The sequence below is a fragment of the Myxococcus qinghaiensis genome (genome assembly GCF_024198215.1).
In the GTDB taxonomy this organism is placed as follows: Bacteria; Myxococcota; Myxococcia; order Myxococcales; family Myxococcaceae; genus Myxococcus; species Myxococcus qinghaiensis.
Genome location: NZ_JAKCFA010000027.1, coordinates 57,672 through 115,342, shown reverse-complemented (window position 1 = coordinate 115,342; position 57,671 = coordinate 57,672). Strand labels below are relative to the sequence as shown.

Below are 57,671 nucleotides of genomic sequence, written 5' to 3'. Positions count from 1 at the left end.
CTGGCAGGGCGGCTTCCGTGTGGGCGCGTTCGATGCGGTCCTCGGACGCTATGCGCTCCAGGTCTGCGGCGGCGTGGACTCGCTCGCCGTGACGCATGTGGACAGGCTCACCCCGCACTGGTCCGTGTGCTCCGCGTACCACGCACCTCCAGGCCCCCCGGAAGACGAGGCCCTCGTGCTGCGCGACGCGGCCGGTCGCATCACCGCGCTACGCCCCGGCGCGGCCCAGGACCTCGCCTGGCAGGCACGCCTCACCGCGGCGCTCGCCCGCTGTACTCCCGAGCAGACGACGCTTGAGCTGGGAGACACCGCCGACACCCGGACGCAGCGCTTCGTCACCTGGGTGGAGGCGAACCTGGGCGTGCGCGTCTCGGTGACGTCCCAGGGCCCCCGGGCCCGGGACAAGCGCTCCCGGGGCTGACGAGGGCGCGCCGTCCGGGCTAGCTTCGGAGCGCCGCGACGTACCTTCGCGGTGTCACCACCGAGGGGGTCGAGCAACCATGGGTTACGGGAGTTACAGCCACAAGGCACATGAGGCGATGACGCGGGCTCGCAGCGAGCTTCCGCCTCAGGAAGTGTTCAAGCAGCGCGCCTGCCATCCCCAGATGGACCCCCTGGGGGTGAAGTTCCGTGAGAGCCGCGACAGCGCGGCGCATCCGAACTCGCTCGCCGTCGTCATGGCGCTCGACGTGACGGGCTCCATGGGCAACATCCCCGAAATCCTCGCGCGCCAGACGTTCCCCTCCTTCATGAAGGACCTGATGGAGGCGGGCATCCCCGACCCGCAGGTGCTCTTCATGGCCGTGGGTGACGCGTTCTTCGACCGCGCCCCGCTCCAAGTGGGCCAGTTCGAGTCGTCCGAGAACCAGTTGGACCAGTGGCTCACCTGGATGTTCCTGGAGCGCGGCGGTGGCTCGAACCCCGGCGAGTCGTACGAGCTGGGCATGTACTTCGCCGCCGAGCACACCGCGATGGACTGCTTCGAGAAGCGCGGGAAGAAGGGCTACTTCTTCATGACGGGTGACGAGCCCGCCCTGGACAAGGTGTCCATGGCCCAGGCGAAAGGCCTCATCGGCGACTCCCTCGACAAGGACATGCCCATCGCCCAGACCGTCCAACGGCTGGAGCGCACGTTCCACCCGTTCTTCCTCATCCCGGACCAGCGGCGTCGGGGCTACTGCGAGGCGTACTGGCGCAACGTCATGGGGGACAGGGTCATCTGCATGGACGACGCGGTGGATACCTGTGACGTGGCCGCCGCCCTCGTGGCCCTCACCGAGCGCGCCGTCCCCCACCTCGACGCCGTCGCCAAGCGACTGCGGGACGGAGGCAAGTCCCCCGAGCGGGTGAAGGGCATCCTCCGGGCCCTGGAGCCCTGGGCCCAGAAGCTGCGGACCACGACGTAGGACAGTGTCGGCCGAGGCTCTTTCCCACGGAGCCTCGCGCCGTGATACCCCGAAGCCGTGAGTGAATCCTTCGACCGGCTCGGACTGTCCAAAGCCACCCTCGGCGCCCTGCGCCGGGTGCGCTTCACGCAGCCCACTCCCATCCAATCCCAGGCGATTCCCCCGGCCCTCTCGGGCAAGGACATCATCGGCTGTGCGGCCACCGGCACGGGCAAGACGGCCGCCTATGTGCTGCCCCTCGTGGAGCGCTTCCACAGCAAGAAGGGCACGCTCGGCCTGGTGCTCGCCCCCACCCGCGAGCTCATCCAGCAGATCTCCGAGCCCGTGCAGGTCTTCGCCGAGGCCCGCGGCCTGACGCACACCGTGGTCATCGGCGGCGAGGACATGGGCGCCCAGGTGGAGGCGCTCAAGGCCCAGCCCACCTTCGTGCTCGCCACGCCTGGCCGCCTGGTGGACCTGCTGGAGAACGGGATGGTGGACTTCAGCAAGCTGGAGGCCCTGGTGCTCGACGAGGCGGACCGGATGCTCGACATGGGCTTCTTCCCGCAACTCGAGCGCATCTTCGAGGCCCTGCCCCGCCGTCGGCAGACGCTGCTGTTCTCCGCGACGCTGGGGCCGGACGTCACCGAGTTCGCCCGCGAGCGGCTGTACCGTCCCGTGCGCGTGGAGGTGACTCGCAGCGGCACTCCCGCCGAGCGGGCCGAGCAGCGGCTCTACGTCGTCAAGCCGGAGGAGAAGTCCGCGCTGCTGCTGACGCTGCTCGCGGAGGACGAGGCCACCGCGCTCGTCTTCGCCAAGACGAAGGAGCGGGCGGACAAGGTGCTGCGCACCCTCCAGCGCGCGGGCCACAAGAGCGCGGTGCTGCACGCGGACCGGACGCAGAACCAGCGTCGCCAGGCGATGGAGGGCTTCCGCAAGGGGACCTACCGGTGCCTCGTCGCCACGGACATCGCCGCGCGCGGCCTGGACGTGGAGGACGTGGGACAGGTCATCAACTACGACTTGCCCCACTCCCCCGAGGACTACGTGCACCGCATCGGCCGCACCGCGCGCGCGCAGGCCAGCGGCGTGGCCTCCACCTTCGCCACGTCCAAGGACAAGGCCGTCGTCGCGCAAATCGAGCGCATCATGCGCGGGCAGATTCCCCGCGTGCAGGTGCCTCGCGACTCCCCCGTGTTCCGGGAGGCGTGGAACCAGTTCGTCGCCTCGCAGAAGGACCCGGGCCCGCCTCAGCAGGACTCGGAGGCGCCGCCCCAGCGCGAGCAGCGACAGCCCGCGGGACGCCACGCGCGGACGCATCGCAAGCAGCGCTGAGCGGGCAGCGGGCCCGAGGCAGTGACTCGCTCCTTCAAGGGGACGCGGGGCGCTCCCGGGCCAGCTCCTCACGGAAGAAGGCGCTGCCCTTCGCGAGCTCCGCCATGTAGCCGCGCACGTCCTCGCGCGCCTCGTCGGACAGCTTCGCGAAGGGAATCACGTGCATGTCCGGCACGTAGCGGAACGTCAGGTTGATGCGCCGCGTGCGGAAGTCCGGCAGCTTCGGCGCCAGGTCATGTCCGTCGCGCGTGTCCACGCGCTGCACCCGGTGGAACGTCTCCTCCTTCCACCGCGTCCCGCCGAACAGCTCCAGCGAGCCGTCATCCAGCCACTGCTCCAGCACCACCGCGTCGCGCTCACCGGGCCGCGAGGACGTGACGAACTGGATGAGTGCCCGCTCGCCGAAGGACAGCGAGGCCACCGGCCCCGGCTCGAAGTCCTTGTGCTCGCCCACCCGCGCCGTGTCCACCCAGCGGTCCTCTTCCAGCCGGCTGCCGTAGAAGTTCACCAGACAGGTGTTGAGGTGCCAGCCCTTGGGCATGTCCGGGCCCCGGAACATGCGCCGCGCCAGCGCCTCGATTTTGTCCACCTGGCGCTGGAGGACTGACGGGAAGGGCTCCGCCTTCACGCACCGGTTCAAGAGGCCCTTCGGAGGGCGGTAGTAGTCCAGGCACGCGAACTGCCAGTTCCCCAGCCAGTACACCGGCCGCAGGAGGCGCCGCTGCTGCTGCCCCGGCGGGGGTGGGAAGTGCTTGGAGTAGCGCTCCTCCCACAGCGGGTGGAGGCCCCCGAGCCAGCTCAGGATGTCCGTCCGGTCCACGGCGGACAGGAAGCTCGCGTTGTAGTGGTGACCCGGAGTGCGCTGGCGGGCCTTGTGGGCCAGCGAGGGGCCACGGCGGGGGGGAAGGGCCATGGGCGGCCCCGTGCTACCACACCCGCTCGGGTCCGCAGCGCCTGTTGCGCAATCCGGACAACCCGGGTGTTGGTAGGGAGGCCGGAAATTCAGAAACCCACCATGTCCGAAGATCGCCTCCACTCGCTGTACCGCACCTACGGGCCCGCCCTGTATGCCCGCTGTCGGCAGATTCTGGGCGACGACGCCGCGGCGGCGGACGCGGCCCAGGAGACCTTCCTTCGCCTGCACCGCCAGCTGGACCGCGCCCCCGACGCCCACCATGCCCTCGCGTGGATCTACCGCGTGGCCACCAACTACTGCCTCAACCAGGCCCGCGACAGGCGCCGCCGCGCCGTGCCCGTCGGAGACCTGCCCGAGACTCCGGGCGTCGATGCCGAGCGCCTCCTGGAGAGCCGGGACCTCGCTCGCCGCCTCATCTCCACCGCGCCCCCCAAGGTGGCCGAGGTCGCCTGGCTGCACCTCGCCGATGGGATGACCCAGGACGAGGTGGCCCAGGTGCTCGGTATCTCCCGTCGCACCGTCGTCAACCGGCTCGCAGACTTCCACCGGCACGCGCACGCGCTCGCCGGGAGGCCCCCCTCATGATGAATGCCGCCCCCTCCCATGTCTCCAGCCTCAAGCTGGACGCCCTCGCGATGGATGCGCTCTCCCCCCAGGAGCGCGATGCCACCCAGGCCCACCTGGACGCCTGTCTCACCTGTCGCACCCGCGCGGAGGAGCTGGCGTCGCACCGCCGGCACTTCACGGCGTACGTCCTTCCCCGCGCTGACCGGCTCCCCACGCGCGTGTCCCCCTGGGGGCCTCGCTGGCGGTGGTGGGCCCCCGCCCTCGCCCTGTCCTCGGCCGTGGTGCTGCTGCTCGTGCTCGTCGCGGTGCCCAGGCCGCCCGAGGAGCCTCAGTACGCCCTCAAGGGAGGCGCGGCGCTCCAGCTCTTCGCTCACAGGGGCGAGCGCACCTGGAAGGTGGAGGAAGGCGAGGCGCTGGCCCCCGGTGACCAGGTGCGCTTCGTCGTCGAGGGGCTGGGATTGCCCTACGTGCTCGTGGTGTCGGTGGATGGGGCGGGACAGGTGAGCACCTACTTCCCCTTTGGTGGCACCGAGAGCGGCCTCTTGCCCTCGCGCGGGATGCCGCTGGAGATTCCGGGGAGCGTGGTGCTCGACAGCGCACCGGGCCCCGAGCGAGTGTTCGCCCTGTTCTCTCGCAAGCCCCTGTCGTTCGAGTCCGTGGCTCCCGCTCTGCGTGAGCTGTCGGCCGGAGGGGCTGACGTCATCCGGGACCGCGCGCGGTTGCCGGTTCCCGCCGGGGCGCAGGCCTCCTTCCTCTTCGAGAAGACCCAGCCGTGATGACCTCCATCCGCTGCTTCCTCCTCGCCCTCCTTGTCTGCGCCACCTCTCCCGCCGAGGCGGGGACGCGGCGCATCGCGGTGCTGGTGGGCCACAACGTGGGCAGCGGTGAGCGACCTCCTCTGCGGTACGCCGAGGCCGACGCCGTCAAGCTCGCTGGCGTGCTCTCCGAGCTGGGGGACGTGCCGACCTCGGACCTCATGGTCCTGCAGGGCCAGGACCTGACCACGGTGCGCGCCGCGTTGGACGCCGCGACGAAGAAGGTGGACTCGCTGCGCGGCCTGCCGGACACGCGGGTGGTGTTGCTCTTCTACTTCTCGGGGCACTCGGATGGCGTGGCCCTGGAGCTGGGCACGGAGCGCTTGTTGTATGCGGACCTGCGGCGGTGGCTGGACGCGACGCACGCGGATGTGCGGCTCGCCATCGTCGACAGCTGCCGCAGCGGCGCGCTGCTGCGCTTCAAGGGGGGACGTCCGGGCCCCTCGTTCGAGCTGCGCTTGACGGACGAGGTGCACAGCACCGGCCATGCGCTGCTCACCTCCAGCGCGGAGGACGAGCTGGCGCTGGAGTCTCGCGAGGTGGGCGGCTCGCTCTTCACGCACCATCTGGTGTCCGGGTTGCGCGGGGCGGCGGATGCTTCCGGCGATGGACTGGTGACGCTGGCGGAGGCGTATCAGTACGCGTATGCGCATACCGTCTCCGCCACGGCGGACGTGCTGACGGGCGCGCAGCATCCCGCGTATGACTACCGGCTGACGGGCAAGGGCGAGCTCATCCTCACGCAGCTTCCCAGCCCGGGCACGGCGCTGGAGCTGCCCAACGACTTCGAGCGCGCGTTGCTGCTGCGCCCCGGCCGGGGACAGGTGCTCGCGGAGCTGGGGCCGGGCGCGGTGCCTCGGCTCGCGGTGCCTCCTGGCGACTACGAGCTGCGGGCGTGGCGGGCGGGCAAGCAGCACCAGGCCACCTTGCGCGCGCCGGCGGGCCAGGTGCTGAAGGTGCGGTGGGAGGATTTGCAGCCCGTGGCACCCGCGTCCAGCGTGGGTGGCACGAAGGGGGGCGAGGACCCCGCGCCCCGGACGGCCGTGTCGGCCTCGCCCGAGGAGTGGAACTGGCCGGAGTCACCGTCGGAGACGCCGGTGAAACCCAGGCAGACGTCGGGGGCGCAGTCGGACAAGAAGGTGCCGCCGGAGGAGCCTCGGCCCTGGGAGACGGCCACCCTGCGTCGGGCCATGGAGGAGGCGGCGGCGATGGCCTTGGTGACGCCCGTTTCGACTCCGGAGCCAGCCGCGGCGCTCGCCGCCGAGCAGCCGGTGCTGGAGCAGGCCCTGCCGCCGCCGCCGCTGCCCATGTCTCGCCCGCCAGGCCCTTCCGGCCCCCGTGAGGTGAGCCTGGCGGTGGGCGTGCGCCACTCGGCGCTCGAGGTGGGTGGAGCCTTGCTGGCGTTCCGGCTGGAGACCACTCGGGCCGAGGCGAGCGGAATGACGTTCTCGCTCCAGATGGGCCAGGGCCCGCAGGAAGAGAACCGCGAGTTCATCACCGGGTTCGGCGTGGGCTACGCGTGGCGGAAGCGGTCGCGCATCGTGGAGTTCGCCGGAGGTGTCGAGGCGAGCTTGCAGCTCGTCGTGCAGTCCAAGTCCGGCAACACGGGGTGGACGGTGGGGCCGGCTGTCGCGCCCATGGCGTCCATCTCCATGTACCTCATGCCGGAGCTGGCGCTGAGCCTTGGAGGGCGGCTGCCCCTGGCCGTCCTGCGCGTGAACGACTTCTCCGAGGTGAAGTTCCTGCCCAGCCTGGAGCTGGGCGTGAAGACCCGCTTCTGACGAAGCGCCCGTGGGAGATGCCTGCGGACGACCCCTCCGAGGCACCATGCGGAGAGGCCGCTGACAGGAAGACTGGCCGAGGCGGCATCGGACGGCGCCGACTCGGCCATGGGACTAGCGAAGCACTCGACGCTTAGCGTCCGTGGGAGATGCCCGCGGACGAACCTTCCGAGGCACCGTGCGGAGAGGCTGCTGACGGGGGACTCACCGTGGCTGCGGCGGACGGCGCCGACTCGGACACGGGCATGCCGGCGGCCTGCGCCGACGCGGCGACAGGAACCGTGGTGTGCACCGCCGGGTCGAGCGCAGGATTGCGAGCTTCGGCAACGGGCGCGGCGGCGGGCTTCACCGCCTCAGCGACAGGCGCGACAGCGGGCTTCACCGCCTCAGCGACAGGCGCGGCGGCGGGCTTCACCGCCTCGGCGACAGGCGCGGCGCCAGCGGGCTTCACGACCTCGACCACCGGCATGGGCTTCGCGCAGTTCGTCGCCAGCGCCGTCTCCACGACGGGCGCGGCGCTGGAGGCGGCGGCCACGGCGGGAGCCTGCGTCTCGGGCGGCAGTTGCCGGGGCGGCAGCACGAACGGCGGCGGCACCGGGCAGTTCGTGCACGGTCCCCGCAGCGGCACCGACAACCGCTGGCCAGCACGCAGGAAGTTGTTCTTCATGCGGTTCGCCTTGCGAATCATCGACACCGTCGACCCGTACTTCAGCGCGATACCGCCCAGCGTGTCTCCAGAGCGCACGCGGTGCAGCATCACGTTGTGCTCGGGCTGCAACGACAGGAGCGGCTGCACGCGACGCCCCAGCTCCTGCGCCCTCGGGTTGTGGAACCGCAGATGGAAGTGGTCCCGATGCCGACGCGCGTGCCGGATGATGCCCACCGGGCTGAACAACGAGTCCAACCACGCCTTGTCCTCACCCACCGCCAGCGCATGCTCGTACAGGACCTTCTGCACGCGCTTGTCCACGAGGATGAGCTGGATGTCCGTCTTCGTCACCACCGCCCGGATGAACGCCCAGTTGAGCGGCACGTTGATGTACCGCTCGCGCTCACGCTCCCGGATGGGGTCCACCGTCGGGTAGTAGAAGCCGACGTCCACGTCCCGGCCGTTCTGGTGGCTCTTGTGAGGACGCTTGTAGCCACCCTCCTTGTTGCTGATGCCGTTGACGCGGATGGGCGGCGCCTCCGGGTACTTCGCGCGCACCTCGCGAATGGCCGTCACCAGGTAGTCGATGCTCTCCTGCGTGCCCCACGCGATCTCCGGCGAGACCACAACCCAGTCGTCGCCCTTGGGGAACTGCACCGAGTTCACCAGCCGCCCGCTGTGCGCGAAGCCCACCGCCATGGAGCCGAGCGACGCGATGTCTTCCTTCCAGCGTCGCGTCAGGTCCTCATCGGAGATCTCCGCCGAGTACACCGGCCCCGTGGGCACCTCACCACCCACCGTCGGCGTCTCGCCCTCGCCGTCGTCGCCCTCACCCTCGCCGGCTTCCGCCGCCTCGTCCTCCAGGTCTTCCGCCGACAGCGCGCAGCTCTCGTCGGAGGCCTCGGCCACGACGGCCGCGGCCTCAGCGGTCGCTCCCGCTGCCGGAACTCCCGGCACGGCTGAGACCTGTGCCGGCGGCACCTGTTCTCGCGCGGGCGTCAGGCCTTCCGAACGCACGGACGCCAGGGCGGACTCGCCGCCAGAGGGGGGAACCACGCGCGCGGCACAGCCGGCGCAAACCAATAGGAGCCAGAGGGGGTAACGCACCGGGCCGAAGGATGGCCCGAGAATCGTTCGAGCACAAAGCCCCTCCCAGATTTTTTGGCGCCCCCCCTGCCCCGGGGGGCGCTCCGGGCGTGGCCGAGGCCACACTTCCCGCGTGCGACTGTCCGCGTCAGGGCGTCGGAGCCGGCACCTTGAGGGCCACGTCGAGCGCCAGCTCAATCATCTCGTCGAACGAGGTCTGCCGGTCCTGGGGAGAGAGGGCCTCACCCGTCTGGAGGTGGTCCGACACGGTGAGCAGGGCCAGGGCACGCGCCCCGAACTCGGCTGCTACGCCATACAGGCCAGCAACCTCCATCTCGATGGCCAGCACGCCCATGCGCACCAGCGCGGCGGTGAGCTGCTCTTGCGGGTGGTAGAACAAGTCCGAGGTGAAGACGGTGCCCGCGCGCACGGCCTTGTTCCGCCGCTCCGCCGCCTCCATCGCCCACCGGGCGAGCTGGAAGTCCGGCACGGCCGCGAAGTCGTGGTCCAGGAGCCGCATCCGGTTCACCTTCGAGTCGGTGCCCGCCCCGGTGGCGACGATGACGTCCCGCAGCTTCACGTCCGGGCGGAGCGCGCCGCAGCTCCCCACGCGGATGAGCACGCGGGCGCCGTACACCTTGACCAGCTCGGTGGCGTAGATGGAGATGGACGGCACCCCCATGCCGTGTCCCATCACCGAGACGCGGCGGCCCTGATAGGTGCCGGTGAAGCCGAACATGTTGCGCACCGAGGTGACGCCCTGGGCGTCCGTCAGGAAGCGCTCGGAGATATAGCGAGCCCGGAGGGGGTCACCGGGCATCAGCACCACGTCGGCGAAGTCGCCGGGTGCCGCGGAGATATGAGGAGTTGCCATGGGGGCGCACCATAACCGTCCGTGCGCCTGCCCGCGATTACCAACTCGAACTGCCGAAGCCCGAGCCGCTCCCCGAAGAACCGCTGCCGTAGGAAGAGCTGGAGAAGCCGGAGCCGCTGCTCGAAGACGAGGAGCCGGAAGAAGAGGAGCTGGAGAAGGACGACGCCGCGCGAGCCCTCGCACGGGCCTCGTCGCGACGACGCTCCTCCTCGCGCTCGGCCTCGCGCTCGGCCTCCTCGATGGCATCGCGAGCCTCGCGGGTCGCCGCGTCCGCGGACCGGAGAGCCTCCTCGTAGAGCCCCCTGTCGAGCGAGCGGCGCGCGGCGTCGAGCTGGGCGCCCCCCGCCCTCCCCATCCACGTCGCGGCGGACTGCACCAGGCTGGCGGCGGACCGGATGGCGTCAGAGGCCTCCTCCGCGGCGCGAAGCTCGCCCCGCAGGTCCGCCGTCTTGCGCGCGGCCTCGGAGGCGATGCGGTCCGCGGTCCTGTCGAAGGCCAGCCAGTCTCCATGGGGCTGCGCGAAGGCCTTCTTCGTCGAATCGAGCTCGCGACGCAGGGTGGTCAGGCCGCTGATGGCCGCCGTCGTCGCGCGGCTGTCGCCGATGCCGTCGTTGGCGGCCTGACGAATCCACCGGTCCGCGGAGGACACGGCGCGGTCGGCCGAGGCCAGGCTCTCCTCCGCCTGGGCATGGTGGGCCCGGTCAGACGCGGCGGCCTGCCGCACCTGCTCCATTGAAAGACAGGCGGAGACGAGGCGCTCGGCGGCGTCGAAGGGATCCGCGGGCCGTGACTCCGCCGCTGTCACCGCCGCCAGGAGGACCTGCCGGGCAGTCTCCCGGGCCTTGTGCGTGGGCTGCATCGTGCGCGCGTCCGACGCGTCGGCGTCACACGCCGCGCTCAGCCCCTGGGCGAGCAGGAGCGTCCTGGCATTGCCCTCCTCCACGGACTGGAGCCGCCTCGACTTCTCGTCGACCTCGTCGAGCCGGACGTGGGCCTGGGCGTGCCGCGCCTCCACGACCGACAGCAGCGCGGCGGAGGCCAGCAACCGGGCCTCCGCATGGGCCAGCTCCGACTCCGTCAGGCGCTTCGCCGCCTCGCCGAGATGGGTGGCGACCTCGGAGACGTTGTCCTGCACCGTGCCATTGGCCTCCGGATGCACCGGGTCCTCCGGCCGCAGGCGCAGCGCGGAGGGGCGATAGCGACGAGTCAGCGCCTCCAGCAGCACCGTGCCGTCCGCCACGCGAGCCTCCAGACGCCGGGCGTCCGCGCGACACGCGTCACGACGCGCGGCGAAGGTCTTCAGGGCTTCGCGACTGCCAGCGAGGAGCGCCTCCACCTCTCCCACGCGCGTCAACGCGGCCGTGAGTCCCGCGAGCGCGGCATCCAACTTCCCATCCCCGAGCGCCTCGCGTGCCTCGTGCAGCGAGCCCGCACCCAAGGCGTGCCGGTCCGACGGGTCGGCGTCCTTCTCATGCAGCATCGCCGAGGCGGGCTTGTCCATCGACGTCCCCAGCTCCTCGCGGGCCGTGGCCGTCTCCAGCTCCACGCGCGCCAGGGCATCACGGGCCCGGGCCGCGAGCGCCACCAGCTCCTCCGCTTCACTCGCTCGCGTGGCCAGGGCCGCGAAGGACTTCTCCAGCGACTCCACGGCTTCCTTCGCTGGCCGCTCCACCAGCGTCTTCGCCGTCTCCTCCGCCGTGTGCCCCAACGCGGCGATGGCGTCATCCAACCACCGACGCGACAGGCCCGCGTCCTCGAGCGCCCGCCCCGCTCGAGACACCACCGGGAGCACCTCGCGCGATGCCGAGGCCAGCACCGCCATGAGGGCCCGCGCATCCACCATCCGCCGTCCACCCTCCGCGAGCGGCCCCTCCAGCGCGGCGAGCGGGTCCGCCTTCAACAAGGGCCGGGCCTGCTTCACGAGCGCATCCAGGCACGGCACAACCTGACCGGTGACCTCCCTCACGCGCAGCACCGCGTCCCCGGGAGCACCCTCCCCCAGCTCGGCGATGAAGTCCTTCAGCGCGGTCAGCGCCTCCACTGAAGTGAATGAAGCCGTCTCCAGGGAGACCAACAACACCAGGGCCCGCTCGGCGTGGGTGTTGAATGCCTCCAGCAAGGCCTCGAAGGAGAGCGAGAAGGGCTGATAGCTCTTCAGGTCTCCGATGAGTCGCTGCGCGTCGGTGCGTGGCCCACGGAGCACGCCCTCCACGCCCTCGTCGGGGTGGAAGACGATGGGCTCGTCGCGCAGCAGGCGGGTGACCTGCTCGTAACGAGCCGTCCCCAGGTGGGCCCCCAGCGCGTTCGTCATCCCGGAGCCGGCGAGCAGGTCCTCGGCCCGATGCAGCACACGCGCGGCGGCGGTGGCGAGGAGGAACAGCTCGTCCACGTCGGAGGCGAGCTGCTGCCCTCGCTCCCGGGTGAGGCCCTCGAAGCGCCTCGCGATGTCGTCGCGGGACTGACCGGCGCACAGGTGCGTGCGCTCCAGGAGCCCGAAGAGCGCGTGCGTCTTCTCGTCGATGGCCGTGCGCCAGCGGGCATGAAGCTCGGTGGCCTTGAGCCGGCTCGCGTTGCGCCGACGACGCGCCAGCAACCCCGCGATGAGCAGGCCCGCCCCACCCGCCGCCCCTCCGCCGGTGCGCATCCGCCGTGCCTGCTGCGCCTCGTCCGCCTCCACGAAGGCCCGCTGGTAGGACTCTTCGCTCGCCCGGAGCAGCACGCCGTAGGTGCCAGTCCGCGCCACGAACGCCTCGCGAGCCTTCCCCCACGCCAGCCGGGCCTCGTCGAGCGCCCCCCGGAACTCTTCCACTTCGGGCCTCGCCGCCAGGTCCTCCAGCAGCTTCGCCAGTGCATTGAGCCGCTGGCCATCCCGCCCCGCCGCCTCCAGCGTCTCGGTGACCTTCGCGCGCACGGCCTCGGCCGTGGTGAGCGCGGCACCGTGAGCGGGCGTCATGTCGCGCACCGCGCCTCGCGCCGTCTCCGTCGCGGCGAGCAGCTCCGCGAGCCGCTCGGAGGCAAACGCGGCCAGCGGATTCGCGGCCAGCGTCACCTGCGCGGACTCCAGCGCCTTCAGTCGCTCGGACGCGGACCGATGCTCCTCCAGCGCCGTACGCAGCCCGTCGAGGCTCGCCCGCACTCCGTCATGCACCGCCGTCGCCTTCGCGAGGCCGGCCTTCTCCGGAGGCGTCAGCAATGCCAGGGCCTGGACGACCTGCCGCTCCGCGCCTGCGAGGTCCACGGCCGCGCGCGAAAGGCCCGGAGGCAGCGCCGTCCCGAAGGCCGCGAGCCGTTGCTCCGTGAGACGCGGCAGCTCCGTCTGCATCGCCAGGAGCCGGCCGCGCAGGGCCTCGATGAGTCGGGCGCGCTCGGCCACCTCCTGGTCGATGGCCGTGGCCACCCGCGAGTCGACGAGCGTCACGGTGTTCTTCGCCGCGTCGATGATGCGCCCGCCATTGCGCATGGCCTCGATGGCCCGAGCATCCAGGTCGCCCTTCCACTGCGCCTCTCCCGCCTTGCGCCGGTCCTGCGCCTCCGAGCCGAAGTACGACAGGTTCCTCTCCGCCAGGGACACCAGGAACACGGCGCCGTCCGGCTCCTGCGTCCTCGGGTGCTTCAGCGCGCCGAAGCGGGTGCGATTGGACAAGCCCTTGCCCAGGGCATGCAGCGCGGCGTCGATGCCCGTGAAGCGCGTCCCCTCCGCGTCGACGAAGCGCTCCCCCGCCGCGCTCCAGAGGAACACCACCGTCCAGTGGGGCGCGTTCGTCGCGAGCCAGGCCTCCAGCTCCTCGAGCTGCTCCTCGGAGACTCCGACGTCCCCCTTCACGTAGACGTGCTGGGACTCGGACCAGAGTTTGACGACGCTCGTCGCGCTCTCGATGCTTCGAGGCTTGCGTGCCGCTTCGACGGGCGAGGCCACCAGGGCGAGCGCGAGCAGGAGCAGGGGCGCGAAGCAGCGGGGCGGGCATTTCATCGATGGGGCCGGGACGGACGAGCGCGCGAGGAAATTCACGGAGCGGCGACCCACGCGACATGGAAGTGCGCATCGAGCGTGGCCAGCGCGTAGTCCTTGGGCAGCGGCGCGAACGGCGCGGCCTTCTTCACGGCGGCCAGCGCGGCGTCATCCCAGACCTTGGAGCCCGACTCCTGGGAGACCACCACCGTGACGAGCTTGCCATCGCGGCCAATCACAGCCTGGACCACCGTCCTGCGGCCCACGGCCGGCAATCCCTTGCGCGCCGGCTGCTTCCACTTGCCGGCGACCTGGGCGTAGGCCTTCTGCTGATAGCTGGTGCTGGTCAGCTCGGGCTGGAAGAAGGCCTGGAGCTGGGGGGTGCCAGCAGCGGCGAGCGCCAGCGGAGCAAAGGCCAACGCGAGCAGGGCCACGAGAGACAGCGGACGGAGGCGGGACATGGCGCACAATCGTAGTCGCCAGGAACCGCGCCGCGAAGAGGCCTGGCGCCGTCAGTACCAGTTCATGCTCAACAACAGCATCGTCGGCAGCGGCGTCCACGAGGGCGTCAGCTCCCGCGTCACCTCCCCCGTGCCCGGCAGCGTCAACTCCTCTCGCACGCAACTGAAGGGATGCGGCTCACCGCGTCGAAAGACGAAGACCGTATAGGTCCCCTCTGGCTGCGAGCGGAACGTCCACCCGCCGCCCGCCTTTGTCAGCACGCGCGGGTAGAGGGACAGGAGCTGCGCCATGTCTCCCTTCGTGCTCGGAACAGGCACTGTTCCTTGCGCGAGGACCGCCATGGAGTCCTCTCCCGCACCCGCGACGCGCAGGTGGAGCGTCACCCCATCCTGACGCGGTGCGAAGTCCACCGTCACCGTGCCGGTGGCGGGGACCTGGACCCGCTGTGCCACGAACACCGGAGGCAACGCTTCCTCCTCTTCGGAGACATCGACACTGACGGCCACGACATAGGCCCCTGGCGGGAGTCCGCCTTGCTCGAACCGGCCGGAGAGCACCGGCACCTCCCTCCGAAAGCCACTCGCTTCGGCCGAGAGGACCACGGTGGCGGTCTCGTTCCCCAGCCCCCTCACGGTGCCGCTCATCAGGGCCCCCGCGTCGAGCGCCACGGCGACCTCGTCCTGCTCGGCGCCCAGCATCAGGCGCTTCTGCGAATACGAAGCGTGCGTCACGGTGAGCGCATACGGCCGCTCCATCACATGAGGGAGGATGAAGGTGCCGTCCTGCCGCGTCCTCACCGCCCCCGTCTCCTCGTCGAGCCGCGTCTCGCGAACCCAGTCCTCGGCATCCTCGGGGACGTCACCCGTGCCCACCAGGGCCCCCGCCACGGGCCTTCCCGTCGCCGCGTCCGTCACGCGCCCCCGGACCTGTCGCCCCGGGTGGAGGACCACGGCTCCCAGGTCCAGCGACTGTCCCTTCGTCATGCCCACTGTCAGCGACAGGCTCGCGAAGCCGGTCGCGTGGAAACGGAGCTTCACCTCCTCGCCGCCGTAGGTGCGCTGGAAGAACTCGCCCTGTGGGTGGGTGATGGTGGCGTCCCACAGCTGGAACCGGGTGATGGGAGTGCCATCCTCACGGACCAACCGCCCCCGGACGCCCTCATCCCGGCGCATCACCAGACGCACCTCGGAGTCACCCGCCTCGGCCGGCACGGATATCGGGTGGCTCCGGCTCCTCGTGGCGCCTCGATTCCGGGTCTCATCCAACTGATGGCCTGCCCGTCGCGCCATCAGCGCGTACGTCCCCGGAACGAGCTGGCGCAGCTCGAAGCGCCCCTCCTCGTCGGTCTTGCCCGAGGCCTCTCCTGGATACGACAGGACACGAGCGCCGGAATCATCGCCTCGAGCCCCCACCACCACGGCCTTCCCGGTCGGCGTCGCACGCACCAGGACGCCTTCGAGGGGATGGCCCTCCCCGTCCTCGACGACGCCGGAGAGAGACAGCCCCGCGACGAACTGGAGGCGCACATGCACGGGCTCACGCCCCCGCACCTCGAGCCGCGTGGCCAACCGGCGCTCCGTGTCCGAGTCAGTCCGGGCGACAAAGAGAGAATGCTGTCCCGCCTCGATGCCCTGGAGCGCGAAGCGGCCCTTCGCATCCGTGAGCGCCCGCTTGACGCCAGAGGGCTTCACCTCTGGCTGCTGTGACACCAGGCCCACGTGGGCGGACAGCACCGGCTCGCCCGTCTCGCTCAGCACCTCGCCAGTCACCGTGGCGCCCTGTTCGAGCACCACCCGGAGCCCCTTTTGAGGTGACGTCACGGGCAGCCACGTCGACCGATAGGCATCATGGTGGACGACCAGGCCACGCTCCCCCGAGGCCTCGGCGGCGATGACGAACGAGCCGTCCTCGTGACTCTTCGCGAGGCTCTCCAGCTCCAGGTCATCCCTCGCGAGGACCGACGCATCGAAAGGGCCGCGCAGGTCGCTCGCGAACATCAGGGTGAGGTTGGCTCCCGCCAGGGGATGTCCCTCCGTATCCACCACCACGCCCTCCACCGTGACGGCGTCGCGCAACACGATGGCGAGCGGCGCGGTGTCCGCGGCCAGCCTCACGTCCTCCCGGTGGTCGAGGAAGCCCGTCGCCTCGACATGGACGGAGTAGTGGCCCCGAGCCGCCGGCCCCAACGAGAAGGTCCCGCGAGCGTCGGTGGTCGCCTGCTTCCACCGGGGAACGTCGGGCGAAGTCACCAAGAACGCGGAGACACTGGCTCCGACGATGGGCGCCCCTCTGGAGTCCCGCACCTCGCCGGGCAGCAACCGGGCATTGCCGAGAGCCAGTATGACCTCGGGGGGGTCGCTCCCAGGCACCAGACCGACGCGCTCCTCGGCCCAGGCCTCGCCATGGGTGGCGGAGAACGCGTACCGGGCAGGCCGCAGGGCCTCGAAGGTGAAGCGACCCTCGTTGTCGGCGACGGTCTCCCGAATCCACTCGGAGCCCCCACACGTCACGCGGGCACCGGGGACAGGTGTCTCGCCCATGACGACGCGCCCCGAGAGCGGACGTGAGCGCACCATCCTCACGTCCAACAACCGCCGCATGGCGGCTCCACGGGGCTGCGCGTGCTCCGGGAGCATCCCCTCCTTGGAGACGAGGACGCTGTAGTCTCCGACGGGCAACGACTCGAACTGGAAGCGTCCATCCTTCGCCGTGGACACTTCGAAGGAGCGGTGATGCGCGACGAGGATGGCGGTGACGCGGGCGTCCGCCACCGGTTGCTCGAGTTCGTCCCACACCCTGCCCGACAGCGAAGGTCCTCCACCCAACCGCACCTCGATATCCTCACTGCCCGCGGCGACGTCCTCGGCCAGCCCCACGCCTCGCGGTCCCTCGGCCCACACCGAGTATTGCCCCGCCGCCAGGCCCGCGAGCGTGAAGCGCCCCTCCGCGTCCGTCGTGGCGCGAGCCTGGGGTGGCAACTCTCCCGCGCCTGATTCCAACCAGGCCAGCAGGCCCTCCGGCCGACAGGAGCTGCTCAGCAGCTTCAGCTCGCAGGGCCGACCACAGTCGCAAGGCTGTTCGCGCAGCGGCTCGCCCGGTGTCGCTTCGGTGGCCACCACGACCGCACCTGCGACAGGACCTGCGGGGCCGACCACCCGGCCTCGCATCATCCCATCGCCTCGGGGAGCGATGGGGGCCGCGAGCAGCGCGCTCCAGGAGGACCTCCGGCCTTCGGAGTCACCGCCAGAGGAGGTCGCGCCACGCGCACGTCCGTCCACCGCGCCTTCACCGCGCAGGAAGTGGCCCACGAAGAGTGTCGTCAGGAGCAGAAGTCCCACGCCGATTCCAAGCCTTCGCCACATGCGCGAGACCACCCCCGGATGACCCTGTGCCTTCCGGTCAGCCTAGCCCCATTCACTGACGATGCGCAGCGGCTCGCGGGCTCCGGGCCTCCTTGCCGCGCACGCAAGCCATGTCGCTCAGCAGCTCGACCCCGCTCAGCTTGACGCAGCTCAACGCGACACAGCTCAGCTCGACGCAGCTCAGCGCGACGCAGCTCAGCTCAGCGCGACGCAGCTCAGCGCGACGCAGCCCAGCTCGACGCAGCTCAGCTCAGCGTCGCCGGGCCAGGGTGAACGCGGTGAGCACGAGCGCGCCTCCCGCGCCCATCGCGATGGCGAGCGGCACCTTCAGTCGCTCCGACAACGCGGAGAACACGCCCAGCGCCACCTCACGGCTGGCGCCGCGCAGCGAAGGGTCTCCCAGCTCTTCCCGCGTCGCACGGAGCTGACGTCGCAGCTCCTCGGAGGCACCTCGCACCGTCGCCGTCGCGGTGCGCTCGGCCATCGTCGCCACGACGAGGCCCACGTCCACGTCGGAGCCTTCGCGGCGAGCCTTCACCTCCAGCTCGAGTTGCTCCACCACGGCATGGACGAACCGCCGCCCCGCCCTCTCCAGCACCTCGTCGATGCGCTCGGTGCGCGCCTCCAGGGCCGTGCCCAATCCCTCCACGAGCCCGCGCCCCGCCTGCGACGCCACCTCCGAGGCGATGGGCGCCAGCACGGGCATCTCGTGCTCCAGCTCCAGCACGGCGCCTCGCACCGCCCCCGTGGCCAGCGTCCGAGCCCGCGCGCCGGGCTGCCGCAGCTCCCGCTGACGTTGATCCGCCACCCGGGAGGAGCGGTCCAACCACGCATTCACCCGCTCCAGCAGCTCATGGGACAGCGCATCCGCGCCCGGCATCGAGCGCCGCAGCTCCGCCACCACGCCCCTCACCGCGCTCTCCGCCAGCGAGCGCGACCACGTGCCGGGAGGTCGCTCGGAGGCTTCTTCGACCTCGCGAGCAAGCAGGGCCACGACATCCTGGATGAGCTCACGGAGCTGCCCGTCGAGCCCTGGCAGCTCCGCCTGGAGCCCCTCCGAGGCGCCCTGGATGGCCCCGCTCGTGAGCCCATGCGCCGCGATTCGCTCCAGCGACAGGGTGAGACGCCGCATCAGCTCGACCGGTGACAACCGCCCATCGTGGCGCATCGCTCGCTCCCCCGCGCGGAGGTCCGCTCCGCTCGTCAACGATTGCGATGTCGCCCACCGCCCAACACCCCACCGGCCCGGTGGAGCCAGCGCTCGAATGGCTTCGACAGCCACCTCCCAGACACCTTGCAGCCATCACCGAGCACCGGGCCCTCCGTCGGGAGGGCGGGCAGGCGATGAAGGCGCGAATGCACTCGGGTTGCATCGACTTCCCCGCTCCGAGACATTGCCCCAGGGCTGACGATGCTGGGATATCAGGCGAATTCACAGTGGCGGGACATGTCTGACTTCGTGGTGCACTTCACGAAGCCCGGACCGCCATTCCATGACGCCTACCAGAACATGATGAACATCCTGGGCACGCGCACGCTCATCCCAGGCGCCCAGGGCTTCGGGCTGGCGCGCAAGGAACCCCAGGTCGCGGACCGGCACCGCGCGGTCTGCTTCAGCGAGATTCCGCTCGACCAGCTCGGCAGGCTCGTCCAGCGCCGCAGCCTGTATGGCATCGGCTTCAGCAAGAGCTTCATCCTGTCCCAGGGCGGCGGCCCTGTCTGGTACGTCCAGTACGCCTCTCCCGCGCACCTCTCCCTGAAGCACCAGATGGACCAGGCGCTGGCGGCGCCGGACTCACGCGCCCATCCGCTCTGGGCCATGACCCCCTTCGTGGACGTCCAGGGCGACAAACACAACGCGCCCTACAGCTACCGCTTCGACTGGGAGCGGGAGTGGCGCGTGCCGGGCCTCCTGCGCTTCACCGAGTATGACGTCGCCGCCCTCTTCCTCCCGGAAGAGCTGCACCCGACAGCGCGCGGCTTCTTCGAATGGGCCGTGCGCGAAAAGGCCGGCCCCGGCTACTTCTGCCCCTGTCTGGACCCGTTGTGGACCGCGCCGCAGATCGCCCGGGCGCTGGAGAAGCACGCCGAGGACTCCGCGCGACTCAGGGCGGGATAGCCCCCCGGAGGAGGCCGCGACGCTGGCCTTCGAAGGAGTCCAGGTGGGCGTGGTCTGAAGCTACAGCTCGCCTGGAGGCGTGTCGTCCTCGTCGAAGAGGCCGGTAGGCAGGTCGTCGATGCTGCGCGCGTTCTTCTTCCGCCGGTACTCCGCCAGTCCCTCCTCGCCCTTGTTCTCGGCCCAGCGCGTGAGCGTGGGCCTGTCCTCGCTGAACTCGTAGAGGGGCACGCTGTAGCCACAGGACTTCTGCACGAGGTCGATGTCGAGCTTCACCATCTGCCGGGCCCCCAGCGGCTCCACGCCGCCGAACTCGGAAGCCAGCAGCCGGGTGTACTCAGTGCTGCCCCGGCGCAGCACCTGGCCCCGTCCATAGAGGCGCAGGATCATGGGAGGCCCCTCGAAGGCGCAGAACATGAGGGTGAGGCGTCCATCGGCGCGCAGGTGCGCGGCGGTCTCATTCCCGCTGCCAGTGAGGTCCAGGTAGACGACCTCGTTGGGGCCAAGCACGCGCAGCGAGTCGAGCCCCTTCGGTGAGAGGTTCACCCGACCGGTACTGGCGGCGGAGGCCGTGAAGAACATCCGCTGGCGCAGGATGAAGTCGCGGTGGATGGGCTCGAGGTGCGGAAACTGGGTGGCCATCGGTGCGGTCCTCTCCCACAGGTGAATGGACTCAACGGAACTGAAGCACCTCCAGGGCGGGATGGCACCCCTTGCGTCCATGAGCCGACACCCGAGAGGGGGCGGGGCCTGTCAGCGCTTCCCCGGATGCCTATCTCCTCCCCTCCGACATGGGTGGGTGGATGCGGGGGAGCAACACGGTGGCCGGAAGAAGCTTGTCTCGAGGCGTGCTGGCGTGTGTCGTTTGTCTGACGGTGGCCTGTGGGGGTGGCACCTCTACCGGACCTGGCGGTGAGCCTCCGGACGAGGTACCCGGGCCTTCGGGGAACGTTCCCGACCCGGACCCCGCCAACCCTCAGGAGCTCCCAGACGCGGGCGTGCCCGATGCGGGTGAGCCCCCTGGCCCCACTCCGGACGCCGGTCCTCCGGACGCGGGCCCCGCGCCCACCGTCTGCGCGCCCACGGCGGGCGAGACACGGTGGCTGACGGAGGGCGAGCTCGTGACGGCCACCGTGACGTGCTCCATCGCGAACACCACCCCGGGGCTGCGCTTCAGCGTGGACAACCTGCCGCCCGGCGCCGTGTTCGACGAGGCCACCGCCACCCTGCGCTGGACGCCCGGCAAGGACCAGGCCGCCGTGTGGAACCTCGTCCTGCGCGAGCACACCAGCAACGAGACGGGCACCCTCAAGGTGGGCGTGGCGGAGAACAACGGCGCCCCGGGCAACGTCAAAATCGTCGACCCGAAGACGTACACGGAAGAGTACGGGCTGCCCGTCTTCCACCTCATCTACACGCCGCCCCTCACCTCGGGCAGCGACAAGCCCGCGCAGCTCATCTACCGCGGCCGCACCTACAACATCGAAGCCAAGTACCGGGGCGCCACGTCCGGGGCCTTCCCCAAGCGCAGCTTCACGCTGGAGTTCCCGGACGAGGACCTCTTCAACGAGCCCGTCTACGGCGACGGCTTCCTCAAGAAGAAGCGCGTGGCGCTCGTCACCACGTTCAATGACAACTCCTATGTGCGCACGCGGCTCGCGTTCGACCTGTGGAGCAAGATGTCACCCGAGCACATCCGCGTGCGCACCTTCAGCGCGGTGCTCTATGCCAACAACCGCTTCCTCGGCCTCTATACGGCGGCGGACCTGCCCCACAAGCGGATGATGGCGGAGAACGGCATGGACAAGGACTCGGACCTGTTCAAGGCCGTGGAGAACGACGCCAACTTCTCCCGCCTCCGCAAGAACGGCGAGCCCAAGGCGTCGCTGCGCGAGGGCTTCGAGAAGAAGGTCGGCATACCGGAGGTGGGCCAGCCCCGCGCCTGGGACACGCTGGAGGCCTTCATCACCTTCGTGGCGGACTCCGACGACGCGACGTTCCGCGCCGGCTTCCCGCAGCGCACCCGCCAGCGGGACTACGAGGACTGGTGGATCTTCAACTCGCTCATCCTCGGGACGGACTCCCACTCGAAGAACGCCTATCACGCGTATGACCCGAAGACGCAGGGCCCGTGGCGCTTCATCCCCTGGGACTTGGACGCGAGCTTCGGCCAGAACTTCGACACCACGCGCACCTCGCCGACGACGCGCTCCAACTTCACCGGGAACAACCGCATCTTCGCGCGGCTGCTCGCGGACCCCACCTTCGCGGGGCCCATGCGCGAGCGCTACCAGGCGCTGCTGCGCGACGAGCTGAGGCTGGAGGCCGTGCTCGCCCTCATCGACACCTACGAGCGGGAGACGTCCGCTGTCGCGAAGCGCGACTGGGCCTATTGGCAGCTCGAGTACCGCGCCATGGGCGCGCCCGGTACCGTGGGCGAGGGCAACTTCCCCGCCTGGTACCAGCGCACGGACTTCCTCACCTACGAGGAGGAGCTGGCGTACGTGCGCCAGTGGGTCCGCACCCGCTGGCCCGCGATCCAGTCCCAGCTTCCGTGACACCCGGCGGGCCCGCGCGTCAGCGCAGGTCCACGACGAGCCCGCCAAACGTCATCGCCGCCGTCTGCCCCCCGTCGCCCGAGTGCGTCAGGGGGGCGTCCGCCAACCCCACCGCGAGCACCGCGCCTTCACGCGCGTCCACGCCCAGCAGGTGGAAGTGTCGCGGTCCGCCGTCCAGGGGGAGGCTCCGCGTCCGCACCTCTCCACCATCCTTGGACACCAGGGCCAGCAGCGGTCCCGAGCCCCGGCTGATGCTCATGCCGCCATGCCAGCGGTCCCAGCCGGAGGCCCCCACCGCGAGCAGCCCCTCCTCCGTCCAGCGCAGCGCCGAGAAGTGGTCCGCGCGCTCGCCGCCCACGGTGCGCTCGAAGCGCGGCACTCCGGAGCCTCGGCCCAACACCGCCACGTAGCCGTCATACGGCGCCATCCTTCCGTCGGAGCCCGGGGACGGCGGGTAGTAGTCGATGACGCCCTCGGAATCCTGCCGCACGACGGTCCCCGCCACCGCCACCTCCCCGCCCTTCGCCGCCAGGTCAAACACGACGAACTCCGCCACGGACGCGGGCACGAACGCGTGCGTCTCCTCGCGCTCCCCCTCGGGAGAGAAGGCCGTGTACGCGAAGGGTTGATACTCGGTGTCCATGGGCGACGTGACGTTCTCGCCCGTCAGGCACTCCGTCCGGGACGGCTGCTGGAAGAGCGCGTTCGAGGCCAGACACCGGAGGCTGTTCCACGTACGTCCCACCACGACGCGGCCATCCCAGCCATCCACGGCGAGCAGCGGCCTCGCGGGGGCTTCCCGCCAGCGGAACTCGTCATAGGCCCAGACCGCCGGCTCCACGCGGTGCCGTCCGTCCACGACACGCGACCACTGTTCCGCGTAGCGCCCTTCCGTCCATCGCAGCGCCATCACGCCTGTCACCAGGGAAGAGGAGCCGCCGGGCCGGGTCGACGGCTCGTCCACGAGCGACAGGAAGGCCGACACCACGTCCTCACCGCGCGCCTCCGTCCTGAGCCACCCATCCCGCAGCGCGTGCACCTCCCGGGACTTCATCCGGAACGGCCGCGCGGGCAGGTCCACTCCCACGTCTCCCGGAGGCAGCGTCGCGGTGTCCGGCAGCTGCGCGCGCGCCAGCACCTGCCCTTCCGTGGACAGGCGCAGCAGGTCATAGCCTCCGCGCTCCGCTTCGGTGCGCACGACGGCCAGGGTGAGGTCGCCGGAGGGATGGAGCGTGAAGTCGCTGAAGAACTCCCCGGGCGATTCCTCCAGGCTCCAGAGCACACTGCTGGACACCAACGCATACGCGACGAGCCTGCGGCGCCCCTGGAGCTGGCTGTCGCGCGTGGTCTCCAACACGAAGGCCCTGTCACCGGAGAGCCGGACCTTCAGCCCGCCCCACCCTTCACGCGGCGCCACCCGGTGCTCCAGCGCGCCCCCGTCGAAGGTGTCCGGCAGCGTCGCGCCCGGCGGCACACAGGCTGCGCCACAGAGGGCCTGGGAAGGACTCTCCGCGCACGAGGACAGCAGCAGGCCCGCGAGCGGGACAAAAAAGAACCGGTGGGCGGAGCGACTCCACCCACCGGCGGCGAAACCCTGAAGCATCGAGCACCCCATGGCCGTCATACGTCACGGGGCCGGGTGCCCGGTCGCTCCACCTGACTAGAACTGCGCCCAGCCCGGAACGCGCGGGTAGGGAATGGCGTCGCGGATGTTCTGCAGGCCGCACATGTAGACGATGAGCCGCTCGAAGCCGAGCCCGAAGCCCGCGTGCGGCACCGTGCCGTAGCGGCGCAGGTCGCGGTACCAGCCGTAGTGGGCCGGGTCCAGGCCGAAGCGCTTCATGCGCGCGTCCAGCACGTCCAGCCGCTCCTCGCGCTGGCTGCCGCCGATGATTTCGCCGATGCCGGGGGCCAGCACGTCCATGGCCGCCACCGTCTTCCCGTCCTCGTTGATGCGCATGTAGAAGGCCTTGATCTCCTCCGGGTAGTTCATCACCACCACGGGCCTCCCCACGTGCTCCTCGGACAGGTAGCGCTCGTGCTCCGTCTGGAGGTCCTTGCCCCACTCCGGCGCGTACTCGAACTTCTTCTTCGCCTTCTTGAGGATTTCAATCGCCTCCGTGTACGTCAGGCGCTCGAAGCTGGAGTGGATGAACTTCTCCAGGCGCTCCGTGACGCCCTTCTGCACGCGCTCCTCGAAGAACTTGAAGTCCGGGCCGCAGTCCTCCAGCACCGCCTTGAAGACGGACTTGAGGAAGCGCTCGGCCAGGTCCGCGTCCGCGTTCAAATCCGCGAAGGCGATCTCCGGCTCAATCATCCAGAACTCGGCCAGGTGGCGCGTGGTGTTGGAGTTCTCCGCGCGGAACGTGGGGCCGAAGGTGTACACCTTCGACATGGCCATGGCGTAGGCCTCCACGTTGAGCTGGCCGGAGACCGTCAGGTACGCCTCCTTGCCGAAGAAGTCCTTGTGCCAGTCAATCTTGCCCTCCGGCGTGCGGGGCGGATTGACGGTGTCCAGCGTGGACACGCGGAACATCTGCCCGGCGCCCTCCGCGTCGCTCGCGGTGATGATGGGCGTGTTGACCCAGAAGAACCCCTCCTGGTCGAAGAAGCGGTGGACGGCCTGCGCCGCCCGGTGACGCACGCGCGTAATCGCGCTGAACGTGTTGGTGCGCACGCGCAGGTGCGCCACGTCGCGCAGGAACTCAAGCGTGTGCTGCTTGGGCTGGATGGGGTACGTGTCCGGGTCGTCCACGAAGCCCAGCACCTGGACCTCGTCGGCCTGGACCTCGAAGGCCTGGCCCTTGCCCTGGGACTTCACCAGCGTGCCGCGGCACACGACGGAGCAGCCCGCGGTGAGGTGGAGGATCTCCTTCTCGTAGTTGGGCAGCGAATTGGGGGCGACCACCTGGAGGGGGTCGAACACCGAGCCATCGCTGACATTGACGAAGCTGATGCCCGCCTTCGAGTCGCGCCGGGTGCGCACCCAGCCACGGACCTCCACCCTCGTCCCTGCCTCCACCGCGCCGGCGAGGACCTGCTTCACACTGACGACCTGCATTGACGCTCTCCCTTGAGCGGATTCGGGGGGCGAGTTAGCCGCGCGCCGGCCCGAAGGACAAGCCCGGTGTGGCTTTCCGGGCCCCAGGAGGCCTGTTTCCGGGCCTGTCAGGAGGCCTGGAACCCGGCCAGGCAGTGTCAGACCCCACGGGTATTCTTCTCTCATGGTCGCCCGGAAAGGGGACCACGAATCCCACGAAACCCGCACGTCATTCGCGAGCCGCCCAGGCCCGCCTGGCCGTGCCCTACCTGGAGAGTCACATGGCCACCCGCAAGTCCGCTTCCCGCAAGTCCGCCGCCCGCAACCGCTCCTCGGAGTCCACCAAGGCCGCCTTCGAGGACCTGGCTCGCAAGGCCCGCAACAAGCCCGTCGTCCCCGCCAAGGAGCAGGAGGCCCGGGACACCCACGCCAAGAACGTGCTGTCGGACGTGGCCACCCTGTCGGCCGAGTCCGCGGTGAAGAAAGTCACCGAGGCGGGCCTCACCATCAACAAGACGCTCGCGGGCATCAACGAGCAGGTCATCGCGCTGGTGGAGGAGATGAAGCAGCTGGACGAGGCCATCCAGCTCAAGACGGACGAGCTGTCGGAGCTGCATGGCAAGGACGTGGCGGCCAGCGCCGTGGACGTGCTGGTGGCGGAGTATGACAAGCGCAAGGCGGAGCTCCAGGAGGAGATGGAGCGGCTGAACAAGGACATCGCGGACACGCGCGCGAAGGCCGCCACGGAGCTGGCCACCGAGCGCGAGGCGGCCCAGGTGGCGCGCCAGCGGGCCGAGGAGCAGTACGCCTACGACGTCCAGAACCAGCGCAAGAAGGAGCAGGACGCGTTCGTGGAGAGCCTGCGCGTGCAGTCCGCGGCCGAGCGCGACCGCAAGGAGAAGGTGGAGAAGGACTGGGCCGCGCGCGAGGAGGCGCTGAAGCTGCGCGAGAAGGAGCTGGAGGAGCTGCGCAAGCAGGTGTCCGAGTTCCCGGCCGTGCTGAAGAAGGAAGCGGACACGGCGGCGGCCATTGTCGGCAACCGCGTGAAGGCGGAGTGGGACCTGAAGCTCACGCTCGCCACGAAGGACGCGGAGACGGCGCAGCGCGTGGCCAGCATGGAGATTGCCTCGCTCAAGGACACGACCACCAAGCAGGCCCAGGCCATCCAGTCGCTCCAGGCGGAGCTGACGGACGCCAAGCGCCAGGTGCAGACCATCGCGGAGAAGGCGCTCGAGTCCGCCTCCGGCGCTCGTGCCCTGGCCGAAGTGCAGGGCGTCATCGCCAGCCGCGAATACAACAAGACGAAGTAGTCCTCGGGGGGGGACACACGGGGACGCTCGCAGGCTGGCGGGCGCCCCCGTGCGAAGCATTTCGCCCAGGTGCGTTCAGCCTTCATGCGAAGGCTGAAACATCTCCTCCGGGTGCGCTCGGCCTTCTTCGGAAAGGCTGAAACACCATGAATCATCTGAATGCCGACGGACTCGGGTTGTCCGGGGATGAGTCGCGGGCATGCGTCGCTCGTCGCGTGAGCGGTGTAGCGTGTCCCGCCATGTCCTCACCTGGCGCTGTTCGTCCTCGCGCGACCGCTCTGTTCGCGCTTCCCGCACTGCTGTGCCTGCTGCTGGGGTCCTCCGCGTCCGCGCAGGCGACCCGCACCTGGGTCTCTGGCGTGGGGGATGACGCGAACCCCTGCTCCCGCACCGCGCCGTGCAAGACGTTCGCGGGTGCCATCTCCAAGACAGCCGCGGGCGGAGAAATCGACGCGCTGGACCCGGGTGGCTACGGCACGGTGACCATCACCAAGGCCATGACGATTGATGGCGGCCCCTACGCCGGAGGCATCCTTAGCTCGGGGACGAATGGCGTGATTGTGAATGCCCCCGGCGCCACCGTCATCCTGAGGAACGTCACCATCAACGGTGGCACCACGGGGCTGGACGGCATCCGCATCCTGGCGGCGAGCAAGGTGCACGTGGAGGGCGGCTCGATTCAGGGGTTCACCGGCGCGGGCATCCACGTCCTGCCGGGCGCGGGCGCCGTGCAGCTCATCGTGCGCAACGTCTCCTTCAATGGGGCGGTCGCCAGGACTCCCGCGACTCCGGCGGAGCTGGCGGGCAGCATCCTGGTGGAGAGCGGCTCGGCGGTGATTGGAAACAGCCAGCTCGCCTCCGGTGTCATCGGCATCCACGCGCTGAACAACGCGCGTGTCACCGTGAATGACACGACGCTGGTGGGCCACTCCGCCCAGGGCCTCCTGGCGGTGAGCGGGGCTCAGGTGACGCTGGAGCGGGCCATGGTGGCGCAGAACGGCGTCGGCATCAAGGCGGAGGCTCCTGCGCAGGTGCGCCTCTCCGACACGCTGGTCGGCCACAACACGGGCCCGGGGCTGGAAGGCCCGGTCGTCTCGTTCGGGAACAATCGCGTCGCCGCGGGCAACGGCACGGATGGCGCCCCCTCCTCCACGCTGCCGCAGAATTGAGCCGCGCGATGGAGGTCCACTTGCGCAGCATCCTCGTGGTCGCGCTCTGCGCGTCCACTCCCGCGTGGGCTCAGGCCACTCGCACCTGGGTCTCGGGCATGGGCGACGACGCGAACCCCTGTTCCCGCACCGCGCCCTGCCGGACGTTCGCGGGGGCCATCTCCAAGACAGCCGCGGGCGGAGAAATCGACGCGCTGGACCCGGGCGTCTTCGGGGCGGTGCTCATCACCAAGGCCATCACGATTGATGGCGGCCCGGATGGCGGCAAGGTGCTCGCCTCCGGCGCCCAGGGCATCACCATCAGCGCGGGCCCGCAGGACGTGGTGGTGCTGCGTCGGCTGTCCCTGAACGGAAGCGCGACCCCGCCTGGAACGACGGGCATCGTGTTCAACAGCGGGCGGGCGCTGCACGTCGAGCGCTCGCAAGTCCGTGGCTTCCAGCAGGACGGCATCCGCTTCATGCCCACGGCGGGCGGCCAGCTCGTCGTCGACGATGTCGTGGCCTCCGGCAATGGGAGCGCTGGCGTGCGGGTGGGCGGCACCGCCGGAGCCGTGACGGCCTTCATCTCGCGCAGCACCCTCTCCAGCAACCGCCTGGGGCTCTGGCTCGGCGCGGGCGGCACGGCGACGGTGCACGAACTGACGGCGTCCGACAACGCCGAGGCCGGCATCTGGGCGCGGACGATTGATGGCGGCAAGGCCTCACTCAACGTGGAGCGGGCGCGGCTCACGCACAATGGTGTCGGCCTGCATGCGGCCTCGGTGGGGAGCGGGAGCCAGACGTTGCTGCGGCTGTCGCGGACCGCCGTGGACGCCAACGTGCTCGCCACCACGCGGCTCATCGGCGCGGGCACCGTCCTGTCCTTCGGCGACAACCGGATGGCGGGAGGCTCCTCGTCGACATGTCCCGCCGGCGCCATCTCGCTGGAGGACGCGACGCTTCCAGGGCTTGCTCGGGGCGCCGCCTTCGCGCCGGTCGAGCTTGGCGTGCTGGGGGCGATGGGCAGCGTCACCTCGACAGTCTCAGGCACGCTGCCTCGGGGCTTCCGACTGGAGGGCGGCGTCTTCTCGGGCACTCCCGAGGAGGGCGGCGACCACCCCTTCACGGTGACGGCGACGGATGGAAACGGCTGCACGGCCTCGCGTGATTTCACGCTCTCCGTCGCCTGCCCGCCCATGTCGCTGAGCCCCACCGGCCTGGCGGCAGGCACCACGGGACAGGTCTTCGCGGAGACGACGTTCGTGCATGAAGGCGGCGAGGGCACGACGACGTTCGTCCTCGATGGCACCCTGCCCCGAGGACTCCAGCTTCGCGACGGAGCCCTCACGGGCATGCCCACGCAGCCGGGCAGCTTCCCTTTCACGCTGACGGCGACGGATGGGGGGCGCTGCTCGGTGAGCCGGAGCTACACCGTGGCTGTCGCCCGCTCCACCGACTTCCAGGAGGCCGCGCTTCAGCTCCAGGCCTCGGCCAACCCCTCGTATGTGGGAGACGCCGTGTCCATCACCGCGCGCGTGGTGGGCGGCCAGGGTGAGCCCACGGGGACGGTGACGTTCTTCCGAGGCACCGAGGTGCTGGAGGTCGTCACCTTGAAGGGACGCGAGGCGACACACACGCTCGTGCCGCCCGACACGGGCAAGTACATCATCAGCGCGGCCTACAGCGGCGACACCCGCTTCGGTGGAGTCGACGCGGCGCCGTTGACGCTGGAGGTCGACCACGAGCCCCTGGCCGAGGACGACGGCAAGGGCTGCGGCTGTCAGCAGTCCGGTGCTCCGAGCGGAGTGCTGCTGACGTTGCTGTTGCTCGCGCTGAACCGACGGCGCCGGGGAGCACCGACGCCGGGCTGAGCACGACGCGCGCCCCACCCGTGTTCGACGCGGACTGAGTCACCGTCCGCGTCGTGTTCACGGGTGGCGGCGCACTCCGCTCGAAAGCCCTGACGACTACCAGAGCGCCACGGGGGTCGCCCGGACCGCGGACGCGCCCTGACACAACTGCCCCTGGGTGGCACTGCCCCAGGACATCACGGTGCCATTCGCGAGCAGCGCGATGGAGTGCTCGACTCCGGCGAAAATCGAGACGGCGGCGACTCCCGCCGGCGCATTCCAGGCCACGGGGACGAAGCTCGCGAACTCCTGTCCATGGCCCAGCTGCCCCATCGTCCCCTCCCCCAAGGCTCGCACGGTGCCATCCGCCAGGAGCGCCAGGACATGGGCCCCGCCCGCGGCCAGCGCCGTGACCTGGGAGAGCGAGGCCACCTTCACGGGCGTCAAGTAGTCCGTCCGCCTCTCCTTCCCGAGCTGCCCCCGGGAGTTGGTGCCCCAGCCCCACACCGTGCCGTCTGTCTTCAGGGCAACCGAGAACAAGCCACCCGCCGCCACGGCCTTCACGTCCTGGAGCCCTGGAACGACTCCCGGCACGAGTCGCTCCCGGGTCGTCCCGTCTCCGAGCTGGCCGGCGGTGTTGTCGCCCCAGGCCCATACCTCTCCGCTCTGCGTCACCGCCAGGGAGTGAGCGAAGCCCGCCGCGAAGTCTCGGGGGCTCGTCAGCCCTGACACCTGGACGGGGAGCCGCTCGTAGGTCCGCGTGCCGGACCCCAGCTGGCCGTTGACGCCCGTGCCCCACCCCCAGAGCGCGCCTTCTTCCGTCAACGCGAGCGTGTGCGCGAAGCCGGCCTTGATGGCCGTCACCTTCGCCAGTCCCTTCACGGGCGCGGGGACGGCGCGCGGCGTGGTGGTTCCATCGCCCAGTTGAGCTCGATGGTTGTTCCCCCAGGCCCAGACACTGCCATCCCTCCTCAGCGCCACCGCGTGCGTGTAGCCCCCGACGACGGCCACCACCTGGTCCAGTCCCTCCATCCGCGAGGGCGTCCCACGCGGATGCGCGTCGCCCGCTCCAAGCTGGCCCGCCTCATTGGCACCACAGGCCCAGACCGAGCCATCCGCCTTCCAGGCGTAGGAGGAGAAGCCCGCCGCCGCCACCGACTTCGCGCTGTCGAAGAGGGCTGGGGTGGGGCTCGTGGCGCGGTTGTCCCGCTCCCCGTCGCCGACCTGGCCGACGTCATCGTGTCCCCAGCCCCACGCCTTCCCATCCGAGGTGAGGGCCAGCGAGTGCCGCTCACCAGCGGAGAGGAAGCGCACCGCCGCGAGGCCTGGGATGGGCTCGGGGCGCGCGAAGCCGAGGGCCTGGGACGGACCGAGCTCGCCGTGCGTGTTGTCCCCCCAGCCCCACACCGTCCCGTCGGACTTCAAGGCCAGCGAGTGCCGGCCGCCGCTCGCCACCGCCACGACGCCCGTCACGCCTGGCACCTGCGCGGGTGTCAGGCGGGAGACGCGGGTGTCATCCCCCAACTGGCCCCTGTCGTTGTTTCCCCAGGCCCACACGGTGCCGTCCGACTTGAGCGCCAGGGCGTGGACGCCGCCGACGGAGACAGCGACGACGTCGGAGAGGCCCTGCGCCTGCGTGGGTGACTTCTGCTTCAGTCCCGTCGTCGGCGTGTCGGCCGTCCCTTGGGAGCCCCAGGCCCAGACGGTGCCATCCGCGCGCACGGCGACCGACTGCGCCAGTCCCGCCGACAGCGAGACAACCCCGTCGATGCCCGAGAGCCGCACCGGAGTGATGCGCTGGAGGGTGGTGCCATCTCCCAGCTGGCCAAAGTTGTTGGCGCCCCAGGCCCACACAGTCCCGTCGGCGCCGAGCGCCAGCGAATGGACATCCCCGGCACTGACGGCGGTGATGGAGGCCAGGCCCGTCACCGCCACCGGCTGCCGCTTCTCGTCCGAGACGGTGCCATCTCCCGCCTGGCCCCGGCGGTTGAAGCCCCAGGCCCAGACCGTGCCGTCCGACTTGAGTGCCAGGGAGTGGGCCCCTCCCGCGGAGACTCCCGCGACGTCGAGGAGTCGGTGCGCCTGCTCCGGAGCCCATGAGCTGGGCGGGGAGTTCCTCCCGAGCTGGCCAACGGTGTTGGAGCCCCAGGACCACAGCCCGTTGCCCGCGGGGTCCTTCCTCAAGACCAGGGAGTGCGACCCACCTCCCGAGAGGGGCGCGGGCTCCGACCACGCCGCCACGCGCGTCGGGGAGTGCCTCGCCACCACGGTGCCGTCCCCCACCTGCCCGGCCGAGCTGGAACCCCAGGCCAGAATCTCTCCGCTCGCCCGCATCGCCACCGAGTGAAGGAACCCCGCCGAGACGCCCTTGATGTCCGTCAGCCCGGGCACCTTCACCGGAGACAGACGATTCACCAGGGTGCCGTCTCCGAGCTGCCCGTTGTTGTTGAGTCCCCACGTCCACACGGTGCCCTCCGCCTTCAGCGCGACCGTGTGCTTGTCACCGCCGATGACCGCGACGACTCCACCCAGCGCGGGGACCTGCGTGGGGACGAGCACCGACGTGGAGCTGCCCAGGCCCAGCTGCCCGAAGTCGTTCCTTCCCCAGGTCCAGACCGTGCCGTCCAGCTTCACCGCCACCGAATGGGTGCCACCACCCGACAGGCCCACCACGCCGGTGAAGCCCTGCAACGCGCCGGGCAGGCTGCGCCCCACGGCGTCTCCCGTGCCGAGCTGGCCGTCCACGTTGCCGCCCCACGTCCACAGCTTCCCGTCCGCGGTGAGTGCCAGCGAGTGCACGTTGCCCGCGGCAATCGCCACCACGCCGGTCAGCCCCTGCACCTGGACGGGAGTGAGGCGCCGCGTCGTCGTCCCATCGCCCAGCTGCCCCGCGGCGTTGAGCCCCCACGCCCACACCGTCCCGTCCGCCTTCAATCCCAGCGAGTGATTGAAGCCCGCGGCGATGGACACCGCGTTCGTCAGCCCCGGCACCTGGATTGGCACCGAGCGAGACGTGGTGCTCCCGTCTCCCAGCTGGCCCTGGGTGTTGACGCCCCAGGCCCACACCGTCCCGTCCGACTTCAGCGCCAGGGAGTGGTTCTCACTCACGCCGATGGCGCTGATGCTGGACAGCTTCCACACGCGGACCGGCTTCGGACTGTCCCAGGTCGTGCCATGGCCAAGCTGTCCCTGGGAGTTGGAGCCCCAGGCCCACACCGTGCCGTCGGGACGGAGGGCCAGCGTATGAAGGCGCCCACCCAGGACCCAGCCCTGTCGCGAGCCTCCCTCGACGAACCGCGCCTTCACGCCCACGGGGTTCGTCTTGACGGGCTGCGCGGCGCCTGCTGTCGCCATCCACAGCGCACACAGCAGTCCACACCACCTCATGGCTCCAGCAATACGTGTCATGGGACTCCCCCTCTGGGACGACCCCTGGAGCCAAACATCCCCGGCGGGAAACGACAAGCAGGGGCCCGCCCCGGACAGGGCGCTCGCCACGACGAGAGGCCCCGTCCGGAGTTCCTCACGCCCTTCGCGCTACCAGACCTGCACGGGCACCGCGCGCACGTCGGAGAGGCCCGTGCCCAGTTGTCCCATGCCGCTGTTTCCCCAGGCCCAGACACTCCGGTCCGAGAGCACCGCGACCGAGTGCTCACCGCCCGCGCCCACGGCCACCGCGCCCGTCAGCCCGACCACCTGCGCCGGCAAGAGCCGCCAGTGGGACTTCACGCCGCTGCCAAGCTGTCCATGCTGGTTGCGGCCCCAGGACCAGACCTTGCCGCCCGTCGTCACGGCGAGGCTGTGATGCTCCCCCGCGTCCAGGGTGACAACGCCTGTCACCGAGCTCACCTGCACGGGCAACAGCTTGCGGACCTGCGTGCCGTCCCCCAGCTCGCCATACGTATTGGAGCCCCAGCTCCAGAGCGTGCCATCTCCCTTCAAGGCCAGCGCATGCGTGCGTCCGGCGGAGAGGGCCGTCACGCCCGTGAGTCCTTGGGTCTGCACCGGCACCGTCTGCCGCGTCGTCGTCCCATCTCCCAACTGCCCCAGCGCATTGTTCCCCCAGCCCCACACGGTGCCGTCGTGCTTGAGCGCGAGCGAGAAGCCCTCGCCCGCGGCGACCGCCGACACGCCCGTGAGGCCCTGGACGCCGACGGGCACGATTCGAGACACCGTCGTCGCATCCCCCAGTTGACCCTGGAGGTTGGAGCCCCAGGACTGGACCGTTCCGTCTCCCAGCAGGGCCAGCGAGTGCCGGCTCCCCACCGCGATGGACATCACTCCGACGGGCGAGGGAATCAACGCGGGCAACGCCCGGGACACCGTCGTCCCGTCCCCCAGCTCGCCCTCCTGATTCGAGCCCCACGCATAGAGGCGCCCGTCCGTCTTGAGCGCCACCGCGTGCCCCTGTCCGCCGGCAATCGCTCGACACTCGGTGAGCCCCGCCGAGGCCACGGGCGTCGCGCGATTCAACACGCTCCCGTCGCCCAACTGGCCGGAGCCGTTCGCCCCGACGCCCTGGACCGTTCCATCCAACGCGATGCCGAGTGAGAACTGATACGCCGCGGACAGGCCTCGTGAGGCCGCGAGCACCGAGCGCACCGGCAGCACCTGCCAGCCCACCACCCCATCTCCCACCTGGCCCTCCGCATTGGAGCCCCAGGCCCAGACCGTCGCGGTGTCCCGCACGGCCAGGGCGTGCCCGGCACCCGCCGACACCGCCCTGACACCGGTGAGCGCGGGCACCTGCACCGGAGTCGTCCGCGCCGCGGAGGCACCGCCGCCCGCCTGCCCTCGCGTATTGTCTCCCCAACCCCACACCGTGCCATCGGCCTTCCGAACGAGGACTGTCTCCGCGCCCACCGACAGCTCCACCACGCCCGTGAGCCCTGGCACCCGCGCCGGAGCCAGTCGCGACGTGAAGCCGCCGTCCCCCAACTGGCCCTTCGCGTTGCTTCCCCAGGCCCACACGGTGCCGTCCGCCTTCAACGCCAGCGAATGACAGACCCCCGCGCCCACCGCCACCACGTCCGTGAGCCCCAGCACCTGCTCGGGCGCCCACACCAACCGGCCTGGATCCTCGACGTCCTCACACGTGTCCTGCCGGCCCCAGACCCAGACCGTGCCATCCGCCTTCAACGCCAGCGAGTGCTCGACTCCCGCCGAAACCGCCACGACGCCATCCAGGCCCTGTGCTCGCACAGGCGTCGTCCGGGACAGGAAGCGGGGATTCGCGTCCCCGAGCTGCCCCAGCTCGTTGTCTCCCCACGCCCAGACCGAGCCATCCGTACTCAATGCCAGGGAATGAAAGGCCCCCACCGCCACGGCCGTCGCGGTGAGCGTTCCCACCTTGACCGGCCGGTTCCGGGTGATGTTCGTCCCGTCTCCCAGCGCCCCCCAGCTGTTCGAGCCCCAGCTCCACACCGAGCCGTTCTCCTTGAGCGCCACCGAGTGGAAGGTCCCCGCCGCCACGGCCGCCACCTGCGTCAACGGGGTGATGGGGACAGGCACCCCGCGCGCCACGGCCGTCCCGTCTCCGAGCTGCGACTGGTCGTTCGAGCCCCAGGCCCACGCCGTGCCATCCGCCTGGATGGCCAGGGAGTGGCTGCCCCCCGCGGAGACTTCCGCCCGCTCCAACAGCCCCCGCGTCTGCATGGGAACGAGCTTCATCAGATAGGTCCCATCTCCGCACTGGCCCTCGGTGTTCGAGCCCCAGGTCCACACCTCTCCGGTGCCACTCACCGCCACCGAGTGCTGGCCGCCACCCGCCGAGACGCCTCGCACCTGCGTGAGGCCCGGCACCTGGAACGGTGACAGCCTTTGCGTCTGCGTCCCGTCTCCCAGCTGCGCCCTCACATTGCTGCCCCAGGCCCACACCGTCCCATCCGACTTCAGCGCCACCGAGTGCTGGCCGCCGCCCACCACCGCCGCCACGCCCGTCAGCCCTGGCACCTGGACGGGGACGAGGCTGGCCGTCGTGGTGCCCAGGCCCAGCTGCCCCTCGTCATTCTTCCCCCAGGCCCACACGGTGCCGTCGTTCTTCAGCACCATCGAGTGGGAGCCTCCGCCCGAAAGCGCCGTCACGCCCGTCAGCCCCACCAGGGCTCCGGGTTGGGTGCGGCCCGTCACGTTGCCCGTGCCGAGCTGGCCATCCACATTGCCTCCCCACGTCCACAGCTTTCCGTCCGCCGTGAGCGCCAGCGAGTGCACGTTGCCGGCGGCGATCTCCTTCACGCCCGTCAGCCCCTGCACCTGCACGGGTGACAGCCGTCGCGTCGTCGTCCCATCGCCCAGCTGTCCCGCGGCGTTGAGCCCCCACGCCCACACCGTCCCGTCCGCCTTCAGCACCAGTGAGTGGGAGAAGCCCGCGGCGATGGACACCACGTTCGCCAGCCCCGGCACCTGGGCCGGCACCGGGCGCGTCGTGGTGCTCCCGTCTCCGAGCTGGCCATTGGTGTTGGAGCCCCAGGCCCACACCGTCCCGTCCGACTTCAACGCCAGCGAGTGCATCTCTCCGGCGCCAATGGCGCTGATGCTGAACAGCCGCCACACGCGGGCGGGCATGGGATTCGCGACGGTGGACCCCGTGCCGAGCTGCCCGAAGGTATTGCCACCCCAGGACCACACCGTCCCGTCCGACTTCAACACCAGGGTGTGGTGACGGCCCGCCAGCACCGTGCCCTGCCGCGACGCGCCCTCCGCCGCGCGCCCCGAGCCCAGCTCGGACAGCTCGAAGTCGCCCGGCTCCGCGCAGCTCGCCAGCCACACCACGCACAGCAGCCACGACAGCGGGTTTCCAGACACACGTCTCGCGACACGGCCCATGGCACACCCCTTTTCTCAGACAGCCCGACGACGACGAGGACTTCCACTCCCAACGCCGCGCTACCAGACCCTCACGGGTGACACCCGGACGGGAGACAGGCCCGTGCCGAGCTGCCCCGAGCCGCTGTCACCCCAGGACCACACACTCCGGTCTCCCCGAATCGCATGCGTGTGCGCGGTGCCGGCGGCGACGGAGTGCGCGTAGAAGCTGGGAACGTGGGTGGGAATCAGCCGCTGCGTGGCGGTGCTCCCCTCTCCCAACTGGCCCAGGTGATTGCGCCCCCAGCTCCAGACGGAGCCTCCCGCCAGCACCGCGACGCTGTAGTTCGCGCCCGCCGTCACGGACACCGCGCCCGCCTGCGCCAGCGTCCTCACGGGCCACTCGTTGGTGCCCGTCTGGTTGTTGCCTGCCTCTCCGTAGGTGTTGGAGCCCCAGGACCAGACGGTTCCATCCACGCGCACGGCCAGGGCATGGGTCTCCCCGGCGACGATGCGGATGACGGAGTTCATCTCCTCCACGTAGTCGCCGTAGTTCCGGGACGAGAAGTTCCCGCTCCCCAACTGTCCCTGCGAGTTGTTGCCCCACGAGGACACCATCCCGGACATGGCCAGGGCCAACGAGAAGTTGTTGCCCGCGGAGATGGAGGCCGCTTCGCTCACCCCGAAGACCTGCACCGGCGTGGTGCGCATGGTGGAGGTGCCATCTCCCAACTGTCCCGACGTATTCGCGCCCCAGGCCCACACCGTGCCGTCGCCCAGGAGCGCCAGCGAGTGCAGCGCCCCCGCGGACACGGCCAGGACTCCGCCGAGGGCCGACACCTGCACCGGCGTCAGGCGCCCCGTGGTGGTCCCATCCCCGAGCTGCCCCGAGCCGTTCGAGCCCCAGGCCCACACCGTTCCATCCGCCTTCACCGCCAGCGAGTGCCCTTGTCCCGCCGAGACGCCGACAACGTTCGTGAGCCCCGACACGAAGACGGGCAACGGCCTGGACGTCATGGTGCCGTCGCCCAGCTGTCCCGCGCCGTTGGCCCCCCACGCCTGCACCCGCCCGTCCAGCGTCACCGACAGGGAGTGCGCCAGTCCCGCCTCCACGGCGCGGGAGGTGAGGCCCGTGGCGCGCGCCGGGCTCGACAGGCGGTTCTGATTCCCGTCGCCAATCTGGCCCGTGCTGTTCTTTCCCCAGGCCCACACGGAGCCGTCGTCCTTGACCGCCAGCGAATGCGTCCCACCCACCGCCAGCGTGCGCACGCCGGTGAGGCCCACCACCTGCGTGGGCACGGCGCGCGACGGAGAGATGCCGCCGCCCAGCTGCCCGCCGCCATTCGCGCCCCAGAGCCAGACCGAGCCATCCGCCTTCAACGCCCCCGACTGCAATCCGCCGCCGCCCAGGGCCACCACGCCCGTCAGCCCCGGCACCTGGGCGGGCACCAGCCGGGACGTGAAGGAGCCGTCACCCAGTTGGCCCTGGTCGTTGTTCCCCCAGGCCCAGACGGTGCCATCCGCCTTCAGGGCCAGCGAATGACAGAGTCCGGCGGCCACGGCCACCACGTCCGAGAGCCCCGCCACCTGGGTGGGCACGAGCAGCTCCGTCCCCGTGACGTCGTCCAGCTCGAGCGTGTCGTTGTAGCCCCACATCCAGACGGTGCCATCCGCCTTCAACGCGAGGGAATGCGAGGTGCCCGCGACGACGGACACCACGCCCTCCACGCCCGCGATTCGCACGGGCGAGGTGCGTGTCACCTGGGTCCCGTCTCCGAGCTGGCCGAAGGCATTCTCACCCCAGGCCCAGACCGAGCCGTCTGTCTTCACCGCCAGGGTATGCCGCCCGCCCGCCGCCGCCGACATGGCCACCACGGGCCCCGGCACCAGCGTCGGCAGGAGGCGAGACGTCGTCGTCCCGTCGCCCAGCGCACCGAAGCCATTGCTGCCCCAGGCCCACAGCCTCCCATCCTCCTGGAGCGCGACGACGTGCGCGAAGCCCGCGGAGAGCGAGCCCACCTGGGACAGCCCCGTGGACTGGACGGGCGCCCAGCGAGCGACGAGCGTGCCGTCTCCGAGCTGGCCGTCGCCGTTGGCGCCCCAGCCCCAGGCGGTCCCATCCACCTTCGTCGCCACGGAGTGGGTGTAGTGCTCGGAGACCTCCACGCGGTCCAACAGCCCTCGCGTCAGCGTGGGCGTGAGCTTCATCAGATACGTGCCGTCCCCCACCTGGCCTTCGGTGTTGGAGCCCCAGGCCCACAAGTCGCCGTTCGCCTTCACCGCCACCGAGTGCTGCCCGCCTCCCGCCGACACGCCCTTGACCTGCGTGAGCCCCGGCACCTGGAACGGCGACAGCCGCTGCGTCTGCGTCCCGTCACCCAGCTGCGCGCGCTGGTTGCTTCCCCAGGCCCACACCGTGCCGTCGACCTTCAAGGCCACCGAGTGCTGGCCGCCGCCCACCACCGCCGCCACGCCCGTCAGCCCCGGCACCTGCGCGGGGACGAGGCTGGCCGTCGTGGTGCCCAGGCCCAGCTGTCCCTCGTCGTTCTTCCCCCAGCTCCACACCGTGCCGTCATTCTTCAGCACCACCGAGTGCGAGCCTCCGCCCGACAGCGCCGTCACGCCCGACATGCCGGACAGGAACCCGGGCAGCGTGCGGCCCACCAGGGTCCCCGTGCCGAGCTGGCCGTCCACGTTGCCACCCCACGTCCACAGCCGCCCATCCGCCGTGAGCGCCAGCGAGTGCACGTTGCCCGCGGCAATCGCCACCACGCCGGACAGGCCCTGCACCTGGACGGGTGACAGGCGTCGCGTCGTCGTCCCATCCCCCAGCTGTCCCGCCGCGTTGAGGCCCCAGGCCCAGACGGTGCCGTCCGACTTGAGCACCAGGGAGTGGGAGAACCCGGCCGCGATGGACACCACGTTCGTCAGCCCCGACACGGCCGCGGGCACCGAGCGCGAGACGAGGCCGCCATCTCCGAGCTGGCCGTTGTTGTTCCAACCCCAGGACCACACCGTCCCGTCCGACTTCAAGGCCAGCGAGTGCTGCTCCCCCGCGCCGATGGCGCTGATGCTGGACAGCCGCCACACCCGCACCGGCGTGGGCCGGGGGCGCAGGGTGCCATTGCCCAGCTGCCCGAAGGTGTTGCCACCCCAGGCCCACACCGTCCCGTCCAGGCGCAGCGCCAGGGTGTGATTGCGCCCCGCGAGCACCGTGCCCTGCCGGGCGACGCCCTCCGCCGCGCGCGACGACGCGAGCCGCGCCGCGCTGTCACTCGCGCCGCGCTCGGTGCACCCCACCAGCCATAGCGCGCACAACACCCCGCACCACGCCATGAGGCCAGACACACTTCTCCCATTTTGTCGCATGAGTCCCCCTGCTCCAGACCACGGGTCTTGCAATTCCTGTCACGAGCCCCGGCGCGCCGGGAAGGCGCCGAGCCGACAACCCCAGACAGTCACGTCGGCTCCCCCTCTCTCGGCACGGCTCGAACGGCCAGACAACCACCGGACCTGCTCGCGAGACAAGCCTTTGCACAGGACACCCCCGCCTCGCCCACCCTCCCAGGTTGTGATTCCAGGCCCCGCCGTCCTCCCGCGCCACCCGTCTGCCCCGAGCGCCACCGCCCCGCCTCCCCACCTCCAGGTCACCGGAGACCTCCCCCGTCCAGGAGCGCCCGAGGGCGGGGTCGGAATACGATGGCGCCATGACTTCCCGCCCTCCCTCCACCGCGCGCAGGCGCGTCCCGTACTCCGGCCTCTGGCTCGACGGGTTCAGCCTGACGGCCGTCGCCGGCGGGGCGCTGCTCGCGGGGGGACAGGGCTGGCACAAGGACGGCGGCGGCGCCACGCCCCGGACCTCGGCGGGCGCGGCGCTCTGGGACACCGCGCGGGAGGAGTGGTTGGAGGTGTCTCCCCTTCCCGAGCCCCGTCAGGACCACGCCGCGGTGGCGCTGCCGGACGGCCGCGTGCTGCTCATCGGCGGACGGGACAACCCGCGCCCGGAGCTGGACAGCACCCTCTTCTGGGAGCCGGACACCCGGCGCTTCGTTCCAGGTCCGACGCTGCGGGCGGCGCGCTCGAACCCCGTCGCGCACGTGCTGCCGGACGGCACCGTGGTGGTGCTGGGCGCGGACCATGACGATGACCTGGAGCGGGGAACGCGCGCGGAATGGCTGCGCCCCGGCGCCACGGCGTGGGAGCCCGCGGGCCAGACGGTCCGCATCTTCCACACCGGCCCCGTGTGCGTGAGCGGTGAGCGCATCGTCATCGCCGGTGGACGTGACAACGGCTTCGGCTTCGCCGTCATCGAAGGCCAGCATCTGGCGCCTCCGCTCAACGTGAGCACCGAAGTCTTCGAGCCCTCGGGCCGGACGTGGAGGACCGCGCCCCATCCGCTCACCGAGGAGCGGGACGAGGCCGCCGGCGTCACCCTGTCCGATGGACGCATCCTCGTCGTGGGCGGCTGGAACCACGGCACCGTGCTCACGAGCGCCGAGCTCTTCGACCCGCGCACCGAGCAGTGGACCGCGACGGGGGCGCTCGGGCTGGCCCGCTCCAGCTTCACGCTCACCGCGCTCCCGGAGGGACGGGCCGTGGTGTCCGGTGGGCTGCGCTCGGACCCCTACGGTGAAGCCACCGACGTGGAGGTGTGGAGTCCGGACACCGGGAGCTGGAGCCCCGGGATGCCGCTCGCCGTCGGCCGCGCCGGGCACCTGGTCGTCCCGCTGGGCGACGGCGCGTACCTGGTCGCGGGCACCACGCGCGTCGCGCCCGATGGCTCGCTGGAGACCACCTCCGAAATCTGGCGGCCCTGAAGGCCGTCCCTCTTTTCCTCAGCCCACACCCCGACGGAGACAGCATGGACAACCCGGAGCTGGCCCGCATCCCAGGCGTCAATCCCCACGTGCCCGACGCCGCCCGCATCTACGACTACACCCTGGGAGGCACCCACCACTTCGAGGTGGACCGACAGGCCGCGGAGTTCATGTTCTCGCTGGTGCCCTCCACCCGGAAGTGGCTGCGCATGCTGCGCGGCTGCCTGCGCTCCGCCGCCCAGCGCCTGTCCTCGGACGGCTTCCACCACTGGGTGGACTTCGCGTCCGGCCTGCCCACGAGCGACCACGTCCACTCCGTGCTGCCCCAGGCCAAGGTGCTCTACACCGACATCAACCCGCTCACCATCTCCACCGGCAAGCACCTGCTCGGGGACAATCCGAACACGCGCTACATGGAGTGCGACATCCGCTCCGCGGGCGACTTCCTGCGCCGCCCCGACGTGCAGGCCTTCCTGGACGGAGAGCGCCGCGTGGCCTTCGGCGCCAACGGCATCACCGTGTTCCTCTCCTCGGAGGAGAACCGGAAGTTCTTCAAGGATTTGTATGACTGGGCCGCGCCCGGCTCGAAGCTCTTCGCGACCTTCGAGACGAAGGCCCCCGGGTTGAGCACGCCGAAGTGGGAGCAGTTCGTCGGCATGTTCCAGAAGATGGGCGAGTCCTTCCAGCTCTACTCGCTGCGCGAGTACCTGGACCTGTGCGGCCCCTGGACGCCCGGCCCCGGCGGGGTGATGACGGTGCGGGAGTTCCTGGGCCTGCCGCTGAACCACATCACCGAGGAGGACCGCGAGGGCGTCGGCATCGAGTTCTACGCGGTCATCCTCGAGAAGCGCTGAGCCCGCGCGACACCTGGGGGAGCAGGCCGGCGAGCAGGCCCTCCTCCGGGGGTGGCATCCCCCTGGGAGTCGACAGGGCCATCGCTCGGCTGCTGACGGGGCGACCACCCGATGCACTGCAGTGCCGACTGCCTCACCACCGCTGAGTGCCTACCGTGTCGAGCAGGCAACGACTCGCGACGTGAGGAGGAAACATGTTCCAGAACAGAAGGCGTCAGGTGCTGACAGGTGTGGTGTTGGGAACGGCCCTGGTGCTCGGCGGATGCAGCTCATCGCGCTCCGCGAGCAAGCAGCAGGTCGATGAATCCTGGATGGCTCGGGTGCCCGAGTCGCAGCTGGGCGACGTGCGCAACGCCCAGGCGGAGCGGCTCAAGGCCCAGGACGAGGTGAAGCGCGCGGAGGTCGCCGTGAAGGATGCGGAGCGCGCGGCCCAGGTCGCCGAGCGCAATGAAGAAGCCGCGAAGCTCTCCACGGAGGCGAACAAGACGGCCGTCGAGGCCGCGCAGGCGACCGGCCGGGCGTCCAACATCTCGCAAGCCCAGGCCGAGCTGAAGACCATGGAGACCAGGCAGGCGGCCGCTCACGCCCAGCTCCTGTGGCGTCAGCGCGCCATTGAAACGCAGAAGGCCCGCAGGGACTTGCGCCAGCGCGAGCTGGAGCTGGCCGACGCACGCCTGCGTCAGACCGAGCTGGTGGCGCTGCGCAACAGCGACGACGTGCGCGCCAAGGAGCTGTCGGAGGCCGAGTTCACCAGCGCGGTGGCCAACGCCCAGCGCAACACGGAGGAGGCGCAGCGCCAGGTGGATGAGCGCCTTCGCGTCGAGCGCCAGGCCCGCTCCGACTGGGAGAAGCTGAACGGCGAGGCCCGCGGCTACGGCGGCAGCGGCAACTCCGACGAGGAGTGATGCGGGACAGGGGCCTTCCGGCCGGCCGCCACTATCTGGGCGGCGGCCGGAAGACGTACTGGAAGACGGGCTCGTCCTGGCCGGGTGGGTACTGCGCGTCCAGGAAGGCGAAGTACGCGTGGCCCGCGATGAAGGGGTCCCCCAGGCTGTCGTAGAGCACGCTCACCTGCGTGGCCTTCCCGGAGGCGTCCACCTGGACGCCGAGCTTGAGGTTGCCCTTGAGCTCCGGCACCTCCTTGAGGCGCTCCATGTAGAGCGCCACCAGGCCCAATGACACCCGGCTGTAGATTTTGTCCGACGCACCCTTGGCCGGTGTCGCGGGCAGGCGGAAGCGCCGCACCAGCTCCGCCGTCTCGCCTTCCGCCTCCGGCACCTTCCGCTCCGGGGCCGCGAGCGCCGCGCGGTAGGACACCAGCGCGTCCTTCCAGCGCTCCTGCTTCATGCACAGGCGGGCCCGGCGCACGTGGATGTCGGAGCGCTCCGGCGCCCGCTCGGACGCCTTCACCAGGAAACCCTCGCTGGCGGCGGCCTCCGCGCGCGCCTCGGTCAGCTCCGCCAGTCGCAAGAGCGGCTCCGGGTCCTTCAGCTCCACGTCGATGAGGCGGACCAGGGCCTTCTCCTCGTCCGCGGGGCGCGACAGCTCCGCGTAGACGCGGGCGAGCAGCGCCAGGGCTCCAGGCTCCGCGCCCCCCAGTTCCACATAACGCTCCAGCGAGCGGGCGGCCTTGTCCTTCTCGGACGCGGCGAACCACAGGTCCGCCTGGAGCCGGTGGGCCTCCCTGTCCGCGGGCTTGAGGGCGACCAGCTTCTCTCCCGCCGACGCCGCCGCGCGCACGTCCTTGGCCGCCTGGGCCAGCGAGGCCAGCTTGCGCAGCGCCTCGGGTTGCTCCGGCCACGCGTCCACGGAGCGCGACAGCTCCGCGCGCGCCTCTGCCTCCCGGCCGGGCTTCGCCGCCAGCAGCAGCCCCAGCGCGGTGCGCACCTGGGGCGCGTCCAGCCTGGACAGCGACTCGCGCAGGCGCGCCTCCGCCTCCGCGGGCTTGCCCTCCGCCTGGAGCAGCAGCGCCTCGCCCCACAGCGCGGGCGCGAAGTCGGGCGACGTCCGCTTCGCGGCGGCCAGCGGCCCCTTCGCCTCCGACAAGAGGCCCCAGCGGATGTAGATGAGCCCCATGCCCAGGTGCGGCCAGGGGTTCTCCGGCTCCAGCGTGGACAGGGCCTTCAGCTCGTTCCAGCAGGTGTCCGCCGGGAAGGTGAGCCACGCCCGGTAGACGCGCGGCATCAAGTCCCGGGGCCGCGTCCGCCCCTGCTCTTCCAACTCACTGTCGAGCACGCGCAGCGTCCCGCGCACCCGGGCTGTCTCCACCTTGCGCAGCATGCCCATGACCTCATCGGCGGCGGGCTGGGTGCTCTTCGCGCTGGCCGCGCTGGCCGGAGCGGCCAGGACCAGGGACAGCAGCAGCAACACGCGCGGCGGGAGCAGGGACACCATGGAGTCGCGCGGAAGATACCAGACGCCCACTCGTCCGCCTTCGCGGTCTTCTGGACCCCAGGGCCACGCCTGTTCCCAGGGGGACCAGGGGACCTGCCGGGCTACCGGACCGCCGAGCTTGGGCCTCGTGCTTCGCCCCCCACCGCGCGCCGGGTTTCACCCCCTGGCGCGCGGCGGCGCAGGCCCGAGCCGCCCCTGGCGCATGAGGCCAGGAGCGGTTCGTCACGACGGACGACTCAGCCGATCTCCACCTTGCAGGTGGCGCTGCAGCCGTCGTTGCTGTTCGTGTTGCCGTCGTCGCACTCCTCGTTGGCCGGAGCCTCCGACTGCGTCTTGCCATCGCCGCAGCGCGGGCCGAGCACGCAGCCGGGCGCGCACTGGCCGTAGCCACCGGCGTTGATGATGTCGTCGCACTCCTCGCCCGTGTCCACCTCGCCGTTGCCGCACGTGGCGGCGCAGACGGTGCGCTTGGTCTCGAAGTTGTTGAGCGTCAGCCGGTAGGACGACGCCGACGTGTGGCGCTCGGCCTGGAACACAACGACCTCGTAGATGCCGCCCACCGTGAGACCGAGCGTGGCGGCCTGGTTCGCCACCCGGACCTCGCCGTTCTCGGCGCCATGGACGCCGCCCAGGTCCAGCGCGAGCGTGCCGTTGATGAACACCCACACGTCGTCATCGCCGCGGAAGTTCAGCACCTCGGTGCCCTTGTACTGGAACCAGTAGCGCACCTCGCTGGTGAAACTGAAGTTCTGCGCCCGCTGGGGCTGCCCGTTGTCCATGCGCAGGTTCTCCAGGCCCGCGGCCACCCAGCTGTCCGGATGGTCGTTCAACGGGAAGAACCGCCCCTGGTCGAACTCGTACGAGCCATTGGTCTGGCGCACCATGTCCAGCGTGCCGACGACGGTCTTGGTGTAGCCCGGGGTGTCCGTGTACCACTGGTGGAAGGCCGCCGCGCCATGCGTGGTGCCGGAGGTGACGCCCGTCTTGGCGTACTCGGGCTTGCCACCCGGGTAGGACTTGCCCTCGAGCGTCGTGGCCAGCTTCGTCTTCACGATGCCCTTCTCGGCCCCGTTGCCATTCTCGAAGTCGATGTGGCCGCGCGGAGTCGAGCCCTGCGCCTGCAGGTCATACCCGCGGAAGTCGCGGAAGACGGCGGGCAGCGCGATGGTCGTGGGCGGCTCCGTCTGGATGACCTGGCAGATGTAGCCCGACTCCAGCTTGCACGTGGAGGAACAGCCGTCGTTCGAGCGGGCGTTGCCGTCGTCACACTGCTCGGAGGTGTCGTTGGGCAGGATGATGCCGTCGCCGCAGGTGGCCTGGCACACGCCGTTGGCGCAGCGCGGCTCGCGCTTGCACGTGGGCGAGCAGCCGTCGCCCATGTCCTTGTTGCCGTCGTCGCACTCCTCGGTGCCCTCGATGATGGTGTCACCGCACGTCGTCTTCGAGCAGGACGCGCCCACCGTGGGGCACTTCCAGCCCTCCTCGAGCTTGCACGTCGGCGAGCAGCCGTCGTTGGGGGCGACGTTGCCGTCCTCGCACTCCTCCTCGCCCACCCGGAAGCCGTCGTTGCACTTGGCGGCGTGGCACCGGCCGCCGACCGCGGGGCAGTTCCAGCCCGGCTCGATGGTGCACGTCGCGCTGCAGCCGTCGTTGGACAGCACGTTGCGGTCATCACACTGCTCGGGGGCCTCCACCTTGCCGTTGCCGCAGCCGAACAGCTTGACGCAGGCCTGACCGGGGACCTCGCACGCCCAGCCCTCTTCGAGGGTGCACGTCGCGGTGCAGCCGTCGCCGCTCACCTTGTTGCTGTCGTCGCACGCCTCCCCCGTCTCGCGGGTGCCGTTACCACAGGGGTCCGAGGTACAGGGGCCGCCGTCACAAAGGACCGGGCCGCCATCACCGTCGGGGGTGCCGCCACCACCGTCGGGTTTGCCATCACTGCCACCGCCTCCACAGGAGGATGCGATTATCGAGAAGAGAAGAGAGGCGAGTACGAGACTCGCGAGCCGCGTTCCAACAGGGGGGACGGTCGCCATGGACACCGATGCTGGAAGTGCACGCGGTGCGTGTCAACGCGGTTGCGCATCTGCCCTCCCGCACCCCCCGTGAAAATGCAGAAATCGCGAAGATGTGAAGGGAGAGCGGACTGAATCACCTGTTTTCGTGTCTCAAACCCACATCCCCATCCATGGCGCGCGTGTCGGGCCACGACTCGGCTGCCCTGGCCGGCATGCCAGGGGGCCTGTCTCAATCGGTGTCTCAGCGCGCGGCGTTGCGCAGGTATTGCGCGTAGAAGTGGACGGCCTGTGCGTAGGCCGTCACGGAGATTCGCTCGTCCTTGCCGTGGATGCGCGCCAGGTCCTCGCGCTGCAGGTGCACGGGGAAGAAGCGGTAGACGTTGTCGCTCAGCCCCACGAAGTGCCGCGAGTCGGTGGCGGCCACGTTGAGGTACGGCGACACGAGGACGTCGGGAAACACCTGGCGCAGCGAGCGCTCCAGCTCGCGCCAGGATTCGGAAGTGGTGGGGGACACCGGCGAGGGCTCGCTCTGGAAGTCCAGCGTGCCCACCTCCACGCGCGCGTCATCCACCGCGGCCTTCACGTGCGCCAGCACGCTGTCCACGCTGTCGCCCGGGAGGATGCGGAAGTTCACCACCGCGCGGGCGCTCGGCGGCAGGACGTTGTCCTTCACGCCGCCCTGGAAGACGGTGACGGCCGTCGTCGTGCGCACCGCCGCGTTGGTGGTGGGCTTGGAGGTGAGCTGGGAGACGACGAGCGGCTCGGTGAGCCAGAGGTTGGCGAAGAGCAGCCGCATGCCGAAGGGCATCTCCGGCCCCACGCGGGTGAACAGCTCGCGGCTGCCGCCCTGGAGCCGCGTGGACATGGGCGCGGCCTCCAGCCTCGACACGGCGGAAGCCAACACGCCCACCGCGGTGCTGGGCGGCGGCATGGACGAGTGGCCCCCCTCCCCCTTCACCGTCAGCACCACGCTGACGAAGCCCTTCTCCGACGTGCCCACCAGCGCCACCGGCTGGCTCACGCCGGGCAGCGCGCCGGACATGATGACGCCGCCCTCGTCCAGCACCGACTCCAGCCGGACGCCGCGCTCCTGGAGCCGCTTCGCGATGACCACCGCGCCCGCCTGGCCCCCCACCTCCTCGTCCGCGCCGAACGCGAGCAGCACCGTGCGCCGGGGCTTCTCCCCCGCCGCCAGCAGCGCCTCCACCGCCTCCAGCTGGGCCAGCACGCTCCCCTTGTCGTCCAGCGCGCCACGCCCCCAGATGAACCCGTCCGCCACCACGCCGTCGAACGGGGGATGGGCCCACGCGGCCTCCGTGCCGGGCGGCACCGGCACCACGTCCAGGTGCCCCAGCAGCATCAGCGGCCGAAGCGAGGCGTCCGTGCCCTGCCACGTGTAGAGCACCGAGTGCGTCCCCACCGCCTCGCGCTTCAGCTCGGCATGGACGCGCGGGAAGTGCTCTCGCAGGTAGGCATGCAGGGCCTCGAACGCCGCGTCGTCCGCGGGAGTGCCCTCCGACGCGGCCACCGTCTTCAACCGCAGCGCCCCCGACAGGCGCGAGGCCAGGGCTTGCGCGTCCACCGTCAGCGCCGTCGCCGGCTCCGGTGCGACCTGACGGGAGCGGAACGTGAGCGTTCGGACGACCAGCACCACGGCGAGGACACTGACCCCAAGGGCCACGGACAGGAGGAGTCGTTTCATGAGCGGGTGCGCCCAACCTAGCAAAGGAGCTACCGGGCGACCTGGGAACGTCCACTCCCTGGCCTTCGCTTTCTCAGGATATGAGACGAGGCCGAACCCTTGTCCTGGGGCAATCACATGCAGTATTGCTACACAATTCCAGCACAAGGAATGTCAGGCTTCCCCGTATAATCGGTAGCTTGGTCCATGAGGTGCGCAGGTGAAGACTCGACACGCGGCGCAGTGGCGGTTCGTCCTGGCGGTGGGAGTGGGGACGCTGCTCGGGGGATGCGGCAAGAGTGACGAGGGCCCTGGCCTTCCGGCGGAGCCGTCCGCGGTGGAGGCGCAGGCAGCGGATTCCCAGGCGCTGGTGACGTGGACGCCTCCGACGAGCGACGGGGGCCACCCGCTCCTGTACTACGTGGTGCGCTGCCAGCCCGCGTGCGGCGGCGCCATCGTCAGTGCGGGCGAGCGCCAGGCCACGGTGATGGGCCTCAACAATGGCTTCGAGTACCTGTTCAAGGTCTCCGCGGTGAATGCCCGGGGCGAGGGCACCGCCTCCGTCCCGTCCGTTCCGGTGATGCCGATGCCGGGCATGTCCATCAGCAATCCCACGGTGCCCGGGCAGCCGCGCTCCGTGCGGGCGACGGCGGGCAACGGGCAGGCCTACGTCAGCTGGCTGCAGCCGGCGAGCTACGGGGGCCGCGCGCTCACGAAGTACATCGTCACCGCCGAGCCCGGGGGCAGGTCCGTCACGGTGGACGCGCCCGCCGCGAGCGTGAGCATCCCGGACCTGACCAACGACAGGCCGCACGTCTTCACGGTGAGGGCCGTCAACGAGGTGGGCGAGGGCCCCACGGCGATGGCTGGCCCGGTGACGCCGCGCCCCGGTGGTGCGCCGGCGAGCTGGGTGTCGGGCTACTACGTGGGCTACCAGCGCGACATGCTGAAGCCGGCGGATGTGGACTTCAGCGGGCTGACCCACATCGTGGTGGGCCGCGTGCGCCCCCGGTACGACGGGACGCTGTTCACGGACTTCGACGTCACCGCCTACGAAGGGCCCATCATCGCCAAGGCGCTGTCGGCGGGGGCCCGGCTGGCGGGGAAGAAGTCCCTGCTGATGGTGGGCGGCTTCGGTGAGCATGACGGCTTCGTGCTGGCGTCCACGGGGGAGAGCCGCATCGTCTTCGTGAAGGAGCTCATCCGGGCGATGGAGGAGCTGGGCTACGACGGGCTGGACCTGGACTGGGAGCCCATCAACCTGCCGCCCGCGGGCAACGACGGGGAGCTGCTCATCGCGCTGATTGACGAGCTGCGCGCGGCCCGCCCGGACATCATCATCACCGTGCCAGTGAACTGGCTGAACTCCAACTTCGGGATGCCGGAGGTGGAGGAGAAGTTCATGGCCCGGCTCGCGGAGCGCGTCGACCAGCTCAACATCATGTCCTACAAGATGAGCGGCCACTGGGGCGGCTGGGAGAGCTGGCACTCCAGTCCCCTCAAGGACGAAGCGCCGAACCGCCCCACCTCCGTCGCCTACTCCGTGGAGGGCTACCTGAAGGCGGGCGTGCCGCGCGGCCGGCTGGGCGTGGGCATCGGGTTCTTCGGCACCTGCTGGCAGGGCGTGACGGAGCCTCGCACGCCGCTGGACGGCCGCCCCGACGTCCTCGAGGGCCAGAGCGACAACGCGATGAGCTACGCCAACATCATGAAGAACTACTACCCGTCGGCGGAGCGGCACTGGGACGAGAAGGCCGCCTCTCCCTACCTCTCGTCCCCTTCCGTGAATGGCCCGGGCCACTGCAACTACATCTCCTACGAGGATGGCCAGTCCGTCTTCGCCAAGGGCCAGTGGGCGCGCTCGCAGGGCCTGGGTGGCACCATCATCTGGACCATCAACCAGGGACACCGGGATGGCGAGCCCGCGGGCAAGCGGCACGAGCTGCTCATGGACGTGAAGCGCGCGTTCCTGGACCCCTGAAAAAGCGAGGGGGGCACGAAGCGGCGGCTGGCCGTGCTTCGCGCCCCCCGGAGTGTCACCGGACGAAGTCGCTCAGGGCTGCGACTTCGTCTGCGCGGCGGCGGGCACCGGGAAGCCGCGCTTGCGCATCAGCGCGTTGATGCCGGCGTCGCGCCCTCGGAAGCCGCGGTAGCCCTCCGCCGGGTCCACGGTGTTGCCCACGGAGAAGACGCTCTTGCGCAGCTTCTCCGCCACCGCCTTGTCGTACGCGCCCTTGCCCTCGGTGAAGCCCTCGAAGGCGTCCGCCGTCAGGGTGTCGGACCACAGGTAGCTGTAGTAGCCCGCCGAGTAGCCGTCGCTCGCGAAGACGTGGCCGAACTGCGGCGTGCGGTGGCGCATGACGATTTCCTTGGGCATGCCCAGCGCCTTGAGCGTGTCGCGCTCGAAGGCATCCGCGTCGATGCTCACGTCGCCCGCCAGGTGCAGCTTCATGTCCACCAGCGCGGAGGACAGGTACTCCACCGTGCCGAAGCCCTGGTTGAACGTCGCGGCCTTCTCGATTCGCGCCACCAGCGCCTGGGGGATGGGCTTGCCCGTCTGGTGGTGCAGCGCGAAGGTGTTGAGGACCTCGGGCGTGGACAGCCAGTGCTCCAGGAGCTGCGAGGGGAACTCCACGTAGTCGCGCGCCACGCTGGTGCCGGACAGCGACGGATAGGACACCGACGAGCTGAGGCCGTGCAGCGCGTGGCCGAACTCGTGGAACAGCGTGCTCGCGTCCTCCCAGGAGATGAGCACCGCCTCGCCCGGCGTTCCCTTCACGAAGTTGGAGTTGTTGGAGACGATGGTCGTCACCTCCCCCTTGAACCGCTCCTGGTTGCGGTACGCGTTCATCCACGCGCCGGAGCGCTTGCCCGGGCGCGCGTACGGGTCGAAGTACCACAGGCCCACGTGACGGCCGGTGGCCTGGTCCTTCACCTCCCAGACGCGGACATCCGGGTGGTAGACGGGCACGTCCGTCACCGGCGTGAAGGCGAAGCCGAACAGCTCACCGGCCACCCAGAACATGCCCTCGCGCAACTTCTCCAGCTGGAGGTAGGGCTTCACCTCGTTCTGGTCCAGGTCGTACTTCGCCTTGCGGACCTTCTCCGCGTAGAAGCGGTAGTCCCACGGCTCGATTTTCAGCTTCGCGCGCTCCTTGTCGGCCACCTTCTGCATGTCGGCGACCTCCTCGCGGACGCGGGCCACGGCGGGCTTCCACACCGCCTCCATCAGCTCCATGGCGCGCTCGGGCGTGCGGGCCATGGCGTTCTCCAGGCGCCAGTGCGCGTGCGTGGCGTAGCCCAGGAGCTTCGCGCGCTCGGCGCGCAGCTTGAGGACCTCCGAGATGATGGCGTTGTTGTCGCGCGCGTCCCCGTTGTCGCCCCGGTTGACGTAGTTGCGCCAGACCTTCTCGCGCAAGTCACGGCGCGACGAGTAGGTCAGGAACGGCTCCATGGAGGAGCGCGTGTTGGTGATGATCCACTTGCCCTTCTGGCCCCGCGCCTCGGCCGCGGCGGCGGCGCCCGCGCGCACGGAATCCGGCAGGCCCGCCAGGTCCGCCTCGGACTCCAGGACGACGGTGTAGCCCTCCTCGTCACCGAGCACGTGCTGGCTGAAGGACGTGTAGAGCGACGCGAGGCGCTGGTTGATGGCGCCCAGCCGCGCCTTCGCCGCCGCGTCCAGCTTCGCGCCGGAGCGCACGAAGCGCGTGTAGTGCAGCCACGCCAGGCGCTGCTGCTCGGGCGTCAGCTTCGCCTTGTCGGGGGACTGGTAGACGGCTTCGATGCGGCGGAAGAGGCCCTCGTTCTGCGTGACTTCGTCCTCGAAGGCGGCGAAGCGGGGCGCCATCTCCCGCTCCACGGCCTGGAACTCCGGGCTGCTCAAGGACGAGCCCCAGATGCCGTAGAGCGTCTCCACGTTGGCGTACGTGCGGCCCGCGTTCTCCAGCGCGGCCAGCGTGTTCTCGAAGTCGGGCGCGGCGGGGTTGCTCGCGATGGCGGCCAGCTCCCGGCGGTACTCGTCCATCGCCGCCGATATCGCGGGCTTGAAGTCGTCCACCTTCACCTGGGCGAAGGGAGGCACGCCGCCGTGCGGGCCGGACCACTTCGCCAGCAGGGGAAGCTGGGGGGCCACCGGCGCGGCGGCCTCGCTGGAGGAGGCTGGCGCGGCGACTTCGGGGCGGGCCTCCGGGGACGTCGTCGCACAGCCGGAGGAGACGAGCGCGGCCACACCCGCGCTGGCGAAGAAGAGGTTACGCATGAAAAGTGGTTCTCCCGACGAAAAGGGGTGTGCACCAAAGCACGGAATCGGGGCGCCCAACACGTTCCGGAGGCCGCGTCTTCCCGGCCGCGGACAGACGCCCCGCCGCCCGGGTGAGGGGGGCCTTGAAGCGGGCTAGAGCATCCGGCGACCCGGTCGGGCGACTCACGCCCCCCTCGTCGTCGGGAGCGCCCCATGCGGAACGTGACAGGAAGACGCCAGTCCAGGGCGAGGACCTCGCTGCCAGCACTGGTCGCCCTCCTGCTCGTCGCCTCCCCCGCCTGGGGCTCTGACTGGAAATGGGAGTTCACCGCCCCCACCCCCTTCTTCCTGGACCGCAGCTACGTCTTCGGCTCGCCCAGCCACATCCGCCGCGTGGGAGCCCCGTACTCCCCCGCGCCGCTGCTGTTCGAGGCGCAGGTCGCCCCCAACCTCTTCTTTCCCCAGCTCCACACGGGCCACTTCCGGCACAAGGCGGGCGAGTGGTTCCTGTCGGCGGTGCTCACGCCGTCCATCCATCTGCGGCTGCTCAACACGCCCAGCGCTCCCGTCATCCCGCCGTCCTACATCCCCAAGGCCACGTTCCAGGTGGCGCACCTGCGCATGCTGCCGGGCCCGAAGGGGAACGTCCGCTCACGGCGGGGCCTGATGCTCGCGGCCAACCTCATCGTGGGCCACTACTCGAATGGCCAGGACGGGTGCTTCTTCTCGAATCAGGCGAGGGAGAACGGCGCCTGCACGCCCCCGTCCGAGCAAGGAGAGCTCCCGCTCAACGAGCTGACCGGCAGCTTCTCCACCAACTTCCTGCGCGGAGAGCTGCACGCCCTGGGCGCCTTGACGGTGGACCCGGACCTGGACAGCGCCTGGCTCGTGGGCGGCGGCAGCTTCCTGGAGCTGAACACGGCCGTCGGCCCCGGCGGCATCGCCAACTACCAGCGGCGCGTCTACGGCGACGGCAACTGGGGGATGAGCGTGGTGGGCGAGCGCCTCTGGAATCAGCACCGATTCCAGTTGGAGCTGGCCCTGTCAGCCCCCTTCGGAGAGACGCCCCACCGACGCGCCACGGTGAGCGCCGAGGCCACCGCGCTGCCGTACTGGGGCGCGGGCTTCGGCATCTTCGCGCGCTACGTGCACGGCCAGGACTACTACAACATCCTCTTCCTGGAGCGGGTGAACCTCTGGCAGTTCGGGCTGGTGTTCGAGCTGTCGCCAGGCGCCCGGCTGAAAGTCACGGACGGAGAGAAGGACCAGGACAAGCGGCGCCCCCCGGGCTTCCGCTGAGGAACCGGGCGCTGGGGTGTGTCATCCTCCGCCCGCCCATGAACGCACCGAGCACGCTGCAGGAACGCATCCAGAACGCCGGCCTGCTGGCCAAGGTCGTCCCCGTCGAGGAGGCGGTGAAGCACGTCACCGACGGCTGCACGGTGGCCATCAGCGGCTTCACCAAGTCGGGGGAGCCCAAGACGTTCTTCCCCGCGCTGGCCTCGCATCTGGCGAAGACGGCGCCGGACACGCGCATCACCCTGCTGTCGGGCGCCTCGCTCTCCGAGGACGTGGAGGGGCCCATGGCGCCCTTCATCGGCAAGCGCGGGCCCTACATGTCCTCGTCCGCGTCGCGCCGTCGCATCCACGCCGGGGAGATGGACTTCACGGACGTCCACCTGTCGGCCTTCGCGCGCAACCTGATGTACGGCTTCTACGGCGACATCGACGTGGCGGTGGTGGAGGTGTCGCGCATCCGGCCCAACGGCAGCGTCATCCTCGGCTCGTCGGTGGGCGTCAGCGCGGAGGCGCTCGCGAAGGCGAAGAAGATCATCCTGGAGGTGAACACCTCCGTGCCGGACTACACGGGGTTCCACGACATCGTGCTGCCCACGGTGCACCCGCACGTGGGCTGGCCGCTGCCGCTGCTCAACGTGAGGGACCGCATCGGCAATCCCTACGTGGAGATTGACGTGAGCAAGGTGGTCGCGGTGGTGGAGTCGCGGACGCCGGACCACCCGGTGCCCTTCAAGGCGGCGAACGCGACGGACAAGCGGATTGCGCAGAACGTGGTGGAGTTCCTGCTGCGCTGCCGTGAGCAGTTCCAGTGGGGCAAGCGCATGCCGCCCATCCAGTCCGGCGTGGGCAACGTGGCCAACGCCATCATCGGCGAGCTGTACGCGTCCCCCTTCCAGAAGATTCGATTCTGGACCGAGGTCTTCCAGGACGGAATGCTGCGCTACGTGGAGGACGACGCGAAGTTCGAGTACGCGTCCGCCACGGCGGTGTCCTTCTCCGCGGACGGGCGAGCGAAGTTCCAGCAGATGTTCGAGCGGTGCCGGGAGCGGCTGGTGCTGCGGCCGATGTGGCTGTCGAACAGCCCCGAAATCATCTCCCGGCTGTTCGTCATCGCGATGAACACGCCCATCGAGGTGGACATCTACGGGCACGTCAATTCGACGCACATCGACGGCTCGCGCATCGTCAACGGACTGGGAGGCTCCGGAGACTTCTTCCGCAATGCGTACCTCAGCATCGTGCACACGCCCTCCGTGAGGAAGCTGAAGGACGGCCGGACGGTGAGCTGTGTCATGCCGTACGTGCGGCACATCGACCACACGGAGCACGACATCAAGTGCGTCGTCACCGAGCACGGCTACGCGCTCAACATGGACATCCGCTCGCCGAGGCGGCGGGCCATGGACATCATCGACCAGTGCGCGCATCCGCACTTCAGGCCGCTCCTGCACGCGTACCTGGACATGGCGGGACCGGGCGATGAGCCCCGGACCTCGGACATGAAGGTGCTGGATGCGTGGTGGCGTGACTACGACGCCCTCTGCCGTGACTTCCCGGGGGAGTCCGAGGCGGAATGACGAAGCGGGACGACCCAAGGCCTCGTCCATTGGAGCGGCCAGAGGACGGCGAGCGCAATGGACGCGAGCCGTGTCCGCCCGAAGTGGCGGAGAAGCTTCGCGAGCTGGACCGGCTGCGCAGGAGTGGCCGGTACACGACGGCGCTCGCGCTGGCCCGCTCGCTCGCGCAGGCGCATCCGAAGCTGGGGCGCGTGCTGCTGGAGCTGGCGATGACGCTCGGCATCTGGGGGAGTTCGCCCGCAGAGGCGCTGCCCTGGTTCGAGCGCGTCCTGGAGCTGGCACCTGGACACCGGACGACCCGCCTGCACCGGGCGCTGTGCCTGGCCCGGCTCGGTCGCCATGAGGAGGCCGTCGCGGACTTCGATGCGCTGGTGGACGGCGGCTATCGCAAGGCGCTCGTGCTGCACATGAAGCGCGCCGAGTCCCTGGAGGCGCTGGGCCGGGACGCCCAGGCCGAGCAGGACTGGACGCTCGCGCTCACGGAGGACCCGGACAACCCCTGGCTGCTCCAGCAGCGGGCCACCGTCCGCGCCCGCCTGGGAAGGCACGCCGAGGCCATCCAGGACCTCACGGCCGCGCTCGCCCTGCAGCAGGGAGAAGGCATCGACCCCGAGCTGCTTCATGAGCGGGGCGTGCTGCGCGCCCGGCTCGGAGAGGTCGACGGCGCGCGCGCGGACTTCCAGGCGGGACTGTCATCTCTGCGCCGGGGAGACCCGGACACGCTGCCGGCCGCGCTGCGTTCGGCGCTCGACGCGCTCGCCGCGACCTGACGGGGAGACTTGCTGCTACCCGGGAGCGGGCGCTCTCGGGAGGGTGAAGAAGAAGCGACTCCCTGCCTCTGAATCGCTCTCGACCCAGATTCTTCCTCCGTGTGCCTCTACGATGCACCTGGAGATGTAGAGCCCAAGGCCCAGCCCTCTCTTGTCGATTTCGAGGGCTTGCCAGAAGCGCTCGAAAACGCGGCCCTGTCTCTCCTCGCTGATACCCATGCCCGTGTCAGCGACAGAGAACCTGACTTCTTCGTCCGCGGGCTCGACGCGAATCGAAATCCTGCCGCCCTCGGGAGTGAACTTGATGGCGTTGCTCAGGAGATTCGCGAGCACTTGAAGGATCCGCTCGTGGTCGAACCGGGCCAACAGGGAGTCCCTGGCGACTGCCGACTCAAGCGAGATGCCCTTGGCCGATGCGGAAGGCTGGAAGGCCTCCACCGTCTCCCGGACGAGGCGAATCGCATCTTCTGGCCGAGGCTCCACCGTGAGCTTGCCCGCCTCGATGCTGGCCACGTCCAGCAGATCTCCAATGAGCCGGTTCATTCGAGCGGTGAAGTGCTGGATGCTCTCCGCATCCTTACGGGTCCGCTGCCCGACCGCGTCGTCGGAGGCATTCCTGATGAGCATCGCCGCGCGCATGGCAATCCCCCCGAGCAGCGTCCTCAAGTCGTGGCTCACCATCCCCAGGAAGTCGTCGCGCGCCGACACGGATTCATCCGAGCGCTCACGCTCACTCAACAGATGCTGGTCCGTCGTCGCACGCTCCAGCCGGAGGAGGCTCGACAGGGCGGACTTGGCCGCTTCGCGCTCCTGCAGGAGCTTTTCGTCCGAGAGCGCCCGCTCCCGCGCGAGGGCCGCGTCCTCGTTGGACCGCTCGCGCGCCACGCTCTGGCGCTCCTGTTGCGGCGCATCGTTGCGCGCCAGGTGTTCATCCGACTCCGCACGGGTCGCCCGCTGCGACGTGTCTGCCTCGGCCCTCGTGCGCTGGACGACCGCATCCGCGTCTACCTCAATGTCATCCCTCGTCCTGCTGAATTCGTCGTCGGTCTTCTGCCGCTCCTCTCGAAGACTTTGATCCGTGCGATCCTGCTCTGGTCGCGGTTTCTTGTCCTTGGGTCCCATTGGTCGCGTTCTAACAAAGGAGCACCGTACCCGGGGGTCATGCCCTCCTGCGTCAGGGGAGATGTCTCCTTGCGTACGACGGGCTACGGAAGCAGCCAGGCCCACCTCCCTCCAGGGGAACCAAAGTCTTTCACATATCCTGGACCGACTTCCCCCGCCTGCTCTCACGCAAGGAGTTGTGGCATACTCCTCGTGCAGCAACCACGTGGAGCGCCTCATCCCTCTGGAGGAGCAATGCGTTCATTGTTGATTCTGGGTCTTGCCGTTCTCGGCCTTCAGTTCGGCTGCGGAGCAGGCGAAGCCGACACTGAAATGCAGTCTGATTTGACATCACGCGAAGACCCACTGATTCGCTGCATCGCTGATTACTATATCACCTATTACAGTGACGCCACCTACACCACGGCGGTTGGCTCCGAGCGGTGCGTTTGTGACAGAACACCCACGCGCACTGGCATTCAGACCGACTATGCGGTCGAAAACTATTACGAAGAGTGCCCCTGGCGCGCGGCAGAAACCCCGTAAGGACAGCCATGTTCCGCTTGCGCTGCCCTGAGCGGCGCAAGCGCACTCATCCGCCGCGCGGGAGTCGCTCGTAGAGCAGAGTCCGAAGAGGACGCCGTCGTGCACCACGCCGTCCACCAGGTCCAGGCCCCCGGGGCCACTGACCTCCTTGAGCTTCCAGCTCTTGCCGGTGCCCTTGTATGCGAGCGCGGACACACCGAAGGCGGACAGACACGGGTGCGAGGCGGTTACGGCCCGGAGATGCCAAAGCCAGCCATGTAAACAGGGCGGTGCGTCAGACCCACGAACGTCAACCACCGCACAAGAACACCTCAGACATCCATGTGTTGCCGACACCGCGGCCCTGGCCCTCGCGAACTGCCTGGCC

General features: G+C 70.2%; 37 protein-coding genes (1 of these 37 only partly in view). 19 read left to right on the top strand and 18 right to left on the bottom strand.

Going from position 1 to position 57,671, the window contains the following annotated elements; all coding sequences use genetic code 11:
• The 3 genes from LZ199_RS38065 to LZ199_RS38055 form a co-directional block, all read left to right on the top strand.
• Positions 1 to 421 carry the 3' portion of an adenylosuccinate synthetase gene (locus LZ199_RS38065; RefSeq protein WP_253998702.1) on the top strand. 959 nt of this gene lie to the left of the window's left edge, so 421 of the gene's 1,380 nt are visible here — the last part of the coding sequence; its start codon lies off the left edge, out of view; the stop codon is at positions 419 to 421.
• A gap of 79 nt (positions 422 to 500) precedes the next feature.
• Positions 501 to 1,406, top strand: a complete 906-nt coding sequence (locus LZ199_RS38060; protein ID WP_253998701.1) for a VWA domain-containing protein — start codon at positions 501 to 503, stop codon at positions 1,404 to 1,406.
• 57 nt (positions 1,407 to 1,463) lie between these two features.
• Positions 1,464 to 2,720 carry a DEAD/DEAH box helicase gene (locus LZ199_RS38055; RefSeq protein ID WP_253998700.1) on the top strand — a complete coding sequence of 419 codons (1,257 nt, stop codon included), beginning with the start codon at positions 1,464 to 1,466 and terminating at the stop codon, positions 2,718 to 2,720.
• Between the two features lie 34 nt (positions 2,721 to 2,754).
• On the opposite strand, the gene LZ199_RS38050 is transcribed toward LZ199_RS38055, so the two are convergent.
• Complete coding sequence (locus LZ199_RS38050) at positions 2,755 to 3,633, bottom strand: alpha-ketoglutarate-dependent dioxygenase AlkB (RefSeq protein WP_253998699.1); 879 nt, start codon at positions 3,631 to 3,633, stop codon at positions 2,755 to 2,757.
• Positions 3,634 to 3,735: 102 nt separating this feature from the next.
• On the opposite strand from LZ199_RS38050, the gene LZ199_RS38045 reads away from it, so the two are divergent.
• The 3 genes from LZ199_RS38045 to LZ199_RS38035 are packed head-to-tail and all read left to right on the top strand — an operon-like array spanning position 3,736 to position 6,799.
• Complete coding sequence (locus tag LZ199_RS38045; RefSeq protein ID WP_253998698.1) at positions 3,736 to 4,221, top strand: RNA polymerase sigma factor; 486 nt, start codon at positions 3,736 to 3,738, stop codon at positions 4,219 to 4,221.
• On the top strand, positions 4,218 to 4,979 hold the full coding sequence (locus LZ199_RS38040; protein WP_253998697.1) for a DUF4384 domain-containing protein: 762 nt from the start codon (positions 4,218 to 4,220) through the stop codon (positions 4,977 to 4,979). Before LZ199_RS38045 ends, LZ199_RS38040 begins: the two co-directional genes overlap by 4 nt.
• Positions 4,979 to 6,799 (top strand): caspase family protein, encoded by a 1,821-nt coding sequence (locus LZ199_RS38035; RefSeq protein ID WP_253998739.1) that lies wholly within the window; start codon positions 4,979 to 4,981, stop codon positions 6,797 to 6,799. The genes LZ199_RS38040 and LZ199_RS38035 overlap by 1 nt, the downstream gene beginning before the upstream one ends.
• Before the next feature lie 133 nt (positions 6,800 to 6,932).
• On the opposite strand, the gene LZ199_RS38030 is transcribed toward LZ199_RS38035, so the two are convergent.
• The 6 genes from LZ199_RS38030 to LZ199_RS38005 form a co-directional block, all read right to left on the bottom strand.
• Positions 6,933 to 8,357, bottom strand: coding sequence for a LysM peptidoglycan-binding domain-containing protein (locus tag LZ199_RS38030; protein ID WP_253998696.1), 1,425 nt, complete (start codon positions 8,355 to 8,357; stop codon positions 6,933 to 6,935).
• Positions 8,358 to 8,682: 325 nt separating this feature from the next.
• On the bottom strand, positions 8,683 to 9,408 hold the full coding sequence (deoD, locus tag LZ199_RS38025) for a purine-nucleoside phosphorylase (protein ID WP_253998695.1): 726 nt from the start codon (positions 9,406 to 9,408) through the stop codon (positions 8,683 to 8,685).
• Between the two features lie 37 nt (positions 9,409 to 9,445).
• A complete protein-coding gene (locus LZ199_RS38020) occupies positions 9,446 to 13,378 on the bottom strand; it encodes a hypothetical protein (protein ID WP_253998694.1) in 3,933 nt (1,310 codons plus the stop codon).
• Positions 13,379 to 13,413: 35 nt separating this feature from the next.
• Entirely contained in the window at positions 13,414 to 13,818 is a 405-nt protein-coding gene (locus tag LZ199_RS38015) for a TonB family protein (protein WP_253998693.1), read from the bottom strand.
• Positions 13,819 to 13,869: 51 nt separating this feature from the next.
• A complete protein-coding gene (locus tag LZ199_RS38010) occupies positions 13,870 to 17,157 on the bottom strand; it encodes a carboxypeptidase regulatory-like domain-containing protein (protein WP_253998692.1) in 3,288 nt (1,095 codons plus the stop codon).
• 274 nt (positions 17,158 to 17,431) lie between these two features.
• A complete protein-coding gene (locus LZ199_RS38005) occupies positions 17,432 to 18,349 on the bottom strand; it encodes a hypothetical protein (RefSeq protein ID WP_253998691.1) in 918 nt (305 codons plus the stop codon).
• 279 nt (positions 18,350 to 18,628) lie between these two features.
• Here LZ199_RS38005 and LZ199_RS38000 point away from each other — a divergent pair, with 279 nt between their 5' ends.
• The gene (locus tag LZ199_RS38000; protein ID WP_253998690.1) at positions 18,629 to 19,300 is read left to right on the top strand and encodes an abortive infection system antitoxin AbiGi family protein; all 672 of its coding nucleotides are present in this window, start codon (positions 18,629 to 18,631) and stop codon (positions 19,298 to 19,300) included.
• Between the two features lie 60 nt (positions 19,301 to 19,360).
• Here LZ199_RS38000 and LZ199_RS37995 read toward each other — a convergent pair whose 3' ends face one another.
• On the bottom strand, positions 19,361 to 19,939 hold the full coding sequence (locus LZ199_RS37995; RefSeq protein ID WP_253998689.1) for a pyridoxamine 5'-phosphate oxidase family protein: 579 nt from the start codon (positions 19,937 to 19,939) through the stop codon (positions 19,361 to 19,363).
• A gap of 161 nt (positions 19,940 to 20,100) precedes the next feature.
• Here LZ199_RS37995 and LZ199_RS37990 point away from each other — a divergent pair, with 161 nt between their 5' ends.
• A complete protein-coding gene (locus tag LZ199_RS37990; RefSeq protein WP_253998688.1) occupies positions 20,101 to 21,855 on the top strand; it encodes a CotH kinase family protein in 1,755 nt (584 codons plus the stop codon).
• A gap of 19 nt (positions 21,856 to 21,874) precedes the next feature.
• Here the strand turns inward: LZ199_RS37990 and LZ199_RS37985 are convergent, their stop codons facing one another.
• Both LZ199_RS37985 and asnS read right to left on the bottom strand, forming a co-directional pair.
• A complete protein-coding gene (locus LZ199_RS37985) occupies positions 21,875 to 23,458 on the bottom strand; it encodes a hypothetical protein (RefSeq protein ID WP_253998687.1) in 1,584 nt (527 codons plus the stop codon).
• A 57-nt stretch (positions 23,459 to 23,515) separates the two neighbouring features.
• On the bottom strand, positions 23,516 to 24,916 hold the full coding sequence (asnS, locus tag LZ199_RS37980) for an asparagine--tRNA ligase (RefSeq protein ID WP_253998686.1): 1,401 nt from the start codon (positions 24,914 to 24,916) through the stop codon (positions 23,516 to 23,518).
• A 260-nt stretch (positions 24,917 to 25,176) separates the two neighbouring features.
• Here asnS and LZ199_RS37975 point away from each other — a divergent pair, with 260 nt between their 5' ends.
• From LZ199_RS37975 to LZ199_RS37965, 3 genes are all read left to right on the top strand, one after another.
• Positions 25,177 to 26,205 carry a coiled-coil domain-containing protein gene (locus tag LZ199_RS37975; protein WP_253998685.1) on the top strand — a complete coding sequence of 343 codons (1,029 nt, stop codon included), beginning with the start codon at positions 25,177 to 25,179 and terminating at the stop codon, positions 26,203 to 26,205.
• Positions 26,206 to 26,444: 239 nt separating this feature from the next.
• Complete coding sequence (locus LZ199_RS37970; RefSeq protein WP_253998684.1) at positions 26,445 to 27,374, top strand: right-handed parallel beta-helix repeat-containing protein; 930 nt, start codon at positions 26,445 to 26,447, stop codon at positions 27,372 to 27,374.
• 20 nt (positions 27,375 to 27,394) lie between these two features.
• Positions 27,395 to 29,224 carry a putative Ig domain-containing protein gene (locus LZ199_RS37965; protein ID WP_253998683.1) on the top strand — a complete coding sequence of 610 codons (1,830 nt, stop codon included), beginning with the start codon at positions 27,395 to 27,397 and terminating at the stop codon, positions 29,222 to 29,224.
• A 96-nt stretch (positions 29,225 to 29,320) separates the two neighbouring features.
• Here the strand turns inward: LZ199_RS37965 and LZ199_RS37960 are convergent, their stop codons facing one another.
• The 3 genes from LZ199_RS37960 to LZ199_RS37950 form a co-directional block, all read right to left on the bottom strand.
• Entirely contained in the window at positions 29,321 to 32,590 is a 3,270-nt protein-coding gene (locus LZ199_RS37960) for an RCC1 domain-containing protein (protein ID WP_253998682.1), read from the bottom strand.
• A gap of 150 nt (positions 32,591 to 32,740) precedes the next feature.
• A complete protein-coding gene (locus tag LZ199_RS37955; protein WP_253998681.1) occupies positions 32,741 to 36,028 on the bottom strand; it encodes an RCC1 domain-containing protein in 3,288 nt (1,095 codons plus the stop codon).
• Between the two features lie 60 nt (positions 36,029 to 36,088).
• Positions 36,089 to 39,343: an RCC1 domain-containing protein gene (locus tag LZ199_RS37950; protein ID WP_253998680.1), complete on the bottom strand. Its 3,255-nt coding sequence runs from the start codon at positions 39,341 to 39,343 to the stop codon at positions 36,089 to 36,091.
• Positions 39,344 to 39,714: 371 nt separating this feature from the next.
• On the opposite strand from LZ199_RS37950, the gene LZ199_RS37945 reads away from it, so the two are divergent.
• From LZ199_RS37945 to LZ199_RS37935, 3 genes are all read left to right on the top strand, one after another.
• A complete protein-coding gene (locus LZ199_RS37945; protein WP_253998679.1) occupies positions 39,715 to 40,824 on the top strand; it encodes a Kelch repeat-containing protein in 1,110 nt (369 codons plus the stop codon).
• A gap of 44 nt (positions 40,825 to 40,868) precedes the next feature.
• Positions 40,869 to 41,678 carry an SAM-dependent methyltransferase gene (locus LZ199_RS37940; RefSeq protein ID WP_253998678.1) on the top strand — a complete coding sequence of 270 codons (810 nt, stop codon included), beginning with the start codon at positions 40,869 to 40,871 and terminating at the stop codon, positions 41,676 to 41,678.
• Between the two features lie 194 nt (positions 41,679 to 41,872).
• The gene (locus LZ199_RS37935) at positions 41,873 to 42,583 is read left to right on the top strand and encodes a hypothetical protein (protein WP_253998677.1); all 711 of its coding nucleotides are present in this window, start codon (positions 41,873 to 41,875) and stop codon (positions 42,581 to 42,583) included.
• A 31-nt stretch (positions 42,584 to 42,614) separates the two neighbouring features.
• Here LZ199_RS37935 and LZ199_RS37930 read toward each other — a convergent pair whose 3' ends face one another.
• From LZ199_RS37930 to LZ199_RS37920, 3 genes are all read right to left on the bottom strand, one after another.
• Positions 42,615 to 44,102, bottom strand: a complete 1,488-nt coding sequence (locus LZ199_RS37930) for a hypothetical protein (RefSeq protein ID WP_253998676.1) — start codon at positions 44,100 to 44,102, stop codon at positions 42,615 to 42,617.
• Positions 44,103 to 44,308: 206 nt separating this feature from the next.
• Positions 44,309 to 46,108 carry a DUF4215 domain-containing protein gene (locus tag LZ199_RS37925; RefSeq protein WP_253998675.1) on the bottom strand — a complete coding sequence of 600 codons (1,800 nt, stop codon included), beginning with the start codon at positions 46,106 to 46,108 and terminating at the stop codon, positions 44,309 to 44,311.
• A 223-nt stretch (positions 46,109 to 46,331) separates the two neighbouring features.
• A complete protein-coding gene (locus LZ199_RS37920; RefSeq protein WP_253998674.1) occupies positions 46,332 to 47,792 on the bottom strand; it encodes a M20 family peptidase in 1,461 nt (486 codons plus the stop codon).
• Between the two features lie 199 nt (positions 47,793 to 47,991).
• Here LZ199_RS37920 and LZ199_RS37915 point away from each other — a divergent pair, with 199 nt between their 5' ends.
• Positions 47,992 to 49,752 (top strand): glycosyl hydrolase family 18 protein, encoded by a 1,761-nt coding sequence (locus LZ199_RS37915; RefSeq protein WP_253998673.1) that lies wholly within the window; start codon positions 47,992 to 47,994, stop codon positions 49,750 to 49,752.
• A 72-nt stretch (positions 49,753 to 49,824) separates the two neighbouring features.
• On the opposite strand, the gene LZ199_RS37910 is transcribed toward LZ199_RS37915, so the two are convergent.
• A complete protein-coding gene (locus LZ199_RS37910; protein WP_253998672.1) occupies positions 49,825 to 52,029 on the bottom strand; it encodes a M3 family metallopeptidase in 2,205 nt (734 codons plus the stop codon).
• Between the two features lie 195 nt (positions 52,030 to 52,224).
• On the opposite strand from LZ199_RS37910, the gene LZ199_RS37905 reads away from it, so the two are divergent.
• The 3 genes from LZ199_RS37905 to LZ199_RS37895 are packed head-to-tail and all read left to right on the top strand — an operon-like array spanning position 52,225 to position 55,657.
• Positions 52,225 to 53,310, top strand: coding sequence for a hypothetical protein (locus LZ199_RS37905; protein WP_253998671.1), 1,086 nt, complete (start codon positions 52,225 to 52,227; stop codon positions 53,308 to 53,310).
• 38 nt (positions 53,311 to 53,348) lie between these two features.
• Positions 53,349 to 54,887, top strand: coding sequence for an acetyl-CoA hydrolase/transferase C-terminal domain-containing protein (locus LZ199_RS37900; RefSeq protein ID WP_253998670.1), 1,539 nt, complete (start codon positions 53,349 to 53,351; stop codon positions 54,885 to 54,887).
• Complete coding sequence (locus tag LZ199_RS37895) at positions 54,884 to 55,657, top strand: tetratricopeptide repeat protein (RefSeq protein ID WP_253998669.1); 774 nt, start codon at positions 54,884 to 54,886, stop codon at positions 55,655 to 55,657. The genes LZ199_RS37900 and LZ199_RS37895 overlap by 4 nt, the downstream gene beginning before the upstream one ends.
• Before the next feature lie 15 nt (positions 55,658 to 55,672).
• On the opposite strand, the gene LZ199_RS37890 is transcribed toward LZ199_RS37895, so the two are convergent.
• A complete protein-coding gene (locus LZ199_RS37890) occupies positions 55,673 to 56,779 on the bottom strand; it encodes a sensor histidine kinase (protein WP_253998668.1) in 1,107 nt (368 codons plus the stop codon).
• A 234-nt stretch (positions 56,780 to 57,013) separates the two neighbouring features.
• Here LZ199_RS37890 and LZ199_RS37885 point away from each other — a divergent pair, with 234 nt between their 5' ends.
• Complete coding sequence (locus tag LZ199_RS37885; RefSeq protein ID WP_253998667.1) at positions 57,014 to 57,304, top strand: hypothetical protein; 291 nt, start codon at positions 57,014 to 57,016, stop codon at positions 57,302 to 57,304.
• Positions 57,305 to 57,671 lie beyond the last annotated feature (367 nt).

Bases quoted from the DNA above. Each gene is read 5' to 3' on its own strand.
- LZ199_RS37990 (WP_253998688.1), top strand. From the start codon at position 20,101: ATGCGGGGGAGCAACACGGTGGCCGGAAGAAGCTTGTCTCGAGGCGTG.
- LZ199_RS37920 (WP_253998674.1), bottom strand. From the start codon at position 47,792: ATGAAACGACTCCTCCTGTCCGTGGCCCTTGGGGTCAGTGTCCTCGCC.
- LZ199_RS38035 (WP_253998739.1), top strand. From the start codon at position 4,979: ATGACCTCCATCCGCTGCTTCCTCCTCGCCCTCCTTGTCTGCGCCACC.
- LZ199_RS37960 (WP_253998682.1), bottom strand. From the start codon at position 32,590: ATGAGGTGGTGTGGACTGCTGTGTGCGCTGTGGATGGCGACAGCAGGC.
- LZ199_RS38045 (WP_253998698.1), top strand. From the start codon at position 3,736: ATGTCCGAAGATCGCCTCCACTCGCTGTACCGCACCTACGGGCCCGCC.
- LZ199_RS37890 (WP_253998668.1), bottom strand. From the start codon at position 56,779: ATGGGACCCAAGGACAAGAAACCGCGACCAGAGCAGGATCGCACGGAT.
- LZ199_RS37935 (WP_253998677.1), top strand. From the start codon at position 41,873: ATGTTCCAGAACAGAAGGCGTCAGGTGCTGACAGGTGTGGTGTTGGGA.
- LZ199_RS37940 (WP_253998678.1), top strand. From the start codon at position 40,869: ATGGACAACCCGGAGCTGGCCCGCATCCCAGGCGTCAATCCCCACGTG.
- LZ199_RS37950 (WP_253998680.1), bottom strand. From the start codon at position 39,343: ATGGCGTGGTGCGGGGTGTTGTGCGCGCTATGGCTGGTGGGGTGCACC.
- LZ199_RS38050 (WP_253998699.1), bottom strand. From the start codon at position 3,633: ATGGCCCTTCCCCCCCGCCGTGGCCCCTCGCTGGCCCACAAGGCCCGC.
- LZ199_RS37895 (WP_253998669.1), top strand. From the start codon at position 54,884: ATGACGAAGCGGGACGACCCAAGGCCTCGTCCATTGGAGCGGCCAGAG.
- LZ199_RS38015 (WP_253998693.1), bottom strand. From the start codon at position 13,818: ATGTCCCGCCTCCGTCCGCTGTCTCTCGTGGCCCTGCTCGCGTTGGCC.
- deoD (WP_253998695.1), bottom strand. From the start codon at position 9,408: ATGGCAACTCCTCATATCTCCGCGGCACCCGGCGACTTCGCCGACGTG.
- LZ199_RS38005 (WP_253998691.1), bottom strand. From the start codon at position 18,349: ATGCGCCACGATGGGCGGTTGTCACCGGTCGAGCTGATGCGGCGTCTC.
- LZ199_RS37945 (WP_253998679.1), top strand. From the start codon at position 39,715: ATGACTTCCCGCCCTCCCTCCACCGCGCGCAGGCGCGTCCCGTACTCC.
- LZ199_RS37970 (WP_253998684.1), top strand. From the start codon at position 26,445: ATGTCCTCACCTGGCGCTGTTCGTCCTCGCGCGACCGCTCTGTTCGCG.
- LZ199_RS37955 (WP_253998681.1), bottom strand. From the start codon at position 36,028: ATGGGCCGTGTCGCGAGACGTGTGTCTGGAAACCCGCTGTCGTGGCTG.
- LZ199_RS37885 (WP_253998667.1), top strand. From the start codon at position 57,014: ATGCGTTCATTGTTGATTCTGGGTCTTGCCGTTCTCGGCCTTCAGTTC.
- LZ199_RS38000 (WP_253998690.1), top strand. From the start codon at position 18,629: ATGTCTGACTTCGTGGTGCACTTCACGAAGCCCGGACCGCCATTCCAT.
- LZ199_RS37995 (WP_253998689.1), bottom strand. From the start codon at position 19,939: ATGGCCACCCAGTTTCCGCACCTCGAGCCCATCCACCGCGACTTCATC.
- LZ199_RS37910 (WP_253998672.1), bottom strand. From the start codon at position 52,029: ATGCGTAACCTCTTCTTCGCCAGCGCGGGTGTGGCCGCGCTCGTCTCC.
- LZ199_RS38040 (WP_253998697.1), top strand. From the start codon at position 4,218: ATGATGAATGCCGCCCCCTCCCATGTCTCCAGCCTCAAGCTGGACGCC.
- LZ199_RS37975 (WP_253998685.1), top strand. From the start codon at position 25,177: ATGGCCACCCGCAAGTCCGCTTCCCGCAAGTCCGCCGCCCGCAACCGC.
- LZ199_RS37905 (WP_253998671.1), top strand. From the start codon at position 52,225: ATGCGGAACGTGACAGGAAGACGCCAGTCCAGGGCGAGGACCTCGCTG.
- asnS (WP_253998686.1), bottom strand. From the start codon at position 24,916: ATGCAGGTCGTCAGTGTGAAGCAGGTCCTCGCCGGCGCGGTGGAGGCA.
- LZ199_RS37900 (WP_253998670.1), top strand. From the start codon at position 53,349: ATGAACGCACCGAGCACGCTGCAGGAACGCATCCAGAACGCCGGCCTG.
- LZ199_RS37985 (WP_253998687.1), bottom strand. From the start codon at position 23,458: ATGCTTCAGGGTTTCGCCGCCGGTGGGTGGAGTCGCTCCGCCCACCGG.
- LZ199_RS38060 (WP_253998701.1), top strand. From the start codon at position 501: ATGGGTTACGGGAGTTACAGCCACAAGGCACATGAGGCGATGACGCGG.
- LZ199_RS37925 (WP_253998675.1), bottom strand. From the start codon at position 46,108: ATGGCGACCGTCCCCCCTGTTGGAACGCGGCTCGCGAGTCTCGTACTC.
- LZ199_RS38020 (WP_253998694.1), bottom strand. From the start codon at position 13,378: ATGAAATGCCCGCCCCGCTGCTTCGCGCCCCTGCTCCTGCTCGCGCTC.